This is a genomic window from Pseudomonas sp. H3(2019) (assembly GCF_007713465.1).
Taxonomy (GTDB): Bacteria; Pseudomonadota; Gammaproteobacteria; order Pseudomonadales; family Pseudomonadaceae; genus Aquipseudomonas.
Map to the genome: position 1 here is coordinate 115,343 of NZ_VMSG01000007.1, position 57,671 is coordinate 173,013.

General features: G+C 58.8%; 39 protein-coding genes and 1 pseudogene (2 of these 40 running past the window's edge). 15 read left to right on the forward strand and 25 right to left on the reverse strand.

Annotation, left to right across the window (positions count from 1 at the left end):
* The 7 genes from FPT12_RS09585 to FPT12_RS09615 form a co-directional block, all read right to left on the reverse strand.
* Positions 1-2,029, reverse strand: the 5' portion of a protein-coding gene (locus tag FPT12_RS09585; RefSeq protein WP_145016112.1) for an autotransporter serine protease. The gene continues 1,025 nt to the left of window position 1, outside the view; only the first 2,029 of its 3,054 coding nucleotides appear in the window; the start codon lies at positions 2,027-2,029; the stop codon falls past the left edge of the window.
* Between the two features lie 156 nt (positions 2,030-2,185).
* Positions 2,186-5,152 carry an autotransporter domain-containing protein gene (locus FPT12_RS09590; RefSeq protein ID WP_145015999.1) on the reverse strand — a complete coding sequence of 989 codons (2,967 nt, stop codon included), beginning with the start codon at positions 5,150-5,152 and terminating at the stop codon, positions 2,186-2,188.
* Positions 5,153-5,221: 69 nt separating this feature from the next.
* The gene (locus FPT12_RS09595) at positions 5,222-6,586 is read right to left on the reverse strand and encodes a TolC family outer membrane protein (protein WP_145016001.1); all 1,365 of its coding nucleotides are present in this window, start codon (positions 6,584-6,586) and stop codon (positions 5,222-5,224) included.
* Between the two features lie 2 nt (positions 6,587-6,588).
* Positions 6,589-7,905 (reverse strand): HlyD family type I secretion periplasmic adaptor subunit, encoded by a 1,317-nt coding sequence (locus tag FPT12_RS09600; protein WP_145016003.1) that lies wholly within the window; start codon positions 7,903-7,905, stop codon positions 6,589-6,591.
* A 14-nt stretch (positions 7,906-7,919) separates the two neighbouring features.
* Positions 7,920-9,698 (reverse strand): type I secretion system permease/ATPase, encoded by a 1,779-nt coding sequence (locus tag FPT12_RS09605; RefSeq protein ID WP_145016004.1) that lies wholly within the window; start codon positions 9,696-9,698, stop codon positions 7,920-7,922.
* 216 nt (positions 9,699-9,914) lie between these two features.
* Positions 9,915-10,301 carry an AprI/Inh family metalloprotease inhibitor gene (locus FPT12_RS09610; protein ID WP_145016006.1) on the reverse strand — a complete coding sequence of 129 codons (387 nt, stop codon included), beginning with the start codon at positions 10,299-10,301 and terminating at the stop codon, positions 9,915-9,917.
* A 103-nt stretch (positions 10,302-10,404) separates the two neighbouring features.
* A complete protein-coding gene (locus FPT12_RS09615; RefSeq protein WP_145016008.1) occupies positions 10,405-11,829 on the reverse strand; it encodes a serralysin family metalloprotease in 1,425 nt (474 codons plus the stop codon).
* A gap of 756 nt (positions 11,830-12,585) precedes the next feature.
* On the opposite strand from FPT12_RS09615, the gene FPT12_RS09620 reads away from it, so the two are divergent.
* On the forward strand, positions 12,586-12,858 hold the full coding sequence (locus FPT12_RS09620) for a DUF1652 domain-containing protein (protein WP_145016010.1): 273 nt from the start codon (positions 12,586-12,588) through the stop codon (positions 12,856-12,858).
* An 83-nt stretch (positions 12,859-12,941) separates the two neighbouring features.
* Here FPT12_RS09620 and FPT12_RS09625 read toward each other — a convergent pair whose 3' ends face one another.
* On the reverse strand, positions 12,942-15,416 hold the full coding sequence (locus FPT12_RS09625; protein WP_145016011.1) for a UvrD-helicase domain-containing protein: 2,475 nt from the start codon (positions 15,414-15,416) through the stop codon (positions 12,942-12,944).
* A 276-nt stretch (positions 15,417-15,692) separates the two neighbouring features.
* Between FPT12_RS09625 and FPT12_RS09630 the strand changes: the two genes are divergently transcribed.
* On the forward strand, positions 15,693-16,388 hold the full coding sequence (locus FPT12_RS09630; RefSeq protein WP_145016013.1) for a pirin family protein: 696 nt from the start codon (positions 15,693-15,695) through the stop codon (positions 16,386-16,388).
* A gap of 67 nt (positions 16,389-16,455) precedes the next feature.
* Here FPT12_RS09630 and pgm read toward each other — a convergent pair whose 3' ends face one another.
* From pgm to FPT12_RS09650, 4 genes are all read right to left on the reverse strand, one after another.
* On the reverse strand, positions 16,456-18,102 hold the full coding sequence (gene pgm / locus FPT12_RS09635) for a phosphoglucomutase (alpha-D-glucose-1,6-bisphosphate-dependent) (RefSeq protein ID WP_145016016.1): 1,647 nt from the start codon (positions 18,100-18,102) through the stop codon (positions 16,456-16,458).
* A 125-nt stretch (positions 18,103-18,227) separates the two neighbouring features.
* Positions 18,228-19,628 carry a PLP-dependent aminotransferase family protein gene (locus FPT12_RS09640; RefSeq protein WP_145016113.1) on the reverse strand — a complete coding sequence of 467 codons (1,401 nt, stop codon included), beginning with the start codon at positions 19,626-19,628 and terminating at the stop codon, positions 18,228-18,230.
* A gap of 55 nt (positions 19,629-19,683) precedes the next feature.
* A complete protein-coding gene (locus FPT12_RS09645) occupies positions 19,684-21,159 on the reverse strand; it encodes a hypothetical protein (protein ID WP_145016018.1) in 1,476 nt (491 codons plus the stop codon).
* A 598-nt stretch (positions 21,160-21,757) separates the two neighbouring features.
* A complete protein-coding gene (locus FPT12_RS09650) occupies positions 21,758-22,780 on the reverse strand; it encodes a zinc-dependent alcohol dehydrogenase family protein (RefSeq protein ID WP_145016020.1) in 1,023 nt (340 codons plus the stop codon).
* A gap of 267 nt (positions 22,781-23,047) precedes the next feature.
* On the opposite strand from FPT12_RS09650, the gene FPT12_RS09655 reads away from it, so the two are divergent.
* Positions 23,048-23,962 carry a LysR family transcriptional regulator gene (locus FPT12_RS09655; RefSeq protein ID WP_145016022.1) on the forward strand — a complete coding sequence of 305 codons (915 nt, stop codon included), beginning with the start codon at positions 23,048-23,050 and terminating at the stop codon, positions 23,960-23,962.
* 61 nt (positions 23,963-24,023) lie between these two features.
* A complete protein-coding gene (locus FPT12_RS09660; RefSeq protein WP_145016024.1) occupies positions 24,024-25,070 on the forward strand; it encodes an alpha/beta fold hydrolase in 1,047 nt (348 codons plus the stop codon).
* Between the two features lie 156 nt (positions 25,071-25,226).
* Here the strand turns inward: FPT12_RS09660 and FPT12_RS09665 are convergent, their stop codons facing one another.
* From FPT12_RS09665 to FPT12_RS09700, 8 genes are all read right to left on the reverse strand, one after another.
* Entirely contained in the window at positions 25,227-27,497 is a 2,271-nt protein-coding gene (locus FPT12_RS09665) for a TonB-dependent siderophore receptor (RefSeq protein ID WP_218570718.1), read from the reverse strand.
* A gap of 230 nt (positions 27,498-27,727) precedes the next feature.
* Positions 27,728-28,711, reverse strand: a complete 984-nt coding sequence (locus tag FPT12_RS09670) for a siderophore ABC transporter substrate-binding protein (protein WP_145016026.1) — start codon at positions 28,709-28,711, stop codon at positions 27,728-27,730.
* Positions 28,708-29,490, reverse strand: a complete 783-nt coding sequence (locus tag FPT12_RS09675; protein WP_145016028.1) for an ABC transporter ATP-binding protein — start codon at positions 29,488-29,490, stop codon at positions 28,708-28,710. The genes FPT12_RS09670 and FPT12_RS09675 overlap by 4 nt, the downstream gene beginning before the upstream one ends.
* A complete protein-coding gene (locus tag FPT12_RS09680; RefSeq protein ID WP_145016030.1) occupies positions 29,487-30,437 on the reverse strand; it encodes an iron chelate uptake ABC transporter family permease subunit in 951 nt (316 codons plus the stop codon). The genes FPT12_RS09675 and FPT12_RS09680 overlap by 4 nt, the downstream gene beginning before the upstream one ends.
* Positions 30,434-31,378 carry an ABC transporter permease gene (locus FPT12_RS09685; protein WP_145016032.1) on the reverse strand — a complete coding sequence of 315 codons (945 nt, stop codon included), beginning with the start codon at positions 31,376-31,378 and terminating at the stop codon, positions 30,434-30,436. The genes FPT12_RS09680 and FPT12_RS09685 overlap by 4 nt, the downstream gene beginning before the upstream one ends.
* Positions 31,375-33,144: an ABC transporter ATP-binding protein gene (locus FPT12_RS09690; protein WP_145016034.1), complete on the reverse strand. Its 1,770-nt coding sequence runs from the start codon at positions 33,142-33,144 to the stop codon at positions 31,375-31,377. The genes FPT12_RS09685 and FPT12_RS09690 overlap by 4 nt, the downstream gene beginning before the upstream one ends.
* Entirely contained in the window at positions 33,138-34,928 is a 1,791-nt protein-coding gene (locus tag FPT12_RS09695; protein ID WP_145016036.1) for an ABC transporter ATP-binding protein, read from the reverse strand. The genes FPT12_RS09690 and FPT12_RS09695 overlap by 7 nt, the downstream gene beginning before the upstream one ends.
* Before the next feature lie 160 nt (positions 34,929-35,088).
* Positions 35,089-35,607, reverse strand: a complete 519-nt coding sequence (locus FPT12_RS09700) for a sigma-70 family RNA polymerase sigma factor (protein WP_145016038.1) — start codon at positions 35,605-35,607, stop codon at positions 35,089-35,091.
* A gap of 229 nt (positions 35,608-35,836) precedes the next feature.
* Between FPT12_RS09700 and FPT12_RS09705 the strand changes: the two genes are divergently transcribed.
* On the forward strand, positions 35,837-38,005 hold the full coding sequence (locus FPT12_RS09705; protein WP_145016039.1) for a condensation domain-containing protein: 2,169 nt from the start codon (positions 35,837-35,839) through the stop codon (positions 38,003-38,005).
* A gap of 58 nt (positions 38,006-38,063) precedes the next feature.
* On the opposite strand, the gene basC is transcribed toward FPT12_RS09705, so the two are convergent.
* Together basC and FPT12_RS09715 are read right to left on the reverse strand one after the other, a co-directional pair.
* Positions 38,064-39,383: a putative histamine N-monooxygenase gene (basC, locus tag FPT12_RS09710; RefSeq protein ID WP_145016041.1), complete on the reverse strand. Its 1,320-nt coding sequence runs from the start codon at positions 39,381-39,383 to the stop codon at positions 38,064-38,066.
* A gap of 92 nt (positions 39,384-39,475) precedes the next feature.
* Positions 39,476-43,810, reverse strand: a complete 4,335-nt coding sequence (locus FPT12_RS09715; protein WP_256676689.1) for an amino acid adenylation domain-containing protein — start codon at positions 43,808-43,810, stop codon at positions 39,476-39,478.
* Between the two features lie 131 nt (positions 43,811-43,941).
* Between FPT12_RS09715 and FPT12_RS09720 the strand changes: the two genes are divergently transcribed.
* The 9 genes from FPT12_RS09720 (at position 43,942) to FPT12_RS09760 (ending at position 55,860) form a co-directional block, all read left to right on the forward strand.
* Positions 43,942-45,117: an isochorismate synthase MenF gene (locus tag FPT12_RS09720; protein ID WP_145016045.1), complete on the forward strand. Its 1,176-nt coding sequence runs from the start codon at positions 43,942-43,944 to the stop codon at positions 45,115-45,117.
* 26 nt (positions 45,118-45,143) lie between these two features.
* Positions 45,144-46,979 carry a (2,3-dihydroxybenzoyl)adenylate synthase gene (locus FPT12_RS09725; RefSeq protein ID WP_145016047.1) on the forward strand — a complete coding sequence of 612 codons (1,836 nt, stop codon included), beginning with the start codon at positions 45,144-45,146 and terminating at the stop codon, positions 46,977-46,979.
* A 27-nt stretch (positions 46,980-47,006) separates the two neighbouring features.
* Positions 47,007-48,233 carry a histidine decarboxylase gene (locus tag FPT12_RS09730; RefSeq protein WP_145016049.1) on the forward strand — a complete coding sequence of 409 codons (1,227 nt, stop codon included), beginning with the start codon at positions 47,007-47,009 and terminating at the stop codon, positions 48,231-48,233.
* 36 nt (positions 48,234-48,269) lie between these two features.
* Positions 48,270-48,593, forward strand: a complete 324-nt coding sequence (locus FPT12_RS09735; protein WP_145016051.1) for an isochorismate lyase — start codon at positions 48,270-48,272, stop codon at positions 48,591-48,593.
* Between the two features lie 303 nt (positions 48,594-48,896).
* Positions 48,897-49,247, forward strand: coding sequence for a DUF4190 domain-containing protein (locus FPT12_RS27940; RefSeq protein WP_145016053.1), 351 nt, complete (start codon positions 48,897-48,899; stop codon positions 49,245-49,247).
* Positions 49,248-49,262: 15 nt separating this feature from the next.
* Positions 49,263-49,718: a DUF805 domain-containing protein gene (locus tag FPT12_RS09745; RefSeq protein WP_145016055.1), complete on the forward strand. Its 456-nt coding sequence runs from the start codon at positions 49,263-49,265 to the stop codon at positions 49,716-49,718.
* A gap of 275 nt (positions 49,719-49,993) precedes the next feature.
* Complete coding sequence (gene mexE / locus FPT12_RS09750; RefSeq protein ID WP_145016057.1) at positions 49,994-51,247, forward strand: multidrug efflux RND transporter periplasmic adaptor subunit MexE; 1,254 nt, start codon at positions 49,994-49,996, stop codon at positions 51,245-51,247.
* 15 nt (positions 51,248-51,262) lie between these two features.
* A complete protein-coding gene (locus FPT12_RS09755; protein WP_145016059.1) occupies positions 51,263-54,442 on the forward strand; it encodes an efflux RND transporter permease subunit in 3,180 nt (1,059 codons plus the stop codon).
* Positions 54,439-55,860, forward strand: a complete 1,422-nt coding sequence (locus FPT12_RS09760; protein ID WP_145016061.1) for an efflux transporter outer membrane subunit — start codon at positions 54,439-54,441, stop codon at positions 55,858-55,860. The genes FPT12_RS09755 and FPT12_RS09760 overlap by 4 nt, the downstream gene beginning before the upstream one ends.
* A gap of 59 nt (positions 55,861-55,919) precedes the next feature.
* Here the strand turns inward: FPT12_RS09760 and FPT12_RS28315 are convergent.
* Positions 55,920-56,036, reverse strand: a pseudogene (locus FPT12_RS28315) (HlyD family secretion protein); the annotation flags it as partial.
* A gap of 301 nt (positions 56,037-56,337) precedes the next feature.
* On the reverse strand, positions 56,338-56,727 hold the full coding sequence (locus tag FPT12_RS28320) for a hypothetical protein (protein ID WP_178098665.1): 390 nt from the start codon (positions 56,725-56,727) through the stop codon (positions 56,338-56,340).
* Between the two features lie 167 nt (positions 56,728-56,894).
* On the opposite strand from FPT12_RS28320, the gene FPT12_RS09775 reads away from it, so the two are divergent.
* Positions 56,895-57,527 (forward strand): LysE family translocator, encoded by a 633-nt coding sequence (locus FPT12_RS09775; RefSeq protein ID WP_145016063.1) that lies wholly within the window; start codon positions 56,895-56,897, stop codon positions 57,525-57,527.
* 83 nt (positions 57,528-57,610) lie between these two features.
* On the opposite strand, the gene FPT12_RS09780 is transcribed toward FPT12_RS09775, so the two are convergent.
* Positions 57,611-57,671: the 3' portion of a PLP-dependent aminotransferase family protein gene (locus tag FPT12_RS09780; protein ID WP_145016064.1), read on the reverse strand. It continues 1,196 nt past the right edge of the window; 61 of the gene's 1,257 nt are visible here — the last part of the coding sequence; its start codon lies beyond the right edge, outside the window — the gene reads right to left on this strand; the stop codon is at positions 57,611-57,613.

Below are 57,671 nucleotides of genomic sequence, written 5' to 3' on the forward strand. Positions count from 1 at the left end.
CCGCGCCCAGTTGCTCGGCGGCGACAGCCACGGAGCGTTGATTCGGGGTTTGCCCGACGCTGGCGAAGGAGTTGCTTTTGCGTTCGACCGACAATTGCACGCCGGTCGCCGAGTAATCGAGGCTGCCACCGATAAACGCGTAGTTCGGCAATACCGCGCCGAACTGGCCCTGGATACCGCCGGCCGCTTGCAGGATGTTGTACTGATGGCCGATCAGGCTGCGCACGTCGCCGGGGCTCAACAACGTCGGGCTGTTTTCCAGCGAAAGGCTCACTGTCGCGCCCTGGATCGTGGCTGTGCCGCCGGCCACGATGCTGTCGCTGCTGGTGGGGGACAGCTCGACGGCATAGGTCGAACCGGGTTCGAAGGTCACATCGCCAGCAACGTGCAAGGTGCCGATCGAGTTGCCCGGCGCGACGGTGCCACCGCTTTTCGCGGTCAATGCGCCGACCCGCCCGGAGCCACCGAGGATGCCGCTGTCATTGACCGTGACCGCCGACAGCAACGAACCGTTGACGGCCAGTCGCCCCTGACTCACCAGGGTTGGCCCGGCATACGTGTTGCTGCCCGTCATCACCAGCGTGCCGATGCCCTGCTTGGTCAAACCGCCGTGGCCGGAAATGTCGTTGCGCCAGACGTCGAACCCGCAACTGATGTCGTTACAGATCCGCTGCGTTGGCTTGCCGGCATCGATGACCGCACCAATGCCCGGCAGGTCGGCGACAAACTGGCCGGAGCCATAGGACCCGGTCACCCGGAATTCCTGCGGAATGTCGGCATCGGCGACGAACATGCCGGGGCCGTCGATGCCCTTGCGCAGGTTGATCATGCCCCAGCCGTACAACGAATCGATGCCCGGTGCGCCCAGGTCGGTGGCGGTGGTTTTCAGCACCGTGGCGACCTGCGCGCCGGTCATGTACGGGAAGCGCTCCATCAGCACTGCGGTAGCGCCGGCGACGTGTGGCGCGGCCATCGAGGTGCCGTTCTTGTTGGCATAGCCCACGGTCAGGTCATCGGCGTTGGTGCCGCCGATCACTGCGCTGTAGATCTTGGTACCCGGTGCCGACACACAAAAGCCTGCGGTATAACCGCAACGCGACGAGAAGGTGCTGATGATGTAGGGATTGGCGCTAGTGGTGTCCGGGTTCATTTGCAACGCCGCGACAGTGACCCAGTTCGCGGCAATGTCCGGCACGAAGTAACCCAGGCCGGCAATCGCGTCCGGGTTGTTGAGGTTGTAGTCGTTACCCGCGGCGAAGATGGTCACGATGCCGCTGCGTGCCGCATCGATGGCGCCCCGATACGCGCCGCCCTGTTTGGTATTGAGCAGCGGCTGGATCTGATCGAACTGCGCCTGGCCGTCCTGCACGGTGAAATGCGGGAACGCCGGGTCCTTGCCACCCTTTTTTAAGCGATCGGTGATGCCGATGCCCCAGCTGTTGTTGATGATCCGTGCGCCGCTTTCTCGCAGAGCGTCCCAGCCGGCTTTGTAGACCGCGCCGTCGTTGCCGAGAATGATCCCGTCTTCAGGTCCCGGGTCGCCGTTGTCGGCGCTGATGATTTGCGCGTTGAACGCCACGCCGTGCATCGGGCTGCCATCGCGGCTGCCGGCGGCAATCCCGCCAACATGGGTGCCGTGAGACCCCAGCTTGCCGTCGGAACCTACCGTCGGTGTGCCGTCATACCGAAAGGCATCTCCGGCTTTGACCGGAATGTAGGGATCGGTGTATTCACGGATACCGCTGGTGACCAGCGTCACTACTTTGTCCACACCGGAAAACTCCGGGTGCTTGGCGTAGACCGGTTGATCGAAGATGCCCAGTTTGATGCCTTTGCCGGTGTACCCGGCCGCATAGGCATCCTGAGCGTTGATCGCGCCCAGCCCCCACTCGGCGTTGAATTCGGGACTGCGCCAGCTGCTCGGATCGCCGAGCTTGCCGCTTTCCACATAGGGCGCGGCCTGAGCGACTCCGATCGCCGCCAGATACGCGATAAAGGCTCCACTGAGAGCTTTTGCCTTGCGGCTCATGCCGATTTGCGCAGGCGCGTTGTTGCGAGACTTGCCTTCCATCCAGGTACCTTCCTTGGTTGTCTTTCTTCTTTTATTACTCGTCCACTTTCGGCGTATTCAAAATCGCCGAAAAGATCGCAGGCTCTGCCAGCTCCTACGCCGTGATCGTTGTGATCAGAACTGCCAATTCAGGCTCAGCCCTACTCCGTGGCTGTTTTCGCCGCTGGCCAGACGGCCGTTGTAATCAAGGTTCAAACGAACGTCCTTGGCCAATGCCAGCCCTGCCTGAACCCCGATCAGCGCCGCGTTGCGCGCCAGTGGTGCGCTTTCGACGGCGAACGTCGGGCCGCCGCTGGCAAACGCCAAATGGTCTTCCGATTGGGTCGCGCTCAGGTTGTGCTGCCAGCCGAGGGTGCCGGCCAGGTCGAGCCGTTGCTGACTGGAAAGGTTGATGGTTTTCAGCGCGCGTACACCCAACGTGCCGAGCACCGCATCCCGCGTGTTGCGGCCACTTTTCAGCGCTGCGGCATCGCCTTTTTCGGTGAAACCGTCAGTGTCCAGGTGCACATAGGCGAGGTTGGCGAACGGCTCCAGTGCCACGGGCTGCCGGTCCATCCGGTAGGCGGCTTCGGTGAACACTTGCGTGGTGTTGGCGTCGACCTTGGCTTTCTGCCTGGCACTGACCTCGCCGTAGTGCAGGTCGCGCTTGATGTCTGCCCGCTGCCAGCTGTAAGACCCGCCGAGACTCAGGCGCAGTGCGCCCAGTTCGCGTCCGGCGTAAGCGCCCAAGTGGTAACTGTCGACCTGCGCCCGCGAGTGGGTGCCACTGTCCAGGTTCAACGAGCTGTCGCTATAGCCAGTGACGAATCCCAGACGAGTGTCTTCGTCGAGCACACCGTCGACCCCGGCCAGCAAGCCGCCAATCGAGGTGGTCGAGCCCGCCGTGTCATTGCGCTCATCGGTCTTGCCCCAGGCGCCCAGCGCCTTGACCCAACCGCTACCGCCAGTTGCCGGATCTGCTTGCAAACGTTCCGTCACCGCATCACGCAGGTAGCGGCTGTCGTTGATCAACAAGGTGTCGAGCGCCGGATAGATTTCCCCGGACAACTGCTGGAACGCCTGTTGGGCAGACGCTTGCGATGGCGACAGCAAGAGGCTTTCGTAAACCGGATTGCCGGCGGCCAATTGCTCGGCGGCAGCGGCCAAGGAACGTTGGTTCGGGGTTTGCCCGACACTGGCAAACGAAGTACCGTTGCGTTGAATCGCCAGCTGCACGCCAGTCGCCGAGTAGTCGAGACTGCCGCCGATGAACAGGTAGTTCGGCACTACCGCACCGAATTGTCCCTGAATACCACCTGCCGCTTGCAGGATGCTGTACTGGTGACCCAGCAGGCTTTCGACCTGACTGGCACTTAACAATGTCGGGCTGTTTTCCAGCGCAAGGCTGACAGAGGCCCCCGTAACGGTCGCCGTGCCGCTGGCGACAATGCGGTCGCTGCGGGTCGGCGACAGCTCCACCGCATAGGTCGAACCGGGGGCCAGCGTCACATTACCGTTGACCTGCAAGGTGCCGATCGAATTACCCGGCGCGACGGTTGCGCCGCGGTTGGCGATCAACCCACCGACTCGCCCGGAACCGCCCAGGGTGCCGCTGTCATTGACCGTTACCGCCGAGCTCAGCGAACCATTGACCGTCAACAGGCCGCCATTCACCGTGGTCGAACCGCGATAGCTGTTGTTCCCGGCCAGAATCAACTGGCCCGCGCCGGACTTGATCAGGCTGCCTTCATACAGTCGTGTAGCGGCGGCCGCATCACGTGCCGTGCCCACTGCGTAATCGGTCTTGTCCTGTTGACTGGCGTTGGCCGCGACACCGTTTTCCCAGCCTTTGTCTTTCAAGGTCTGTTGCCAGGCGCTGTGCTCGGCGGCGTCTTCGCTCTGACGCTGAATCAGCGCCTTGTCCGAGATGTCGTTGCTCCACACATCACGTTGACCGGCGGCAAGACTGGCGTCGAATGGACCGAGCAATTGCCCCGGCCCTCTCATCGCCCGCGCAAGGTCGGGCACGCCCCAACCGACCCGAACGGTCGGCGCGTCGGTGATCGAACCGTCAAGCTGGGTCGCGGTCGTCAGCAACACCTGCAAGGCTTGCTGGTTGTTCATGTACGGGTAGCGTTCCATCACCAGCGCCAAGGCCCCGGTCGCATGGGGCGCCGCCATCGAGGTGCCGTTGTAACTGGCATAACCGCCACCGACGATGGTGCTGTAGATCTGCGCGCCCGGCGTGCTGATGCACCAGTACTTGGCGATCCCGCACTGGTTGTATTTTTGCTGGTTGTTTTTATCCAGCGCCGACACCGCCAGCCAGTGGCCTTCCAGGTCCGGCTCGAAATACGGCAGGGCCCCACGCACACTGGCGTTGGCGTACCCGCTGTTGCCGGCGCTGAACACGTTGATCACGCCACGCCGCGAAACATCGGCGGCCGCATCGATCCAGGTGTTCTGGTTCCAGTGCTGGGCATAGGCGGCGTGCAGGCTCTCGATCGTCTTGTAGTCGACATCCTTGGGCTGGCTGCCCCAACTGTTGTTGATCACCCGAACGCCGGCATCGGCCAAGGCGTCATAGGCCGCCTTGAAATAACGCGGATCAGGGCCCGGACCAAACAGGAAGCTGTCGTTCTGATTGGTGTTGGCGACGTACACATCGGCGTTGAACGCCACGCCGTGCATGCCGACCCCGTCGCGCGCGGCGCCCATGGTGCCGGTGACATGGGTGCCGTGGGAGTCGTTGTTGGCGTTGTGAATGCCGCTGACGCTGAAGGGCGTGCCGTTGACGTAGTTGCCGGTGGCCGTGACTGCGTGAAAGCGTGCGGCTTCGGGATGGTTCGGATCAAAACCCGAGTCCAGCGCGCCGATCTTCACCCCTTTGCCGGTGAATCCTGCGGCATAGGCTTCATTCGCCTTCAGGCGATCCAGGCCCCAGTCACTCTGGTACTCGGCGGTGCGCCAACTGGCGGGGTCACCCACTTGCCCCGGATCAAGATAAGCCGCATGAACTGCAGCAGGCAGCGCGGCGACGAGCAACAACAATGACCCGGTGGTGATCGGCTGGGCACGATTACGACGTACGTCCGTGTTCATAAATACTCGCTTTCCTGGCGTTATTGGATTTGTAGTCCCCCTATCGGGGGCGGTGCAGCGGTGTGGCGTTTATCGGGTCGTCTTACGCGGGCCGAAGGCTTCATCGACTTTGGCCAGGTCCTCCTCACGCAAGTTGCCGGCGTAGTAATGCAACTTGGTCCAGGCCATTAAATAGTCATAACGGGCCTGGGCCAGGTCGCGGCGTGTGGTGTAGAGCTGCTGTTCGGCGTTCAGCGCATCAAGGTTGACTCGCTCGCCACCGAGGATGCTTTGCCTGGTCGAGACCACCAGCGCTTCGGCCGACGTCAGGGCCTTTTGATAGGCATGCAGCTTGCTGACACCCGACAGGCAGGCGCTGAACTGGCGCCGCAGTTCGATCAGGGTTTCGCGGGTTTTCGAGTCCAGATCGTATTCGGCCTGCTCCATCGAGCGACTGGCCTGACGCGTCGATGCGGATACCCCGCCGCCGGCGTACAACGGCACACTGACCTCGATACCGATGGTGTTGGTGTCGTAGCGCTGGTTGTAGGTGTTGCCGCTTTCCGACTCGTTCTTGCGCGCCGTCGCATAGGCGCTGACCCTGGGCAGGTGCCCGGCGCGATTGCGTTCTACTTCGAACCGCGCCACTTCCACTGCCTGACGCTGGGAAGCGAGGTTCGGGTTGTTGCTCAGTGCGAGCTCATGCCAGCTGTCGAAATTGGCCGGTTGCAAGGTGAACGACTCAAAGGACTCGCTCAACGGCTCAAGGTCCTTGATATCGATATCCCGCGTGCCGATCAGCGCGCCCAGCTCACGCAAGGAAGCGTCTTGCTCGTCGCGAGCCTCGATCTCTTCGGCGGTCGCCAGTTCGTAACGTGATTCCGCTTCGAGAATATCGGTACGAGTGCCCTCGCCCTGACGGAACATCTGTTCGTTCTGCTGGAACTGTTGTTCAAAGGCTTTTTTCTTCGCTTGCGCGATGTCGATCTGATCCTGAGCAAACAGCGCCTGGGTGTAATAAGTCAGCACCCGCACCAGCAGCTCCTGGCTTTTGCCGCGAAAGTTCTCATCGGCGAACAGCGATTGCGCCACGCCCTTGCGATACGCCGCATACGCCTCGTAGTCGAATAACGGCTGTTGCAGAGTGAAGGTCGAGCCATAACTGTTGTAGTTCCGGTCGTCAGTCTGGTTGCGGCGGCGTTCGTCCAGGGAAGTGGCCTTGGAATTGTTGCGCCCCTTGTTGTAGTTGTACGACAGTTTTGGCAGCAGGCCGGCACGACCAATCGTGCGGTTTTCCAGGCCGGCGTCTCGCTCCTTGATGGCGCCGAGGAATATCGGATCATTGCGCAGCGCCTGTTCGTAAACCTCAAATGGCCCCATGGCGTAAACGTTGGTGCAGACCAGCAATGCAATAGCGGTCCCGAGAATGGAATGCTTGCTCATACGACGGGACATCCTTATTCCTCGGTCAATGCGGAGCCTGCCCGGTCGAGCAGAGGTTTAAACAGATAATTGAGGAGTGAGCGTTCGCCAGTGCGCACGAACATCTCGGCCGGCATGCCCGGCTTGATCACCAGCCCGTTGAGTTTTTCCATGGCGACATCGCTGACGCTGCTGCGCAGCACGTAGTACGGCACGCCGGTTTTCTCGTCGACCATCTGGTCGGCTGAAATCAGGCTGACTTCGCCCGGTACACGGGGCGTATTGCTCTGGTTGAAGGCGGTAAACAGGATGTCCACCGGCAAGTGGCTACCGACCTTGTCGATCAGGTTCACCGGCAGGTGGCCTTCGACCTCCAGGCGCGTGCCTTGGGGCACGATCTCCAGCAAGGTTTCCCCCGGGCGAATCACCGCGCCTTCGGTGTGCACGCCGAGGTTGACGGCGATGCCGTCGGCCGGCGCAACGATTTCACTCTGTTGCAGATTAAAACCGGCCGAGGTCAGTTGCTGCTCCAGGGTCAGGCTCTTGAGCTGCGTGTCCGCCAACTGGCTGCGTACCTCTTTCTGGTATTCCTCGCTGTGCTGTTGCAGCTTCAAGCGCGTTTCAAGAATGCCCTGCTCCACGCGCCCGCTTTCGCCGCTGTTCTGCGCCAGCTGCTGCTGTATCTGCGAGAGCTGACGCTGGAATTCCATCAGCCGGTTGCGCGGGATGTAACCGTTGTCCGCCAAGGGTTGCAGGTTGGTCAGTTGCTGGCGCAGCGATTCAGCCTGCGCGGTCAGGTCGGTGCGCGCCCGACGCATCCCGGCCAGTTGTGCGTTGGCACCTTCGATGTTGGCGCGCATCCCGGCCTGCTCGCGATCAAATGCTTCGCGGCGGCTGCTGAACAGTTGTCGCTGACCTTCCAGCACCAACGCCAGACGTGGGTCGGGGTCGTTGCTCAGTTCGGCGGGGAAACTCACCTGCTTGAGGTTGTCACGCTCGCTTTGCCAACGTGCCAGGCTGGCCCAGGCCATACGGTATTGGGCTTGCAAGGATTGCACGTCCGCTTCGACCTGAGTCTGGTCGAGGCGAAACAACGGCTGGCCTTGCTTCACCGCCTCGCCTTCACGCACCAGAATCCGGCTGAGCACCCCGCCACTCATCGATTGCACGGCCTTGCGTTTGCCGGACACCACCACCGTGCCCTGCACCGGAATGCCTTGATCGAGAGGCGCCAGGCTGGCCCAGAGAAAAAAGCTGCCGGCGCCGACCACGGCGAGCATCCAGCCCAGGCGGGCAAAATAACCGGCGTCGCGCTCAAGACGCTCCGGTGCGTAACCTTGTTCGATTGTCATAGCGCTGTCCTTGCTCATACACCGCTGCTCTTGGTCGGGGCCTGATACTGGCGGCTCATGCTGAGCCCGGCCGGTGCTGCGGCGGTCTTATCCCGTGGTTGTTCCTGTTGCGCACCAGACAGCGCCTTGAGCACTTCCTGGCTCGGCCCGAAGGCTTGCAGGCGGCCTTCGTTGAGCACCAGTAACTTGTCGGCCTGGGCCAGCGCCGAGGAACGGTGGGTCACCAGAATCACGCTGGTGCCCTGGGCTTTCATCTGCGCGATGGCACTGGCCAATGCAGCCTCGCCAACGGTGTCGAGGTTCGAATTCGGCTCGTCGAGCACCACCAGGCTCGGCCCGCCATACAGCGCCCGGGCCAGGGCCACGCGCTGTTTCTGGCCACCGGACAAACCGCCACCGTCTTCGCCCAGTACGGTGTCGTAGCCCTGCGGCAGACGCAGAATCATCTCGTGCACACCGGCCTGCTGCGCGGCCTCGACCACCTTCTGCGGGTCGGCTTCGCGAAAGCGCGCAATGTTCTCGGCGACGCTGCCGCTGAACAGTTCGATGTCCTGAGGCAGATAGCCGATGTAAGGACCGAGGTCGTCGCGGTTCCAGCGATGAATGTCCGCACCGTCCAGTCGCACGGTGCCGGCCAGGGTTGGCCAGACGCCCACCAGCACCCGCGCCAGGGTCGACTTGCCGGAGCCGGAAGCCCCGAGGACACCCAACACCTCGCCAGCCCTGAGGTTGAAATTGACCATGTGCAGGGTTGCCGTGCGTTGGCCCGGCGGGCCGGCGCTGACCTGTTCGAAGGTCACCTGGCCCTTGGGCGCGGGCAACTCCATGGCATCGTCACTGGGCGGGAACTCTTGCAGCAATGCGTCCAGCCGTCGGTAGGCCAGCTTTGCCCCACTCCATTGTTTCCAGACGGCAATCAACTGATCGATCGGGCTCAGCACCCGGCCCATCAGGATCGAGCCTGCGATCATCATCCCGGCGGTCATATCACCCTTGATCACCAGCAAGGCGCCCAACCCCAGCACCAATGATTGCAGGCACAGACGCAGGGTTTTGCTCAAGGAACTGATGACCGCGCCGGTATCGCTGGCCTGGTTCTGCAAGCCGAGAAACCGTGAATGCACCTGGAACCAGCGTTTGCGCAGCGCGCCGAGCATGCCCATCGCCTGGATGGTCTCGGCGTTGTGCAAATGACTGGTGGCCAGTTGCGTGGACCGTTGCGAATAACCGCCAGCTTCACCCAAGGGCTTTTTGGTGATCGCCTCATTGAGGAACGCCAGACCGATCAACAGCACCGCGCCGACGGTAGCGAACACCCCAAGCCAGACGTTGAACAGATAGATCACGAACAGATAGACCGGAAACCACGGTGCATCGAAGAACGCAAACAGCGCAGGTCCCGTGACGAACTGGCGAATCTGGGTCAGATCGCCCAACGATTGGCCGGCGTTGCCCTCGCCCTTGAACAGGTTGCGCTCGAACGCGGCCTGATAGACCCGCAGATTGAAACGTCGCTCCAGTTGGCTGCCGATGCGAATCACGATGAAGCTGCGCACGGTCTCCAGCAAACCGATAAACGCAAAAAAACCCACCACCATCAGCGACAGCATCGCCAGCGTGGTTTCATTCTGCGAGGAGAGTACCCGGTCATACACCTGGAGCATGTAAATCGACGGCACTAACATCAGTACGTTAATCAATGCGGTGAAACAACCGACGCTGATCAGAATACTTTTATAGTCACCCAGCGCCTTCAATAGCGGTGCAGTGGGAGTGGTCTTCGCCATTCTCATTGTTCTTCCCTGAGCTGATAGCCCGCGCGGTAGTTCGACACGGTTCCAATAAACTGCCCCCTCTGACAGGGGCATGCTTTTAATAGTGCAACTGACAGGCGAACGAACCCTATGTCATGACGATATAGAGTTCAGGTTATTTAACTGCCAACGGAAAACTGTGGGTGAGCCCTTATTTCCATAACTGGAAAAAATCTGGCTTACAGTCGTACACTTTTAGTGTGGTGCGCGTTGTAAAACAATCTGTGGATCAGAGTGTTTGGTACTTTGGTAGACGCCTTCCTGCTGCCGGCCAAGATGAATAATTCTTGAACCCTCTTTACCCGTCAGCGATATACCGTCGGGTTCCGGGAACCAACCGACGGGTGTCTCACTCAGCCAACCGGCGAGGCATTGAATATCGCCGGCCAATGTTTGATTTTGCACAAGCTCCAGTGAACAGGTGTTCTGCGGCTGTGCCGTCAGGTAAACCTGCCATTGCCCGGCCAGTTCCGACGGGTCTGCCAATCTCAGGCTGCTTGCCATGACTACATCTCCAGAAAACATCATCAGCGTGGCGATCAGCCAAGCCATTGCCCTGTAGGTAAAGGCGTTATGGGTCATAAGGTGTTTCGTTCCAGGTTGTAGCCTATGCAGCCTCGCCTACCGTAGCGGTGCTGGCAAGGATAAAGGGCAGCGCATCTGCGCTGCCCCCATAATCATCGACTCAGGCCACGATGTCCGTGGTAGCTGCCTGGCCAATGGTGGTGACCAGGAAGTCAGCCACGCCATGCCCGGAAAAGTCGACGGCAAGGCTGCTGCCACCGGAAATTGTGCTCAATACCGCGTCGCCTGCTGCACCGGTGAACGAATTCACGAAGTGCAGGCCTGCGCCGTTGGTAATGGCACTCAGGTCGATTTTGTCCAGACCGCTGGTGAAATCCAGGATCTGATCGACCGCACCCGGCTTGGAGTCGGAGCTTGCTGCAAACACGAAGGTGTCGGAACCGCTGCCACCCCAGAGTTTGTCCGCGCCACCCGCGCCGTAGATGATGTCGTTACCGGCACCGCCCTTGAGCTCGTTGGCCACGCTGTTACCGATGAGCAGATCGTTACCCGAACCGCCGATGGCGTTCTCGATGGTCACACCCTTGGCAATGGAAACGTTACCGACCATGCCACCAACATCGGAGAACGAGGCCTCATTGAGGTTGATCTTCTGGTTTTGGGTGAAACCGGAGAAGTCCAGGGTGTCCTTGCCGCCCGCGTCCCACACCGAGAACACGACTTTGTCCGACGACGAGGTCGCGCTGTAGAAATCGCGGCCGGCGTTGGAGTTGAAGCCGTAGGTGGTGTCACCCGTACGGGTGCTCATGTTGGCACCATAGAGCTTCTGCACCGCAGCAATATCGTCCATCAACGGACCGGACGAATAAGCCTCGACGCCGCCTTTGCTGAAGTTCTGGTTGGTGTTGCTTTCACTCCAGTAACTCATGAGGCTGTAGCCGCGAGTGTCCTGGCCATAGACGGCGTCGTTGTAAGTCGGGGTGCCTTCGCCGGCGTTGTAGTCGCCAGGGTGAGACAGACCGAGGGTGTGCCCGATTTCGTGAGTCAGGGTCTGACGACCGTAGTTGTTCACGCCCGGAGTCTTGTTGACGTTGTAGCCACTGCCGGTCAGGTACCACGACTGGCCGTCGTAGCCAGGTTCGCTGCCAGGCAGGAAGGCAAACGCAGCTGCACCTTCCTGGCCGCCACTGTAGTTACCGAAGGTCATGTGACCGTCGCCGCCCTTGGCGGCTTCAGTGAAGGTGACATTGGCTACGTCGCCCCAGGATTGCATGGCGAGCACGGCCTGAGATTTCTGCAAGGCACTGAACTGGCTGAAACCAGTAACACCCAGGCCGCTGAAATTCGACGTCGGGGCGGTCAGGAACGTGTAGGTGAGTTCGATCTTGCCGCTGCCGTTGAGGTCGTGCCAGGCATAACCATCTCGCACCAGCTGGGTCGCGGCTTGATCTACCGAGTAGGAGGGTTTGCCATTGACCGTAAGATTGCCGCCGCGGTCGTACTGATGGCTGAAACTATCGATCTGCGACCAGGCACTACTTGTGGCGGCCAGTGAGTCAATAGCGTTCACTTTTACTTTCGACATAAACACACTTCCTTGTTTAGCAATGGAACAGTTTTTGTCAGACAGCGACAATCTCTGGCGAGATCGTCCTATCACTCGCCCAATGAAGGCGAAAGAAAACTGACACAATTTGAAATCAAACGTCCACTACTTTTTTGACGTCAATTTGAACCGACCCACAAAACTCCCGAAAACAATGACCGGCGAGTCGAAATAATCTTTGTAGTTCAATCTCCAAACAGGATTGTCGGACAATGATCTATTTAAATATTAAATAACAGTACAGTCGTATTTGATTACTGCGTCGCAGTTTTAAGTGGCTTTGCGCCATCTAGCAACACTCCAAATATGCCGTAAGTGTTCAAGTTCAAGTGCGATCTTTTGATCTTTGGCTCTCACCCCGGACGGGATTTACCCCTCAACCCCCCCGTCCGAATCTTGTTCAACAAACGCGTACGAACCGGGTCGATGTTCTGCGGTATGGACTCCAGTGCAAACAGCTTGCCCATCATTTCCGGGCTCGGCGTTTACTGCATGAAACCTTCCAGGAAACCCGCGACCCGAGAGGCCAGTCTGCGCAGCGGCTCCGGCTCCCCGATGCCCGACAAAACATGATCCAGATCAATGACAGCGCTTCAATCGCCAAACGGCCTGAAAAATTTCACAGTCCTTTCACCAACGAGTGCTATTTTTAAAATTCAAACGGTTGGGCCAGTGAGGGCTCTTCCCTCCTAACACGGGCTAACGGACGCGCTCGATGAACAAGGCGGGCAACACATGAATAGAGTGTCGTTGAGCAAGGTCACGTTTCCAAACGCCTGCCAGCTGATGCGCTGGTATTTTCATCCCATGGGATTCGAGGCGAGCATGGATGCCCCGGACAGCATGATTGCCCGGTTGTTTGATCGTGCCAGTGGCGAGACCATGATCGCCATTGCCGGAATTCCCTGCGCTACAGTGATGAACGCCGCCGATGTCGAGCGAATAATCGAAGCCGTGGAGGATGAGCTTGAAGCCTTTGCTCCTCCTGCCCTGAGAAGTGCTTCTTGAACCCACAATCCTTTGACATCAAAGCCCACGCAGCGTGGGCTTTTTTATGTTCGAAGGTATTCCAGATTGCTGCGTCGTCCTGTTCAGACCGACGGTTTGCCAGCCCGCTGATCGGCGAAGAAAGGCTTGCCCTGCGCAATCCTGTCGGATGCCTTGGGCATATTGACCGATTGATTGTCCTGGCCATCGACGTACCAATAGCAGTGCGTCACTGCCCGGGTGATGCCAACGTAAGCCAACCGCAGAATCTCGTCTTTCTGCGCACTGTCATAAGGCTCCGCATCGCCGTCCTTGCCCAGCCCGGCCATGCGATAGACCTGATTCTTGTACGGTGAACTGGTCAGGTGCTGGCAGTCGCCGAGCAGGAATACCGCATCGGCCTGAAGCCCCTTGGCACTATGATAGGTCAACTGCTTGAGCCGTCGCGCCTCGAATGGCAAGCTGGAATCAACATTAACTACAGGAGAAATATGCTCTTCAATCAATAACTTATCGCTACTTTTTCGATAAAGCATCAAGATTGAATCACCGTTTCGATAGTGTTCCATCAGACGCTTGGCCATGGCCGAATCATCCCGATCATGGACGTTGACCGGCAACAGTTCCCCAGGCTCGCCACTGGCCTTGGCTTTTTTGCCGGGAATCGCCGGTGCGGCGCGCACGATATGCTCGGCAGCGTCGATGATGTGCTGATGGCTGCGGTAGTTTTCGCTGAGCATTACCCGCGTGGTAGTGGGCGACGGAAATTCCTTGTTGAATTCCATGAAGTACTTCGGCGAACTGCCACGCCAGCCATAGATCGACTGCCAGTCGTCGCCGACGCACAGCAGCGACGAGCGTTGCGCCCCGCGCCCGACATGCATGGCTGGACCACGGCTGCGGATTTCCATCAGGGTTGCGCGAATCCAGGAGACGATTTGCGGGGAAACGTCCTGAAATTCATCGATCATCAAATGCGACATCGGTCGCAGCAACTCATCGCTCAGCAGTTTGAGGTTTTCTGGCGAATGTTCACTGAACAAGGCGAACATCCGGTTGTAGGTCATCACCGGCGGCGACTGATCCAGCAGGTGATCCTCCAGGGCTCGCCAGTACAGGCTGAGGGCTTCAAAGAACAAGCGGTCCGGATCGTCCTTGGCGAAACTCATCTGGCCCACGGCTGCCGGAACATCCAGCCCAAGGTTTTCGATAAAGCTCGCCGCCGCGACAAAACAATCGAGCAGTGGTGCGGAGCCCAGTTCACCCTTGACCTTGTAATCGAACCCCGGCCCGGCGCTGGCATCCCCTGCCAGCGTGGCCAAAACACGTTTTGAAGATTCGTAGCTGTCTAGCCAAATCAAAGGCTTACGACAGAAAGCTTGAAACAGGGTACGCTTGACTGCCCATTCGGCGCGAACCGTCAGTTTGGCGTTGGGACGGCTGACTTGCGGGTTTTCACGGGGATCGAAGCCCAGCACGACCCAAGCATCGAGCGTCGGGATGTAACCGTGACAATGGAAGGTCGAACCGTTGATCTCGAACGTCTGGCGGCTCGGCTCAATGCCCTTGATCGGCCAGGCGCCTGCGCGAATCCATAGATCTTCGACGACATCGCAGAGTTCTTCATCGCGCTTGGCCGCCAGTTCGGTCACCGCCATGCGCTTTTGCACATCCGGGTGATCGCGTTCCAGCTCCTTGAGCTGCAAGGCATGACGGGACAGCGGCGTGATCAGTTCGCGAAAGCGTTCGTTTTGGGTAAACAGCCGATGAAAACAGGCATTGAGTAGTTGGCGCTGGGTGTCGTTGATCCGCAGATCGAACGGATTGCTGTCGACCTCTGCGTCATCGAACAGCGAACGGCCGCTGAGGTTTTCGAAGGCCTGCAGCCGCTCGAATCCCGGCAGGCTACGGACCATCGGCAGAATGCGCGAGTGGAAGGTTCGCACCAGATCGCGGGCGTCTTTCTGGGAGAGCGCTCGGCCCCACACGGTAAACAGACCGATCAGCTTGTTGATGAAGTCCTTACGGGATTCCCGGGTGAACGTCACCACGGTCAACGAATCGAGTTCAAACCCCAGGTAATGGGCCAGTAGCAAAATGCGCAGCGCCAGGGTCGTCGACTTACCGGCGCCCGCCCCGGCAATTACCGAAGTCGAAGGGGTGTCGCTGAAGATCATCTTCCACTGTGCGGCGCTCGGCTGCGCCGATTCCGGCAACAAGCGGGCGACATCGGCCTTCATGCGCTTCTTGATCTCGGCACTCAGCGGCAGCCGCCAGTCGTCGAACAGGTTTTCATCAATGCGCGGTGCCGGATGCTCGGTGGATCGGCTGTCGCGGATCAGCAGCACCTGGCGGCCTTCCTCTATTCCGTCCAGCTTGCCTTCCTTATAGCCATAGTCGACGCCGGCGCTATGACCGCTGCGAAATCCGTCGGCCTGGCCATGCAGCCAGGACGCCCGATGCTGCGCGCGCAGGCGATTGAGGCCGTGGCCAAAAAAACGCGCGGCCAGGCGTTTGAGCAACGGCATCTCGGCCAGGGGCAAAAGCTCGGAAGGAAGATCGGGATTGTGACGCGGCACGCTGACTCCAGGGTGTGAGGCTGTTGCAGGCTATGGTGTCTTCATTTGCCGGCGAGTTCTAGTCAAATGCTTATCCATCATTGGTTTAAGCGATGAAGTGAATGCTGAGACGTAAAGTTTAGCCTTCGATTTACATCCAATAAACTGATTAGATTGAGGCAGTTTTTACGCTTTTTATCGATTGTTAACTGATAGATGATGCTTGCCATCAACCACCGGTTCTCGTTTTGCGGCTCAGGCGTTCCGCCCCATGACGAACCTTTACAGGAGACGATCATGCTTGAACTCAGACCCTTCAAATCCCTGGGCGGCGCCCATCATGGCTGGCTGGATGCCCATCACCACTTTTCGTTCGCCGAGTACCACGACCCCAAGCGTATGAACTGGGGCAACCTGCGGGTGTGGAACGACGATGTGATTGCACCGGGTACCGGATTCCCAAAACACCCGCATCGGGACATGGAAATCATTACCTACGTTCGCGAAGGCGCGATCAGCCATGAAGACAACCTGGGCAACAAGGGCCGCACCGAGGCCGGTGATGTACAGGTCATGAGCGCCGGTACCGGGATTGCTCACAGCGAGTACAACCTGGAGCCGACGGCGACGAAGATTTTCCAGATCTGGATCATCCCGAATGAAACCGGGTTGGCACCGTCCTGGGGCGCCAAACCGTTTCCAAAAGGTCATCGCGAAGGTTTCGTGACCTTGGCCAGCGGCAAGGCCGGCGACGACCAAAGCCTGCGGATTCGCGCCGATGCACGGTTGGTGGCGGCAAACCTGAAAGCTGGCGAAACCGCCGAGTATCAACTGGACACCGGTCGCCGGGCGTACCTGGTGCCTGCCACCGGGGTCATTGAAGTCAATGGTTTGCGTGCACAAGCTCGAGACGGTGTAGCGGTCGCACAGGAGCAGGTGCTGCGAGTCACAGCGATAGAAGACAGTGAAATCGTGTTGGTAGACCTGGCTTGATGCGCTGAAGGCCGGATGCAAAAAGGGGTGACCATTGTGGTCACCCCTTTTTTGTGCCTTGTGGCAATTACTTCGTGCTGATCGCGCTATCCACCAGTGTCTGGGCTTCGCTGACCAACTGCTTGAGGTGATCGTCGCCAATGAAGCTTTCGGCGTAGATCTTGTAGATATCCTCGGTGCCCGAAGGACGAGCCGCGAACCAGCCATTTTCGGTCATGACTTTCAGGCCGCCGATCGCCTGGTCGTTACCCGGCGCCTTGCTGAGAATGCTCTGGATCGCTTCGCCAGCCAGTTGTGTCGACTTGACCTGGTCCGGTGACAGCTTGCCGAGCAAGGCTTTTTGCTCAGGGTTGGCCTTGGCGTCGACGCGTACCGAGAACGGCTCACCCAGCTCATCGGTCAGTGCGCGATAAGCCTGGCTTGGATCACGCCCTGTGCGAGCGGTCATTTCAGCCGCCAGCAAGGCTGGAATCAAGCCGTCCTTGTCAGTGCTCCAGACGCCGCCATCCTTACGCAGGAACGAGGCACCGGCACTTTCTTCGCCGCCAAAGCCCAGCGAACCATCGAACAGGCCATCGGCGAACCATTTGAAACCGACCGGTACTTCGTACAGACGACGATTCAGGCGTTTGGCAACGCGATCGATCAAGCCACTGCTGACCACGGTTTTACCCACCGCCGCATCGGCGCGCCATTGCGGGCGGTTCTGGAACAGATAGTCGATGGACACGGCCAGATAGTTGTTCGGCGCCAGCAAGCCACCGGACGGGGTGACGATGCCATGGCGGTCGTGGTCCGGGTCGCAGGCGAACGCTACGTCGAAACGTTCTTTCAGCCCGATCAGGCCTTGCATGGCATAGCTGGACGATGGGTCCATGCGAATCTGACCGTCCCAGTCGACGGACATGAAACGGAACGTTGGATCGACCTGGGTGTTCACCACCTCAAGGTTCAGGCGGTAATGCTCGGCAATCGCCGACCAGTAGCGCACCCCTGCTCCGCCCAGCGGGTCCACGCCCAGGCGCAGGTTGGCGCCACGAATAGCGTCGAAGTCGATCACGTTGATCAGATCGGCGACGTAGGTATTGAGGTAATCGTGACGATGGGTGGTGCTGGCCTTGAGTGCCTGCTCGTAGCTGATGCGTTTGACACCGGCAAGCTTGTTGGCGAGCAACTCGTTGGCCTTGGCCTCGATCCACTTGGTGATGTGGGTATCGGCCGGGCCACCGTTGGTGGGGTTGTACTTGTAACCGCCGCTTTGCGGTGGGTTATGAGACGGCGTGATAACGATGCCGTCCGCCAGCCCCGACGTGCGGCCGCGGTTGTAGCAAAGAATTGCGTGGGAAATAGCCGGCGTCGGCGTGTACTCGTCGCCTTCGGCAATCATCACGGTCACGCCATTGGCGGCGAGGACTTCCAGCGCACTGGCGCCGGCCGGCGTCGATAGCGCGTGGGTGTCGATACCGACAAACAACGGGCCGTCGATGCCCTGGGCTTCGCGATACAGGCAGATGGCCTGGCTGATGGCCAGAACGTGCCATTCGTTGAAACTCAGCTCGAACGAGCTGCCACGATGGCCTGAAGTACCAAACGCAACGCGCTGGGTCGAAACAGAGGCATCGGGCTGGCCGGTGTAATAGGCCGTTACCAGTCGCGGGATGTCAACCAACAACTCTACGGGTGCCGGTTTGCCCGCAAAAGGACTGAGTGTCATGCAAAACCTCTGAAAAAGAGTGGTTCAGGAATGGAGAGGCAGTTTACTGGCAGTTTGACCAGAGAGCGACGATATCTATCCAGACAAAATCTATCCAGACATCCGCTGGGTATATTGACTTCCGGTCAATCGATGAGTTCAAGCCTCAACGCATCTGCCAGCATCGTCAATGCAGCCTCCAGGTCATGCTGCCCGCTGAAGGTGTGGCTGAGCCTGACGTGCTGCGAATGCAGCCCATGCAGACTGAACAGTTCACCGGGCGCAATTACCACCTGCTGCTTGAGCATGCGCTGGAAGACCCGCCGTACATCGACCGGCCGTAACGAGCGCGCCCAGATGGTCGCCCCGCCCGCCGGCTCGACAAACTCCAGCGAGTCGCTCAGACGGTTCTGCAGCATCTGGGTCATTCGGCTTTTTCGTTCTTTCAATAGCCGGCGCAGTACCAGCAAGTGCTGGTCGATACGGCCACTGCTGTACAAACGTGCGATGGCTTTTTGACGAATTGGCGACAGGCGAAACGAGCGCAGCAAAAAATGTCGCTGCAATTGCGCGCTCAAATGCCGTGAAAGCAGATAACCGTAAGGCGCCTCAGGTCCCATGAACTTTTCGAAGGTGGAAAACACGATCAGGCGATCAGGATCGAGTACATCGCGAAAACGACTTTCATTCGGCTCATGAGCGAGTTCGCCGTACACGTCGTTTTCCAGTACCCAACTGCCGTGTTGTTCCAACAGCTCGGCGGTGGACTGTCGGTTATCCGACGGCATCAGGCTGCCGCGCGGCATGCTCACGCCCGACGACAACACCACCAGGCGAACCGCCTCGGTCTGGAGTAAATGCTCAAGCAACTCAAGGTCAAGGCAGCCGTTGCTGTCTATCGGCAATTCGATTACCTGCACGCCAGCAGTCTGGAACAAGCGCAAAATGGCCCAGTCACAGGGCGACTCCACCAGCACGGTCGCATCCTTGAGTTCGAGCACTGCGATCAGTATTTCCAGCACACCCCGCCAGTCGGCACCAATGTAAACATCATCAGCGTGCCAGCAGCGTGCCGGCGAAGTGGTGTAGCGCGCCGCCAACGCGGTGCGTAACTCCAGTTCGCCACACGGCTGCGAATGAAGCTGCGGTTGGCGCGGATACTGGCGCACCAATTCCCGCTCCAGCAGTAACAGCGGACTGTCCAGCGACTGCAGAAGCGCCGGCTCGTCAATACTCAGAACCAGCATCCCCGGACGCCTCGCGCTGACATAGACCGTTTCAAGCAGATCGTTGCCGCTGCTGAACGACATGTTCAAGGAAACCGGCAGCGCGTAGTAACCGGACTTTGCTACCGAATACACCCGCCCTTCTTTCTCCAACAGAGAATAGGCGTACTGAATAGTTGAAATCGACACGTTCAACCGGTCCGCCAGCTGCCTTAGCGAAGGCAGTTTGATCGGTGCTTCAGTCGCCATTTCATCGATCAGGCTGGTCAGGTATCGGTACACGGCCTGGTAGGCAAAATCAGTTTCCCTTTGCCCCTTCATGAACGCTGGCCAATCGCTGCGCAGGTAGTGTTTGAATCGGTCAAACCAGACTCCTTCAACGTCTCGCTGACCATTCACTCAAGGCGTCACCCACCTCAGACTCTCCCACGCCTTCAGCACTCAAGCCCGAATCCCCCGCCTCGAGTCCGACCCCGGACACCGAACGCATGCCGTAGAGTTTGCGGATCAGACTGACGGACAATCCACTGACGTCGATCATCCATTGCATGACTTGCTCAGGGGCGGTATAGCCCTGCATCGCTTTGTGCAGCTCGGGCATCGCCACCAACATGCCGGGATGACAGCGGCGCAAAAAGTGCTCGAGCCCGGTACCGGCATCGACAAAGGGGGCGAAAAGCAGGCACAGCTGTTGTGTTTCATTGAGCCCCAGTACTTGCTGAGCCTCGGCCGACGCCAGGGTCCGAAGCTCAGCCATTGCCTGCGGATTGCCGTAGACCTCCAGCACCTGATCACAAAGCCGCTCTGGCAAACGTCGTTTACGCATCTTCAACAACGCCCGTTGTATGTACTCGTTGAATCCGCTTTCGTAGGCCAGGCCGTTCACGTAGCAGGCCTGCAAGCCCCGCAAATGGGCAGTGAGCACAGGACTGGCGAATTCGTTTTCGCGCAGGTGAACGTCAATTTCATCCGGTTGCAGCCCGAGAAAGTCGGTCAGCAATGGCCAGCGCTCTTCCATGTTGCCGGTCACCAGGTCCTGGATATCGATGTAGTCTGCGCCGCGTCGCGTCTCAAAGCTCTCGCGTGGCCGCCACTCGACCGTTTCATGGCCCGCATAAAGCTCGCGATAACAATCACCGCCCAACTGATCGAGCGCTGAAAACAATCCTTCATAGCTGAAGACTGGATGAGTGATTGCCGGCAGGCCGGCCTTTTGTGCCTCGCGCATCAGGCCGGCCAAAAACTGCTTCTGCTGACGCACGGTTTCGCCGCTGATCAACGCATCGACACCGCCCTCCCATCGGGCCATCTGCGAGTAGAACTCGCCTGTCGCCAGGTAGCCGTCGCCACACGCTTCAAACACCCCGTCAGCCCCTCGCAAATGGCCGAGCATCAGCATGTTGGTGCGATTCAAATCGCGGCCTGCCTCAGACATCGGTGTCACATGGCTGAAGGGCAACACCTCGCGGTTATCGACCATCACCACCTCGACCCGAGGATCGTCGTAGACAAACAGGGCACCGTAGCTGCTATGAATATTCTCCATGATCGTCGGCGTCGTCCCGCCCAGACGTAGCGTGGCGACACGCAGCTGGAAGGTCGCTGGTGCTCTGCCCGCGATACTCAGCTGTGCGGCACGCAGGAATGCCAATGTGTAGCAACTGTCGCGCGTTCCCGAGTGCATCATCAGCACCTTGTAAGTACCGATTCTCTCCATTCCCCCGGCAGCCACCACCAGACGCTGGATCAACAGCTGCAACGCAGTACGTTCCGCGCGAGAAAAGAAACTCAGCAACCGCTGCAAAACTTGCTGGTAGACATAGTTCATCGCTTGATCATGAGTTGTGCTCATTGTCATTTACCTGATATTCAAAAAGTCGGCACCGCACAAACAATCATTTGCTTGCACGACCTGCGATCGATGATGGCTGATTACGGCTTATCGTGAGTATCTGCTGTCAAATGCTAACACTTTGATTGTGGTAACCATTTGAAACGATTGTTAAAGAAATAACATTCACGACCGGGCCGATCGCCCACAACCCCCGAGATAAAGAGCCCCGACGGACCGAGTGGACAGCCTAGGACTATTCCGACAACGTCCCACAGACAATGAGCACAAGAAATAAAGAAACCAGAACAGGGCAATACTTCCGTAACTAACAAGCGAACCGCTTACTTGCCGTGTTTTAACATGAGGTGCAGGTGAGCAGTGGTCCGTATGCATAGCACCCAAACCCGTGCCCGTTAAAAAAATAGGCCCAGCCATGACTCATTCCTTGAGATGAAATTAATCATGCAATTATCAGGGCTTATATGACGATTAGAAGATACAGATCAGGAGCAAAAACCAGTTCAGTTGCTGAACCGGAAGAGGACAAAGAGGCAGGAGAGGATTGCCCGTCCAGCCAAAACGCAAGAGTCCGTCAACACGGACTCTTGCGCAAGCGTCATGCAGGTTCTACTTGAAGCGCCACTCGTTCGTGACACGGACACTCATCCATGTAACGGTGCGCCTGGACAAACTCGCTAAACGGGAAGACCCGGGTCTTGAGTGGCAGCAGTACACGGTCAGCCGTCAACTGGTTGATATCGCGCAAGGCCCGTTGCAGTGCGACCTGGTCCTGAATGATCCCGAGTTCCGGTTTGCCGGTGAAGTTACCGATACAATGCACGAAGAACTGAATGTTTTTCTGGAACGCTGCACAGGCCGGGAACGGAGTCTGGTTGCCGCCTTGCAGGCCATACAGCACCAGGCTGCCACGAGGCGCCAGCACATCACCGAGCATCGACATTTGTGGACCACCGAGGCCGTCGAATACCACGTCGACACCGCGGTTGTCGGTGAGCTTGTTGATCTGCATGAGCAGATCCTGCTCTTCAGTGACGATCACCTTCTCGGCACCCAGGGATAGCAGGTACTCGCGCTCGCTGGCCGTTTTGGTCGCGGCAATGACCCGCACACCCAAGGCCTTGCCCAGTTGCACGAAGGACGGGCCGGCACAATGGCTCGCATCGGTGACCAGTGCAAACTGGCCAGGCTTGACCCGTGCCAGATCAACGTACGCAAAGTAGGCAACCAACAGCGGCGTGTAATGCACAGCCGCTTCGATCGGGCTGAGCACATCCGGATAACGCGTCAGCGCCGAACGCGGCAGCACGATTTGCTCGCCGTAGACGGGATAGTCATTGGGACTTTCTGCCGGGAAGCTCGCGACCTTGTCACCCAGGGCCAGATCATCGACACCTTCGCCGACGGCGGTGACCACGCCGGCCATTTCATGGCCAAGGCCCGACGGCAACCGGGCATGGGAAGACGCCAGGTTCTGGCGCCAGAGGATGTCATACCAACTGATGCCGATCGCTTCGACACGCACCTGCACTTCGCCCGGCGCTGGCAGAGCTGCCGCATGCTCTTCGCATTTGAGCACCTCGGCAGGACCAAACTTGTGAAAACGGATCGTGCGGGACATCGCAAACCTCGTCAAAGTAACCTCTAATGCCCTGAACTCTATCTGGGCTTTCTGACCAAGACCATCAGTGGCTATTAATAGTCGACATGCCTGTCATTGATTCCGCAGCCCCGGCAATACGTCCATCAACGTAGAAAACCGAACCAGCATTGTGGGAAAAATGAATTACTCGGTGCAGAGTAACAGCCTTTCCCCGTAAGATTCATGCCGGCCATTGTTCTCATATGGCTGCTCTCGTCAAGTTTGATGACTCTGCCAGGACCCCAGATGAATCGTAATGACCTGCGTCGTGTCGACCTGAACCTGTTGATCGTGTTCGAAACCCTCATGCATGAACGCAGCGTGACCCGCGCGGCGGAGAAGCTGTTTCTCGGCCAGCCGGCCATCAGCGCGGCGTTATCACGCCTGCGCAGTCTGTTCGACGACCCGCTGTTCGTGCGTACCGGCCGCAGCATGGAGCCTTCGGCCCGGGCGGTGGAAATCTTCGCCCTGCTCTCTCCGGCGCTGGATTCGATTTCGACCGCTGTCAGTCGCGCCGCTGAGTTCGACCCGGCCACCAGCACCGCGGTGTTTCGCATCGGCCTCTCGGATGATGTCGAGTTTGCCCTGCTGCCGATGCTGTTGAAGCGACTGCGTGCCGAGGCGCCCGGCATCGTGCTGGTGGTGCGACGCGTCAACTATTTACTGATGCCTAATCTGTTGGCGTCAGGCGAAATCTCGATTGGCGTCAGCTACACCACAGATTTGCCGGCCAACGCCAAACGCAAAGTCCTACGACGCAGCATGCCGAAACTGCTGCGCGCCGACTCGGTCCCCGGCGCCTTGAGCCTGGACGACTTCTGCGCTCGCCCCCATGCCCTGGTGTCCTTCGCTGGCGACCTCAGCGGCTTCATCGATGAAGAACTGGAGAAACTCGGGCGCAAGCGTCATGTGGTGCTCGCGGTTCCGCAGTTCAATGGTTTGGGGACGCTGTTGGCCGGCACCGATATTCTCGCCACCGTGCCAGACTACACCGCCGATGCACTGACCGCCGCCGGTGGCGTACGCGCCGAAGACCCGCCGCTGCCGATGCGAACCTTCGAGCTGCACATGGCCTGGCGCGGCTCGCAGGACAACGATCCGGGCGAGCGCTGGCTGCGTTCGCGGATTCAGATGTTTTTCGGGGATCCGGACAGCCTTTGAAACGGGCTGACGCGTCAGCCCAGTTTTCCATCAGTTGATCCAGTCAAGGAAGATAAGAAAAATGGAAAAAGCTTTCGCCACCCTGCTTCTGACCTGTCTCTGCACCCACGCACTCGCTGACGGCAACCCTATCGGCTTCCAGTCCTCGACCCTGCCAGACGCGCACAACAAGCGTGCACTGGAGATGGTCGTCTGGTACCCGAGTGCAACCTCTGCCAAACCGCAATTGATCGCCGACAGCCCGGTGTTCGTTGGTGCCCTCGCCGTACGCAATGCGCCAGCGGCTGGCGGCGAACATCCGTTGGTGGTGCTCTCCCATGGCTTCCGTGGCAACTTGGGCAATCAGGACTGGCTGGCCAGCACACTCGCCCACCAAGGTTACATCGTCGCGGCGATCAATCATCCGGGCACCACCACCAAGGATCGCAGCCCTGAAGCGGCCGCCCAGCTGTGGCAACGACCTGCCGACGTGAGCCGGGCCATCGATGCGGTCATGGCTCAGCCGGAACAATTCGGCGCGGTCGCGAAGCGTCGAATTGCAGTGGTCGGTCATTCCCTCGGCGGCTGGACCGCACTGGAAATCGCCGGAGCACGCTTCGATTCCGCGCGGTTTGCCCAAGACTGCAAGGCGCATCCGCAGTTGGCCGGTTGCCGCGTTTACCAACAGATCAACCCCGGCAGCATCCCAGAGTCAAAGACTCGATTAGGCTCTGACCTGAGCGACAAACGCGTCACCGCCATTGTCTCGCTAGACTTGGGCCTGTCACGCGGGTTGACCGATGCGAGCCTCGCGGCGCTGCCGGTTCCGGCACTGGTGATCGCGGCAGGCGTGCCCTCTGAAGACCTTCCCGCGCAGATGGAGTCCGCCGACCTGGCCAAACGGCTGCCGCAAGCCTCGACGCACTACGTAGAGATCAGCGACGCCAGCCACTTCAGTTTCTCGTCTCTGTGCAAACCGGGAGCGGTGAAGTTGCTCGAAGCCGAGGCGCCGGAGGACGGCATAATTTGCCAGGATAGCGACGGCGGGCGATCGCGTGAGGTGATTCATCAGCAAGTGGCGTCGCTGATTACTGGATTTCTGGGTCCGGCGCCTCGTAATGAGCGGTAGCCTTACCCCCGCCTGGTTTCTGACCCACTGACACGATAAAGCCCCGATCAATCGAGGCTTTATCGTTAAATCCAGCGAGAATTCCAGCGTGCCGTGTCGTACCGCCAAGACCTGAGAAAGTCGTAGAACTCTCCCCGCCTCTTGGCTAGCCGACTGTCAGAAATCAACCGATGCTGAAAGCTGAAGGGTACGTGGAGCGCCCAGGCCGCCGGACAGGCCACTGCCGTCGCCGCCATTGTAGGAGCCGAGCCAGTATGCCCGGTTGGCGATGTTCTCTACGTTAGCCCGTAAGGTCACAGGTTTGGACATGACCTTGGTGGTGTACCGACCGCCCACATCGAAAACGGTGTAAGACGGCAACTCCATCCGATGGTCGTCCGTAACGTAGCGACTGCCTACGTAGTTCGTGCCTGCGGTCAAGGTTAGCCCAGGGACCCTCTCCAGATCGTACTCGACCCCAAGTTTGGCGATGATTTTCGGAACGCCGGTCACCTGATTGCCTTCGTTCGACGCTACCAGCGCCTTCGTCAACACCGCCTGCGTGTAGGAAACACCGCCCATCAAACGCAGATCTGGTCGGGCCTCACCGAAGAAGCTCCATTCCACGCCACGGTTGCGCTGCTCACCATTGACGCCAAAAACGTTGGTGACCGGGTCGGTAAAGGTGCTGGGTTTTTCGATCTGGAACACGGCCAACGTGGTGGCGAACGTACCCAGGTCAAGCTTGGCGCCCACCTCATACTGCTTCGTCTGGATCGGGCTCAGGATTTCACCTGGATTGGCTGCGGTCGTCGGAGCCGTCCCCCCCTTGGACAAACCTTCGATGTAGTTCGCGTAGACCGATACATCGTCAGTGACCTTGACCAGCAACGCGGTAGCCGGCGAAACACGGCTCTCGTCGTAGTGAGAGGTCTTGACCCGCGCCGGGGTCAGGTTAGTGCTCTCCACCGACTGACGTCGCACGCCCAGCGTCCACTGGATGCGATCATCAAGGAACGAAAGGGTATCGAGAAAAGCAACACTGCCCAGCTTGTCTTCGGTCCGAGAGGTAACAGCACCGAATTTGCCCAAGGGCGGCGTTGGGCCAAAGTCAAGGTTGTAGTAGTTGGTGGTCACGTAATTGGGGATCTGGAGATCCTTGAAGCTCATCTCCGACTTGTACTGAGTGGCCGCCAGCGACCATTGGTGGCCTACGGGGCCGGTGTCGAAGTTGCCCTTCAGGCCAGCCTCGCCAGATTTCTGGGTGCCCTGCCCATCCGAGCGATAAGCCAGAACATTGATATCACCGGCATTGTTGACCAGCGTGTCGCGCGTCATCAGGGCGTTGCGGCCACCGTCCCTCTGCCCATAGGCCGCAAAGGCGGTGAGCGAGTCATTCAAATCGACCTCGCCTTTGAGCAAGAAGGTTTCGGTGTCGTTGGTGGTGTATGCCCAGTCAGGTGCCAGCGCGTAATCACCTTTCTTCGCGCGGGGTATGTTGGTGACCTTGGGGTTGACCGAGAAAATACCGAAATAGTTCGCGCCCTCCAGATGTTCACGGTGCTTGTAGGCGTCCAACGACAGGCGAATGCGTTCGGCGCGCCAGTCCAGGCCCAGCGCATTGAGCTGCATGTTTTGTTTCTGATCGTCCACCGCGGTGTCGCCGTCGCGGTACGCCCCGTTGTAGCGGATACCAAACTGATTCTGCTCGCCAAAGCGCCGACCCACATCGGCATGTGCACCGTATAAACCATTGGATTCAAAAGAGGTCGTCAGGCGTGTCAGGGGTTCGTCGCCGGCGCGCTTGGGCACCATGTTGATGCTGCCTGCGACGCTGCCATCCGGCGGCATGCCATTCAGCAGCGCGGACGGGCCCTTGAGCACTTCGATGCGTTCAGCCAACTCGGTCGCACCGCGCAGGTTCGGTGCCATGCCGATCAGGCCGTTGTAGGTGATGTCGTTGGCGCTGGTATTGAAACCACGAATGAAGAAGGTTTCGAGGATGGCCCGTTTGGAGGGAACGTTCACCGATGGATCGGTTGCACCGATTACCGAACCGATGTCCTTCGCCTGGTGGTTGCGCACGAAGTCATCGGTATAGCTAATGGCGCTGAAGGGAGTCTCCATAAAGTCCTTGGTGCCCAGCAGCCCGACTCGACTGCCAGTGGCAACCTGGCCTCCCGCATACGCGGGCGGCAGGTCGGCAGGCGCGCCCATAGTGCCCTCCACCGTCGTTTCAGACAGGACGAGGCTACCTTCGCCAGTGCCCGTCGGAGACTGCGGTTCAGAGGCAGGCGCAGCGGTCACAGCCATCGCGCCCCCGGTCAGCCCAAGCAATAGCGCCATGTGTACGGCAGAGAAAGTGCGATTCAAGGTAAACGAAAAAGCGCGTTGCGTAGCCTGCGATGAGTCAGGATTGGCGCTGTGTGGGCGGCCGTGTTCCGACATGCTGGATTCCTTTCGATGCGAAGAATTGAAGTGCATTCATTAGGTTTCCGTACCAGAACGCCAATCCCTCAAACCAAATGATAATAATTTGCATATACCGCACCAAGAACACTCCAAGGGGCTGGATCAGTGACGCCCCCACCAATGACCGAAGCAGCATTCGAAAACCACAAAAAAGGGCCGGTGCCTGAACAGGACCAGCCCTTTGTGCTGCAGATACACGTCGCGAATCAGCCCTCGTAGCCCTGAACCACCTCGTCAGCCATTCGATTGAGACAGGTCACGCTAGCGGTACACAGATACCAGGTCTGAGCATCGACAAAGATGACACGTCCGTTGTTCCAGGCCTTGGTCTTGCGCAGCAGCGGGTTATCCAGGCTCTTGATGTCCAGTGCCGGACGATGCTCCATCACTGCGGTTCGGTCGATTACATAAAGAATGTCGGGATCGGCCTGCTGGATAAACTCATTGGAAATCGGCTGTCCATGCAAACCCGCTTCGATGTCAGCGCTGGCCGGTTTCACGCCCAGGGTGTCGAAGACAAAGCCGTAGCGCGACTTCACGCCGTAGGAGGTGAAGGCGCCGTTGTTATGCAACACGATCAACGCTTTCTCTGGACGTCCTTCGGTGACACGGCGGGTCTGCTCCACCTTGGCGTCCATTTCCGCGACTTTCTGGCGGGCCAGTTCCTCTTTGCCGAGAATGCGTCCCAGGAGGGTCAAATGCTCCTTGGCTGTGCCGATGAAATTGCCTTGTTTGTTGGTCAGGTCCACGTCGTCGTAGACGGTCGGGGCGATCTGGCTGAGTTCCTTATAGCTTTGTGCCTGGAGCGGAGAGATCAGAATCAGGTCGGGCTTGAGCGCATGCAACCGCTCGAGATTGGGCTGGACAGTCGCCCCTACATCCATGACATTCGAGTCGTCACGGTATTTAGCGAGAAAGCTGGTGACGTAGTCCTTGGCGATACCCACCACCGGCGCCTTCAATTGATCGAGTGTATCGAGCTCGCTCATATCGAAGGCCACTACGCGCTCGGGCAGTTTGGTCACCACGGTTGTGCCCAGAGGGTGCTCGATCTTGATCGGCTCGTAGTGCGCCTGTGCACTCACTGGCGGCGTGGCCTCTGCCGCCGGTTTGTCACATCCCTGCAGCCCGGCCGCAACGGCCATTGCCAGTAGCACTCCACAGAATTTGTTCGCGTGATCCGTACTCATATCAGTTCCCTTGAAGGTGATGGGTTGAAGTAGTTGCAGACAAACCCTTGTTCGCTCTGCAGGATTTCGAAATCCAGATCAAAAAGTTCCCGCAGGTGCGCCTCGGTAACCACCTCCGCGACCGGGCCGTGGCAGTGAATTCCCCCGCCTTTCATGGCAACGATATGATCGGAATAGTTGGCCGCGAAGTTGATGTCATGGACCACCAGGATCACTGTGCGGCCTTGCTCATCACACAAGCGACGCAGGGCACGCATGATGTGTACGCCATGCTTCATGTCGAGGTTGTTGAGCGGCTCGTCCAGCAACAGGTAATCCGTTTGCTGGGCAATGGTCATCGCCAGGAACGCCATCTGCCGTTGTCCGCCGCTGAGCTCGTCAATGTAGGAGAGACGCAGGGACTGCAAAGACAAGAACTCGATGGCCTCATCGATAGCCACGCGATCCTGGGCCGTAAGCGCTCCACGGCTGTAGGGGAAGCGCCCGAAGGCGACCAGTTCCTCGACGGTCAGGCGCAGGTTGAAATCCGGGGACTGGCGCAAGGTGGCCACGCGCTTGGCATAGTCGCGAACGGGCACATCCAGAATGCTGCGCCCGCCAATCAGCACGTCGCCCCGGGTCGGCGCCAGCAGGCGAGCGATCAACATCAGCAGCGTGGTCTTGCCCGCCCCGTTTGGGCCGATCAGCGACGTGACCTGCCCCGGTGGAAACCGGACGCTGACGTCACTCAGGACGTGCCGGGGGCCATAGGCCTTGTAAACGTGATTGAGGGCGATCATGGGGTGCCTCGGGTTCGAATCATCAGCGCAAGGAAATACACACCACACACCAGGTTGATGAGAATGCTGACGGAGGTGTTGTAGTTGAATATCTGCTCGACCAGGTATTGGGCGACAATGAAAATGCCAATGGCGATGGCGCAACTCATGGGCAACGTGACCCGGTGCCGAGCGGTTCGGGCAAGCGCATAGGAGATGTTCGCAACGAACACGCCCATGAATGCCGTCGGCCCGACGAGGCTCGTCGAGATCGCCACCAAAATGGCGATAAGTGCCAGTTGAAGTCGCACACTGTGCGGGTAATCGACCCCCAGGGAAATGGCCTGGTCACGTCCCAGGGAAAGCACATCGAGCACCGGCAGGGTTCGTTGGGCGATGCAGCACACCGCCGCGACCAGCACGCCCGAATAGATCACTTGCCCAGGTTGCGCCTTGTTGAAGGAGGCGTAGTTGAACCCTTGGAAAATCGAGAATTCTCCGGGGCTTATCTTCAGCTGGATGAATTGGGTGAACGTCCCCATCACCATGCTCAGCACCAGTCCCAACAGGAGCAGCAGGTACACGTTGTTGCTCCCGTCACGGAACAGCCAGCGGTGAATAAGCCATGAATAGCCGAGCATCAGCAGGACCGACAACAGGACGTTACCGTCACGCTCCAGCAACACCAGGCTCTGGGTGCCCAGCAGCAGAATCAGCAGTGCCTGGAACAGCAGGTAGATTGCCTCATACCCCATGATCGCCGGCGTCAGTATGCGGTTGCCGGCGATGGTCTGGAAAATCACCGATGAATAGGCAATGCACACCCCGGCAATGCACATCGCCGCCAAACGGGTCAGTCGCTTGGGAATGACATAGTCGAAGTCGAAGCCGGCTCCCAACAACAGGAACGCGATCGCCAGCGCCAGAACCAGCAGCCAGAGACCATAACGGGTAGCCACGCGCCTCATGTGTACTTCCTGATCAGCAGCACGAGAAATAACAGGCCGCCCACACTGCCGGCGGTGAGGCCTATGGGCACTTCGAAGGGGTAGATCAGGAGGCGGCCGAGGATATCGCAGGCCAATAGCAAGGACGCGCCACACAAGGCAACGATGGGCAATGTTCGCTCCAGGTTTTCGCCGTAGTGCAGCGCCACCAGGTTGGGAATCACCAGTCCGACAAAGGGGATCGCCCCCACCGTGATGACCGTGGCGGAAACGGTGACCGCCACGAGCATCAGACCTAGCGCCGCATTGGCCGCATAGTTCAAGCCCAGACTGCTGGCCATGCCCTCACCCATCCCCAGTACGGTAAACCGGTGCGCATACAGGTAGGTGAGCACGACAATCGGCAGGATCAGATAGATGATCTCGTAATTGCCCTGCACGATTTTCGAGAAGTCACCGAGCATCCAACCCTGCATGCTCTGCAAGATGTTCTGACGGTAGGCGTAGAACTCGGCGACGGCGCTCAATACGCTGCCATACATCAGACCTATGACCGGAATCATCACCGTATTCTTGAACTTGATACGGCGGATGATCGCGACATAGATCAGGCTTGCGGCAAAGCAGAACGCCAGGGCAAACAGCATCCTGCCGACAGTACCCGCGGCGGGGGCTACCGTCAGTGAAATCAGAATGCCCAGCTTTGCCGCATCCAGCCCGCCGGACGTGGCGGGCTCGACGAACCGGTTACGCACGATCTGCTGCAGGATCACGCCGCAGACGGCCAGCCCTACCCCGGTGAGTATCAGGGCCGCGAGGCGCGGAAGGCGGCTGGCGGTCAGTGTCAGCCAGGCATCTTCGGAAAATGTGAAAAGTGCTGTCCAGGAGACCTGCTTGACTCCCACCATCAGCGAAAGGCAACAGAGCACAACAAACAGGCTCAGCAAGGCTGCACGACTCAAGAATCGTCCTCACTGCCAAATGCCCCGGCAATGCGCCAGCCCTTTGCAGCCCGGCGCTGAGCGAGAAAGTGCGCGTAGAGCCCTGGCTTGGCACTCAATTGCGCGTGGGAACCTTGCTCGCTGATCCGGCCATTATCGAGCACCAGAATCTGATCGGCCATGGCCACCGTCGAGAGCTGATGCGCGATGACGATCAGTGTACGCGTACCACGCAAGCGTGCCAGTGCCTCGGCAATAGCGGCCTGGTTCTCGGCATCGAGCGCAGCAGTGGCCTCATCGACCAACAGAATCGGCGCATCCTTGATCAATGCACGAGCAATGGAAATCCGCTGGCGTTCGCCGCCGGACAGGCGGGCGCCGCCCTCACCCACGGGTGTATCCAGACCTTGAGGCAGTCGTTCGATGATCTCCACGACCCCGGCTTGTCGTGCTGCTTCCATCACCTGGGTATCACTGGCATCGGGTTTGCCAATGCGAATGTTGTCGGCGATGCTGCCCTGGAACAGGTAAGCATCCTGGAAGATCTGACTGATCTGGCCGGCCAGTTGCTCGCCGGACATCTGGCGCACATCCACACCACCGACGATCACAGAGCCTTGAGTCACGTCGAAGAAACGTGCGATCAGCCTCAGCAGCGTGGTCTTGCCCGAGCCGGAAGCGCCGACCAGAGCGGTCATGCTGCCCGGCTCGATACGCAGGCTGACCTCCCGTAATACATCAGTCTGATCCTCGGCATAACGAAAGCTCACGTTGCGCAGTTCGACGGCCCCATCGACGGGTGCCTGTGGCGTCTGCGGTTCAGGCAGCGGCTTGACCGCAAAGATCTCACGCACGGCTCCCAACTGGCCACGCGCGCCACGCAACACCTCGCTATAGCCGGCCACTTCCAGCAACGGATCGATAAAGCGGCTGACCAGCAGCAGTGAAACAATGACCGCGATGACCGATCCCGCCTCCAGGCTTGCGCCCATCAGCTCACCCAGCCATAGCGTGGCGGCCACCAGCAAGGCGGCGAAGCTCGCCTGTACAGCCCAGGCATTGAACACCACCGACATCGCCGAGACGTGAATCAACCGTCTCGCGGAGTCCTGCTGGCGCCCGATGGCCTGTTCAAGAAACTGAGTACCACCGTCCTCGCCATTGAACGCCCGCAGCACCGATTGCGCCTGGGCGAACTCGACCATGCGCTGGCTGGTGTGGGCAGCGTTGTACTGGAAGTCCTGGTCGGCACGCTGCCCCAAGCGAGCGGTCAATACAAAGACACCCAACAGGATCGGCAGCGTTACGAGCGCGATCAGGCCCATCTGCCAGTGCAAAGCGAACAGTGCAATCAGGATCACTACCGGCGTGACTACGCCGGTAATCAGCGGCGTGAAAACGTGGGCGGGAAGCTGAGCCATTTCCATCATGCCCTGGGACGCGACATGGCTTAGCCGCGCGGTGTTTTGTGCGCTGAACCAACCCACCGGCAAACGCGCCACATGGTCGCCGAGCCGATGGCGGCCCCGCTGGAGAACGGCGATGCCGACACGGATCCCGGCTTTCTCCACTGTGCGTCGTAGCGCCCAGCAAATCACCACGCCGATCACCAACGCGATCAACCATTGCCCCGCTGCGCGCGTTTCACTGCCCAGCAGGCTGGTGAGTATCGGCACCAGGGTGACAATCGTCAGCCCGCAGAGCAGGCCGTAGACCAGCGTCATATAGAGATAGCGCCGCAGCACCGGGGCATCGTCACCCAACAGTTGAATAAAGGTTCTCAGCATGACGGCACCGCCTGTTCCTTGGCCTGTTCGTAGCCGCCCAGTGCCCACAGTCGGGCGTAGCGGCCTTTGCGGGCGAGCAGTTCGTGGTGACGTCCCTGCTCACAAATCGTACCGTTGTCGATCAGAATGATCCGGTCGGCGTGCATCACCGTATCGAGCCGGTGAGCGATCACCATCAAGGTGCGGCCCCGGGCGAATCGCGATAGCGCTTGCTGGAGCTTCACCTCGTTCTCGGCATCGGCTGCCGCCGTGGCTTCATCAAGCACCAGCACCGGCGGGTCCAGCAACACGGCGCGGGCGATACTCACGCGCTGTAACTCGCCGCCGGAGAGCTGCACATCCTCACCGATCACCGAGTCATAACCGCGCGGCAAGGCGAGGATGCGCTCGTGAATATTCGCGGTGCGCGCGGCGTTTTCGATTTCCTGCTGGCTGGCCGATGGCCTGCCCAAGGCAATGTTGTCGCGCAGGCTGGCATGGATCAGGCGCACTTCCTGCAACACAAAACCGATGCGCCGGTACAACTGCGCGCTCTCGATCTGCCTGATGTCGACGCCGCCCAGCGTAATGCGCCCTTCAGTCGGATCGAAGAAGCGCAGCAGCAGGCGTGCCAATGTCGACTTGCCGGAGCCGGAAGCACCGACAATCGCCGTCACGGTGCCGGGCTTGAGGGTGAAGCCAATGTCCTTGAGCACCGGGTTCTGGCCGTCGTAGCTATAGCCGAGTTGCTCGACGCGAATTTCGGCATTTTCAGGCAACTGCCGGGATTCGCCCACCAGGGTTTCCAGTACCGGCGTTTCCAGTAGCCCGTGCACACGCTGGGCAGCGGCGGTAGCATTGTTCAGGTCGTGAGTGATGTAGCTCAACAGCAGCAGTGGCGCACAGATGCCCGGCGCCACCAAGGCGAAGGGCAAGACTTCGACCGGCGTGATCCAGCCCAGGCTCACCAACAAAGTGCCAAAGGCCAGCACCACCCCGAGTACCGCAACCGGGGTAACCATTGCATGGGCGTTGGCCATCGCACTGACCAGCGGCCGAGTGAAGTCGGTGAACGCTTCGGCGAAGGCATCCACCGCGTCACGGTAACTGCCATGGGCCTTGCCCTCGACACCGAAGGCCTTGACCACGGGAATGCCGTTGACGAACTCGACCACTGCGTTGTTGATACGCGCCATACCGGCACCGAACGATTGCATGTTCGCCCCACTGGCCTTGGTTGCCCTGGAGAAAAACAGGAAAAACAGCGGGAATGGCAGCAGAGAGACAATCGCCATGCGCCAGTCCATGGCAAACAGGTACAGGATGGCGATGAGGATCGCACCAACGGTACGGCCCAGCGTGGTAAAGAAATGCGCAGTCAGGCTGTGCAGCGTACCGATGTCATCCTGCATTGCCTGTTTGACTTCACCCGAAGCCCGACTGGTAAACCAACCCAGCGGCACCTTGGCCAGTCGACGAGTAATCGCCAAACGCAAATGGCCGGTGATGTGATTGTCGGCCAGGTGCGCAACCATCTCGCCCACCGAAATCAACGTCATGCCGAGGAACAGGCACACCAGGCTGACGCTGATAACCCGCCAGACCTGACTCTGCATCTGGACCCAGCCGGTAGCGACCTCGGCCTGCCCCATCGAGAACTGTGCGATATGGGCGATGCCGGCCAGTGGCACCATCGTCAGCATGGTCCCGATGGCGGCCAGTACCGCGGCGACAATCAGCCGGCCGCGTACGGGTTTCAGTATCCGGGATACCGAGCCGGCGGCGGGTTTGTCTTTATCACTCATGAGCTCTCCTGAATAACCACTGGCGACAGCCTGAAGGCATGCCTGACTTCCTTTGTGTTCGAGCGTTTTGCGCGTTGCGTACCTTTATTCCGAACGGCGACGCAAAATCCTCAATCGAAATGCGGATTAATCCGTTCGCCGCCATGAATCGAACGACCGGTCACAGGCCCGACCCCGATGCGAATGGGTGACAGGCCCGAAGGCCCGCAGCGATGTACTTCTCGACGGAGGACACCGACACCTTCAACTCGGCCGCGATATCCCGGTGACCCATGCCGTGCAACTTGCACAGCAGCAACGCTTCACGGGCCTTGAGTGGCTTGTTATGCAAGGCAACATCGATCTGTGACAGGGCCTCGGATGCCAGCGCACGAACCTCTTCTGATGGCACCTGAGGCTCGGCTTGCTGCATCAGCCCTTCCAGATGGCTGGCCTCCAGATGTCGGCGGCGATACAGATCTATCACCATTCCTTTGGCGATTTGAGTCAGATGACGGCGTGAATTCTCGGTCGAGGGAACCCGGCCCTTCCTGATGAGATTGAGATACACGTCATGGGCCAGATCCGCGGCATCCACCGAATTGCCCAGCTTGCGACGCAACAAACTGCACAACCAGCGGTGGTGATCGACATACAGCTTTTCAAATTGCTCCTGGGACGCGAACGCTCCGTTGTCCACAACACCTCTCCTGAGACGATGGTCTTCGCGATCAGATTTTGACTAATGCGAATAGGTATGATTATTATTTATCATCATACGGTGTTCATAGAGCCCCTGCAATGCGACCTCATTGCAACTCCTTTGATGCCCGGAAGCCTGGGCGTTACACCAGACCGAGGATCGGTCTGTCGGCACTCGGTGCCACCTCTACTTCTTACTGTTCAGTTTGATAAGGCGGGAAATTTCCATGATGGAACTCAGTCCAGATTCGTTACCGAAGCTCTCTGTCAACGGTCACGAGGAACATATCTGGCTCTTGCAGCAGCAATACCCCGAACGCATCCTCAAACACCTCTGCGCCTGGCGGCTCGACGCTGATGTCGATCTTTCAAGGCTCGAGTTGGCGATCAAGACCGTCATCGAGACACTGCCCGATCTGAATGCGCGCTATCAGTTCAACGACGACGGCGAGGTGGACAAAGTCCACGCCAGTGACTGGAAATCCTGCGTCGAACTCATTCGCTCACACTCCGACGCCGAAGCCACCGAGCAATTGCTCTCGCGGCAAGCGGCATCGTGGGACGCGCAAAGCCAGCCACCGTTCAAGGCGCTGATGATTCAAACCAGGCAGAACGTTATCCTGGCGTTCGTGATCCATCAGATCCTCGACCAGACCTGCCAGGAGATCGAACTGTATCGCGGGGTCCTGAACGCCTATGTCGGTCACTCGACCAGCGACACCCCCTGGTTGCGCCGTCAGGCCGATGGCAAGGATGCAGCGCCAGCAGCCAGTGCGCCCAACGCCCGGCCAGCGGCCAACAGCAGTGAAGTGGCGACAATTATCCTTGGCGAATTCCGTGGTGCCCTGGCTGAGCCCGACATGCAACTTACGGATGACTTCTTTGATTTCGGCGGCCACTCCCTGCTGGCCACCCGTATCATTGGCAAGCTATTGAGCAGCCACGGCATCGAAGTCCAGTTCAATGACTTTTTCAGCGCCCCTACCGCCGAGGCCCTGGCATCACGGGCCCACGTCATTGCGCATGACAACCCGGCAGCGTCTGCGCCAGGCCTGCCGCAAGACGTGCAGCGGGCGCCTTTCGCGCTGGCCCAGGCCTCCCTCGGGCGGGCCTATGTCGCCTATGGGTTCGGGACGATTTTCAACCTGCCCTTTGCCTTGGACTTCCTCGATAACGTGGATGAAGCGCTGTTCGAGCAAGCCTTCAGCGACCTGCTCATACGCCATGCCAGCCTGCGTACTACCTTCCACTTCCAGGACGCTGAGGCGTACCAGCAAATCGTGCCGATCGCGCAACTGTCCCGCTACAAATGGTTCTGGCCCAGCCATGAGAGCCGAGAGGCAACACTGGAAAGCGAAGCCGCTTATCAGTTCGACCTGGCCCGCGAACTGCCCCTCAGGGTTCGCTTCATTTACGACTCGCAGCGCAAGCGCCAAACCCTGTCTTTGCTGATCCATCACATGGCCATTGATGAATGGTCGCTCAACGTCATGATGGAAGAACTGGCCCTGGCCTACCTCGCCCGTGCCGCCGACAAAGCGCCGGCCTGGGAAGCGCCTGCCCGCTCATTCCACGAGTTCGCCGTGCAAGAACAAAGTACCGGCGTCAATCAGAAGCATCTCGACTATTGGACGAGCCTGTTGCGTGATGCAACCCGCGGCTTGACACTGCCCTCCCCTGATCATCAGGCGAGCGCGCCTGCCGAAGCCGCTTCGACGAAGGCTCAATGGTTCGAAATCAAACCCGACCAGGACCTCACCGATAGCCTGTATGCCTTCGCCAGACAGAACAACTCGTCGCTGTTCGGCGTGGTCTATACGGCCATTGCGTTGTCCCTGCATAAACTGGGTGGCTTGCAGGATCTGGTGATCGGCACATCGGCTTCCGGACGCACCGACCCCGGTTTTTACGAAACGGTCGGTTACTTCACCACCATGGTCGCGCACCGGGTGCAGTTCGATCCTCAGCAGACAGTGGGTACTCTGATCGAAAACGTCACCCACCTGATCAATGACTCCATGGCCTATGCCGATGTGCCGATGGAGACGATTCAACAAGCCTTGGGCATGACCGCTGCGGACGGCCTGCTGTTCGACGTCTATATCCAGATTCATGCCAACAACGCCTTGAACGGTACCCTGAGCACGCCAGAGGCAGGAACGATCCGCTATCGACAGATTGACCCGGACAAGAACCAGTCGATGTTCGGTATTCAGTTCGAGATCCTGGAAAACCTGATCGACGGCAAACGCTCACTGCGTCTGGTGATCACCTACCGTTCGGAGCGTTACAGCACCGAACAGATGGCACGCCTCAGCGCAATGATCGATCACGTGTTCGCACGCTTCACAACGCCAGATGCCGCCGGCATCGCCCTGAATCATATCCGCGCATAACCCTCAATCAGGGTCTTGGTAACGCCAAAAGTGTTAACAAGACCCTGCACATCAAGCTCTACGTTTCATGCATTCCGTAGCGCTGGAACGATGAGCGCTTGGGCAAGCGGTAGTGCGTTCGACCGAGTAACCGGTTGGCAATTGTCGCATTGCGAATGGCCGCTACCCCGAGATCCGGCGAACCAACACCATGCTGGAAGATCTCCGCATTCTGCACAAAAATACGGCCCGTGCCTTCGTCGCAGCGGCGCGCCGTAAAATCTTCCTGGACGATACAGTCGCCGAATTCATCGGTTTCAAGCACAACACCTTTGAGCCTTTCAAACCACTGCGGCCAGGCATGCCCGTATCCCGTCGCCGCAACAATGGCATCGGCCTCAAGGGTGCTGGTCTGATCCAGTTCGCGGTGCCGGTAGGCAATTCGCAGCGTGCCGTCGACATCCTCCACGGTCTCGACCTCGCAGTTGGAAAGCAACGTCAGACCCGTATCAGCGCCGCCAATCGAGCGTTCGTAGATCAGGTCGTAGATCTGGGCAATGGTCGAAAAACTGATGCCCTTGTATAGCAACCCCTGCCCCGCAACGATATCTCGGCGACGCTCCCGTGGAATACTGTGGAAGTACTCCATGTAGGATGGCGTAAAGCACTCCTGCCCAAGTTTTGAATACTCCATGGGATGGAAGCCCGGCGAACGCGTAATCCAGCGAATCGAAGCACCGACCGCGATTCGTTCGGGGGTCAACTCGTTGAACAATGCCAGCACGCACTCCGCCGCACTCTGCCCGGAGCCAATCACCGTGACCCGCCGGCACTGCGCCAACTGCTCCTGCCTTTTGCCGAACTCCGCCGAATGCATGACCAGCGCCGCGCTCTTGAGCTGGGCCCATTTCGGTAACAACGGCACGGTGCCAACACCAATCGCCAGGTCCCGGCTGTAGTAACGGCGTTTGAAGCCGGACACGGACTGGCTTTCAATCAGGAATCGGTCAACGCTCGCGTCATAGCTCACATCACAGATGTCTTCGCCGAAGTGGCAGGCAGGCAGCTGCTGCGACGCCCATCGGCAGTAATGGTCGTACTCGCGCCGCGGCACCTGAAAGTTCTCGTAGTAATAGAACTGATACAGGCGATCGTGCTGATGCAGGTAGTTCAGATAACTTAGTGGATGCGTGGGGTCAGCCATCGTCACCAGGTCCGCCAGGAAGGGAACCTGAAGCGTCGTGCCTGGCAAGAGAAGTCCTTCATGCCAGCGAAATTCCGCTTTGCGATCAAGGAAAATACCCGTCACGCCCGGGTGTCTGGACAGTAATGCAGCCAACCCGAGATTAAAGGGCCCGATGCCAACTCCGGCAATATCTACAGTGGGTATATCCGTCATCCGATCCATCTCCAAAGGGACTGCTGTCTGGATAGAAGGGAGCACGCTCTGTGGTGCCCCACTCCATTCATTTCAATATTATTCAGAGGCGCTCACGAACCTTCAGCCATGAGCAGCCGTTCGACGTCTTGTGCATTGCGGCAGCGCAGCAATTGCCCGGGTGAAAGCACCACCGAAAAGTCTTCCTGGAACCGCGCCGAAATGGCTTTCAAATGCTGGGGACGCAACCCCAGGCTGATGAAGTCCACCGCGTCATTGACCCCGTCTTCCAACGGGCGGCCCAGTACACTCAAGTAGAGGTCCAGCACCTTGCTTCTCTTGGTCGAGATGATCCTGGCGGCAGGCTCGGCCACTTCATTCGCCGGCGCAGTGAGCAGGCTGCGGGCCCGCTGGCGATCAGGCTTGCCGTTTTGCGACAGCGGCAACTCATCCACGCTCAAGAACCGCGTGGGTACATGGGAGTGCGGCAGATGTTGGCGGGCATAGTTGCGCAACTCGGTTGCCGTCAGCTCTGCGGCACCCTGCTGGCCGACATACAGCGCACCGATGCAAACCTCCCCCCGACGCTGCTCGCCATAATCCACGACCAGCACGTGCCTGACCGATGGGTGATTGATCAGTTCGATCTCGATATCCGGGAGCGACACCCGTACACCGCGAACTTTCACATAGCCGTTGACTCGACTGTCGAAGATCAAGGTGCCATCGCGACGGTAACGACCACAGTCACCGGTGCGGAAAGCACGAACAGCCTGGCCATGTTCATCGCTGACGGTCACGAACTCGCTCTGTGTCAGCTCGCCGTTTTCCAGGTAGCCCAGTGCGAGATTGACACCAGCCGTGTGAATTCGGCCGACAACGCCCGCCGGACAGTGCTCACCCTGTGAATCAAGAGTGAAGTAACGGTTACCGGGCAAGGGCCTGCCGTAGGGGATCAGCGCTTGGTCATCGGCAGTGATCTCGTGCCAGATACTCCAGATGGTTGTCTCCGTCGGCCCCCCAAGGGAGATCAGCCGGGAAGCCGGCAGCAGCGCGCGCAGCTCGGCGATCACGGCGGGCTTGATGTAGTCACCACCCTGCGCAATCAGGCGCAGGCTCTTCAAGTCATGGGCGGCGCGGCAAGACAGGAGCATCTCCAGGATGGCCGGCACCGAACACCACAACGTCACCTGATGCCGGGCAATCAACTGATTCCAGCGCACCGCATCCTTTTCCTCGCCCTGGCCAGGAAGTACCAGCGTTGCCCCCGCTGTCAGGCAGCCCAACACGTCGAAAACCGACATGTCATGGTGAAGCGGGGTTACGGACATGAACACATCGCGCTCGGTCACGGCCCAGCGCTCAAGGGTGCTGCCAATGACATTGGCGGTGGCTCGGTTGCTCAGCACCACACATTTGGGCTTTCCGGTGGTGCCCGAGGTATAGAGGTAATAGGCCGGCGCCTCGCTTGACGACAGGTCCTCCATCACCGGTGGAACCTGGGCTTGCGCTGCCAGCAGCTCATCGGGTGTCGCGTAAGGATGCTCAACAGACTCGCCCTGGGTGATCACCACCAGATCAGGTCGACAGTTTTCCAGCAGGAACAGCCGTCGCTCCTCAGGTGCCGAGGCATCGATGGGAACCCAGATCAAGCCCGTCAGTGCACAGGCCAACGTCACCATCGTGTGCTCCGGGCTACGGGGCAGGCATATGGCAACCACATCGTGCCGAGAAAGCCCGCGCGCTTGCAACGCAGTGATCACCCGGCATACGCCGTCGCCAAGCTCGGCATAACTGATTTGCCGGTCGCCGCTGATGAGGGCGATTCTGGCGTTGCTACGATCAAAGATATTGCTCGCGATCCGCCCGAGAAACGCTGCGTGGCACGCCTCGGTCACCGGGCTATTCAGCCGGTAGTGTCGCCTGTCGATAATCGTCGGGGCATCAATGGCAAAAACACCGTTTGCCGTGATCTGACCGATCGCCCTTTCGAAGGCACTCAAGATATCGCTGACCACCGCCGGATCCAGTACTTCGCGCGCATAGTCGATGTCGAACACCAAGGCACCCTCGGCGTTGGCCGAGAAGCGGATATCCATCGCCACCTGCGGTGTCTGGGTCAGTCCGTTACACAGACTCATGGGACTGTCCGTCGGCGAGACCGGCCAGGAAAAACCGTTGGTAATCACCACGGGCAGGACGGGCCCCGGGCCGTGGGATTCGAACAGCAACCGGGCAAGGTCAACCCCTGAAAAGGCCAGATGTTGCAAACCTTCCAGCACATCGACTTGCAGCTGGGTAGCCCGCTGCGCAAAACCGTCTGGATCGGAGCTCCAATTGACCGCGATAAAGCTTGAGCGATTGGCAAAGGCACCACTCGTTTGCGGAGCAACAGGCACCGCGACACACACTCCCCCCTCATCGACCCAGTGGGAAAGCACTTCCAGCACCAGCGCCATCAGGGCGGAATTCTTGAACAGCCGTTGCCGCGCTCCCAGTTTGCAGAACGCGCTGAACGCGGCCTTGGGTACCAACAGACTCTGTCGCTCATAGCGAGAAGCGCCCACCTGGTCCAGCGGGGTGATCCACGGCAAACGTGGAGCGCCGCTCACGGAGGCGAGTTTGGCTTTCCAATAAACAGCATCCGCCTTGCGTTGGCGGACGAGGTCTTCTGGCTCGGGCGTAACCTCGGTGAACGGCTCCTCGCCGACCACACCGTCGAACAGTTCAACCATGAGGGTTGCGATCGATCGCCCATCGAGAATCAATGCATCAAGGCGCACAAAAACGCTCAGATGACCTTCCGGGAGCAGGAAGACCGTGACATTCCAGGGCGAGTGATCCAGTTCGAACAGCGCATGCGCATAAGCCTCACGACGCGCCTCAACATAGCCAAGCGCAGCTTCTGGCGACAGAGCCGTGAGGTCGACTTCCTGCAGGTTTATCTGCACCTCATCACTGACAAACTGCACGAGCTTTTGCGTATCGATCCGTGTTCTCAGGCTTTCGTGGCGCCGGACCATCCCGGCCAAACGGCTTCGCAGCAGAGCAGGATCCACAGAGCCGCGGTATTCGCGAAACTCCTGCATGGCCACGCCGCCCAGCGGCATCTGCGGGCTGCGCCCAAGCAGATAGGCCTGCTGAAGAGCGTTCAGCGGCAGCCTGCGCTGAGAAAACGGTAGATCCAGGACAGCGGAGCAGACTGACGCCTCACGCACGATCGCCACGAAGCGTTCGAACAGATCCGACACCCAGGCTTGTGGCAGAGCATCAAGGCGAATATCCCAATTGATCAATATGCCGCCGTCGGCGCAGGCGATCTGCGCGTCGAGTGCAACCTGGGGACCTTGGGAGATCACCCAGTTCATCGGCCCGAAGACCCGCCGGACGCGCTCCGAGAGAAGATCGCCGCCCGGCATGTCGAGCGCTGCGGTAAACACCACCGGTGCCAGTTGCGGCGAACCATGATGACGAGATAGATCGCGCATCAGATTCACCCCGGGATAGGCGCTATGTTCAAGCAAGTCGACCATTCTTTTCGCCATCTGCGTGCAAAGGGCTGCAGGGTTGCGGGCCGACTCGATATCCACATCGAGAATCAGCACGTTGGCAAAATCACCGACTACCCGCTCGACGTCATCCACCAGTGGCGGACGCCAGAACGAGGGCACATTGAGGCGGAATTTCCGGTCCCCTGTCTGCGCCCCGAGTACCGCCGCGAAAAGCCCCATCATCAAGGTCGACAGGGTCATTCTTCGCTCACGGGCCAGACGCTGCAGCGCCTGACGTTCATCAGGGTCAAGCCATGTGCTTAATCGATGGCTGCGGGCTTGATCAGGTTGAACCTCGAGAAACGGCAATGTGGGCGCAGGAGCGATTTCAGCCAAGCGCTCACGCCACCAAATACGGTCTCGTTCCCGGGCGACTTTGAGCGCGGTGTCGGTACGTGCCTTGTCATACCAATCGAAGAAAGCAGGCGTGCGTGGAACCGGTCCGTCGGGGTCGTCATAAAACCGTGCGAGGTCTTCGATTAACGTGCGAAAACTCGATGGGTCGATGGCGATCATGTCCGTATCGACGTGCAAGCGGAACTCATCGTCTGCCAGCAGGCTGACCGAGAAACGGACGCCCGGGCAATGGCCGAGATCAAGCTGCTGATGAGTCCATTCCTCGCGCCTGCAGAGCAGATGCCGCACTACTTCCGACTCGGTCATCGAGCGTAGATCTTCGACTTCCAGCTGCGGTGACTGGTCCATCGAAGCAATGGATTGCAGGCCATCCGCATTCAGCCGGACCCGCAGCATGGGATGCAGCCGGCATACCCGTTCAAGCGCCGTGCGCAGCCGTTCCAGGTCAATGGAACGACCATCGAACTCGGCATAAAGATGAGCCGAAACTCTCCCTAAAGACGCATGAGCAGCGCGCCCGATCCAACAGGCGGCTTGCATTGAAGTTAACTCTCTCATGGCTCACTCATGTGATTGACAAATCTAAATGATTAGCGTCCCATAATAGAAACGATAATGATTATATTTCAAGACTTAATTTTTTACCCATAGGCCACGGAGGCTTTCCCAAAATGAGATCGGGCACCCTAAGAGCGAATGACACGGATGAGGTGCAAGCTATTGATGAAAAAGAGCGTTTTTCATTTACCTCCGGCGATCGAGAACTAACAGTTGCCGGGATGCTTCAGCGAATCGAAACACCTGCCATTGGCGGCGATAACGCCAATAGCCTGTTCCAGAAAACCGTGCTGCAAGCCCTCGACCGGGCGCGCAAGACCGGTCAGAACAACCCGATAGTCGTCGGCGCCATCCCCTTCGATCCTGCTGAAGCCTCTTGTCTCTACATTCCCGAACACGCCGAGTGGCGAGCACGAAGCGCCACCGTACGGACAGACGTCGCAGCACTGCCTGAACTGATCGAGCAAAAAAACATACCGGACGAGCACGGTTTCAAACGCGCGGTAGAGCACGCAATCGTCAACTTCCGCCACAGTGACGTGCGCAAGGCCGTGCTTTCGGTGCAACGTGAGTTGGTGTTTGCGCAGGATGTGGATGTGGGCGCCATGCAGAACAATCTGCGGGCCCAGAATCAAAGCGGCTATCACTTCCGTGTACCCATGCCGGACGGCGCTACGCTGATCGGCGTCAGCCCTGAACTGCTCGTTCACAAGGACGGTCTGAACTTCGTTTCCAACCCGCTGGCAGGCTCGGCCAAACGCATGAGCGATCCACAAGCGGACCGGCGCAATGCAGATTGGCTGTCAGCGTCGGAAAAGGATCACTACGAGCACCGCCTCGTGACCGAGGACATCGCCACTCAACTGGGGGAGCTGTGCACTCAGCTGAATGTGCCCCAGCGCCCTTCCCTCATCAGCACGCCCGCACTTTGGCATCTCTCCACCCGTATCGAAGGCACCTTGGCGGATCCGACAGTTTCGGCCTTGCAGCTTGCCTGTCGCCTGCATCCAACCCCTGCCGTCTGTGGCTTCCCCACCGAGCGCGCCCGGCGCCTGATCCGCTTTGTCGAACCCTTCGAGCGTGGCCTGTTCACCGGCATGGTTGGCTGGTGCGACGCCCAAGGCAATGGCGAGTGGGTGGTGACCATTCGCTGCGGCACCGTCAAGCGCAACAGGGTCCGCCTGTTCGCCGGCGCTGGCATCGTCGAAGCCTCGAGCCCCGACTCCGAATGGACAGAAGTCCAGACCAAACTCGGCACCATGCTGCGCGCATGCGGTTTGGCCCACTAATACGAACTTTTTCAGTAGTGACAATCATGACCATAGAATTCAATCACTGGCCCCTCGACAGAGCACAGCGCTATCGGGAAAAAGGCTACTGGATCGACGTACCACTCACACACATTCTGCGGGCACGCAGCCAGTCGCAACCTCACGCATCGGCGATCATTTGCGGTGATCGTCGTTTCAGCTATGCCGAGCTGGAGCAGCTGTCGTCCAACCTGGCTTCGCGCCTGGCGGCCAGCGGGCTTGGCAAAGGCGACACCGCCTTGGTGCAATTGCCCAATATTGCGGAGTTTTACATTGTCTTGTTCGCACTGCTCAAGGCCGGGATTGCCCCCCTCAATGCGCTCTACAGCCATCGAAAACTGGAACTCAAGAGCTACGCCCAGCAAATCACGCCAAGGTTGCTGATCGCCTCTCGCGAGCATGAAGTCTTTCGCGACGACAGTTACATCACTGACCTCAAGGAAGTGGGTTCCAGCCCCGAAATCACCCTGCTGCTGGGCGAACCGCGTCACGAAAACAACCTCGCCGCCTGGATCAAAACCCCAAGTGAGCACCCCGTGGACTTCTCCCCCAGCGAACCGGGTGAAGTGGCGCTATTCCAATTGTCGGGCGGCAGTACAGGCACCCCCAAACTCATCCCGCGCACCCATAACGACTATCACTACAACGCCCGGGCAAGTGCGCAAGTATGCGAGCTCACTCCACAAACGCGCTTTCTATGCGCCCTGCCTGCGGCGCACAACTTCTTGCTCAGCTCGCCCGGCGCCCTGGGTGTCCTGTATGCCGGCGGCACTGTCGTCATGGCTTCCAGCCCAGAGCCGTCGACTTGCTTTTCGATCATTGCACGCCATGAAGTGAATACCGTGGCCCTGGTTCCAAGTGCGGTCGCCTTGTGGTTGCAGGCCGCACCGGAGCACAAAGAGCAACTGCAATCGCTGGAATTCCTCCAGGTCGGCGGCGCCTGTTTCGCCGACTCGCTGGCACGCCAGGTTCCCGGAGTGCTCGGCTGCAAGTTGCAGCAGGTGTTCGGCATGGCCGAGGGACTGATCAACTACACCCGCCTGGACGACTCTGACGAACAGATTTTCACCACGCAAGGCCGTCCGATCAGCCCGGATGACGAAATCAAAATCGTCGACGAACAAGGCATCCCCGTCCCGCACGGCGAGCCTGGCATGCTTGCCACTCGCGGTCCTTATACGTTCTGCGGGTATTACCGAAGCCCCGAGCAGAATGCCCAGGCGTTTGACAATGAGGGTTACTACTATTCCGGCGACCTCGTTGAACTCACACCGACAGGCGATTTGCGGGTCGTCGGCAGGATCAAGGATCAGATCAACCGCGGTGGCGAAAAAGTAGCCTCGGAGGAAATCGAAAACCTCATCGTCCTCCACCCGGACGTGACCCACGCCGGCCTGGTGGCCATGCCCGACGACAGACTGGGGGAAAAGAGCTGCGCCTTCGTCGTCACCCGTAACCCCCATCTCAAACCACCCGCCTTGAGACGCCACTTGATGGAACTCGGCATCGCCGAATACAAACTCCCCGATCGCATCCGGCTCATCGAGACCATGCCCCTGACACCCGTCGGCAAGATCGACAAAAAGCAACTACGCCAACTCCTGGCAGCGGAAACCACCCGCGCCTGGTTACACACCCGCGTACTGCAACTTGTCGAGGACTGTGAAGACCTGGACCCAGAGGAAAACCTGATTTTCTATGGCCTCGATTCCTTGCGGGTGATGAAGCTCGCTGCGGAGCTCAAAGAGCGTGGCATCGCTGTGAGCTTCGAAGAGCTGGCGACCTCGCCCACGCTCGCCAGTTGGTGGTCGCTGGTGGACACCAAGCAAAAAGCCGCCTGACCGGGCGGCCTCTAAAAGGAGTTAGGAATGACTTTATCCACTGCCGACCAAAGCAGGCTTGAGCGCTTCTGGCAGCACTGCGTGACGAATCAGTACTTCAATATCGGGTACCCCGAATCAGCGGACTTCGATTACTCCCAGTTGCATCGCTTCCTGCGCTTCTCGATCAACAACTGCGGGGATTGGAACGAATACAGCAACTACCTGTTGAACTCATTCGATTTTGAAAAGGACGTCATGACGTACTTCTCCGAGCTGTTCAACATCGCGCTCGAAGACAGCTGGGGCTACGTCACCAACGGGGGGACCGAAGGCAACATGTTTGGCTGCTACCTGGGTCGCGAACTGTTCCCGAACGGCACCCTGTACTACTCGAAAGACACCCATTACTCCGTTGCGAAGATCGTCAAGTTGCTACGGATCAAATGCCGTGCAGTCGAGTCACTGGCCAATGGAGAAATCGACTACGACGACCTGATGGCAAAAATAACCGCCGACCAGGAACGCCACCCCATCATCTTCGCCAACATCGGCACCACCCTGCGCGGTGCGGTCGACAATATCGCCACCATTCAACAGCGTCTGCAGCAGGCGGGCATTGCCCGCCATGACTACTACCTGCACGCGGACGCAGCGCTGAGCGGGATGATCCTGCCCTTCGTCGATCACCCACAGCCCTTCTCGTTCGCCGATGGCATCGACTCGATCTGCGTTTCCGGCCACAAGATGATCGGTTCGCCCATTCCTTGCGGGATCGTCGTGGCCAAACGCAAGGACGTTGCGCGCATCTCGGTGGAAGTGGACTACATCCTGGCCCATGACAAGACCATCAGCGGTTCGCGCAATGGCCATACACCCTTGATGATGTGGACGGCACTACGCAGCCACTCGTTCGCTGACTGGCGCCAGCGTATCCGCCACTGCCTGGAAAAAGCCCAGTATGCGGTGGATCGATTCCAGGTCGCGGGCATTGATGCCTGGCGCAACGAGAACTCCATCACCGTAGTGTTCCCTTGTCCGTCGCAGAGGATTGCGAAGAAATATTGCCTGGCGATATCTGGCGGTACAGCGCACTTGATAACGACACCCCATCATCACGACAACTTAATGATCGACACATTGATCGATGAGGTCATTACCGAGCTTGAGACGGATGCCTGGCGATTTGGGGGAGCGCATGTCAAACAAGGGAGTAATGAGCGACGACCTTCAAACTCCGTCAGGGAGACCTGCCCCCGATTCGACGTCATCTGAAATTGGCTATTTTCAACACACCTTGAGACAAGCACCATGTCGCCACTTAAAACACCTGAAGCCTGCGAAAACCTCAATGATATTCGGGCAGGCATTGATTTTTATGATCGCCAGATCCTCGAGTCCTTGAAACAACGCCTGGGTTATGTAAAAGCCGCTGCGCAATTCAAAGCCAATGAACGGGCTATCCCCGCTCCAGAGCGGGTCGCAGCGATGCTCGAAGACCGTCGCGAGTGGGCAGTCGCCGCCGGGTTCGAAGTGGCCTTCGTCGAGAAACTCTACAAGCACATTATTCATTGGAATATCCAACAGCAGATTCTGCACTGGCAAGAAACTTATTCCGACCGACATACCGCATAAGCCCGTTGATGAGCGTATGACCAGATCTACTGTGTAGACGTTTCCGAGTTCGTGATTTTGAAAGGGCGCCAGAAGGGGGCGCCCTGCACTCTCAATGTTGCGTTCGCTGGCCTGTTTGTGGCCACGCCATCAAGGCAGCGCCGAGCTGGATCGCGATGATTTGCTCAATCAGCATCGGGGATCCGGACAGCCTCCAATAGCAGTGAGTAAACCCTGACGAAATTTACTTTAAACAATCCTGAAGTTTTTCCAGGTCTGGTCGATAATGAGGCGGGTATTTAGCATTAGACGTTAAGGAAAACGATGGCAATGGTCTTTTGTCGTGCGTGCGCCAAGGAAATTCACGAGACGGCCCCAACGTGCCCCCAATGCGGAGCGAGCCAACACGTTGCTATAGCTGCAACGAGTGACGTTGGTTCGCCGTGGTTGGCCATCCTCTCGTTAATATTGGGCATCCTCTGCGTACTCAGCCTGTTTGATGACTCTGAATGGGGAAGAGACACCCTCATTGGACTGGGAGCCTTCTCCGTCACAGGGCTCATTTGCGGCATCATCAGCATTAATCAAAAAACAACAGGAAATAACCTAGCGATCACTGGTGTTGTCTTATCGGCTATTGCGACGCTTATTTTTGTTGGACTGTCGTTAGACTAATTTTAAGGAAAAAATATGAGCATGGTTTTTTGTCGTGGTTGCGCCAAGGAAATTCACAGCACTGCTACGGCCTGCCCGCAATGTGGTGCACCTCAGGCGTTCCAGCCAACACGTCCAGCGTCAAACGCTGTACCAGAAACCGGCAACCCGTACCTTGAAGTGCTCAAGAAATATGCCGTATTTAAAGGTCGCGCCAGCCGCCGCGAATACTGGATGTTTATTCTGATCAACCTCGGGGTCTCTATAGGCCTGATGGTTATTGAGGCCTTACTGGGTGGCAAAGGGTACATTTACAACCTTTATAGCCTTGCCGTGTGTCTTCCTGGTCTGGCGGCAGCCGTTCGCCGGATGCACGACACTAACCGCAGTGGCTGGTGGATCCTGCTACCGATCGTGAACATTGTCTTCCTGGCCCAGGACAGCCAGCCTGGCGACAACCGTTTCGGGCCGAACCCAAAAGGGATCAACTGAAGTTAGTTCACAAGACGCTTATCGAGACGGCCGCAATGGCCGTCTCTTTGCTTATATCAGTTGACCCGCCTGACAATCCGTCCGATCTTTGCACTCCCCGCAACACTGAATTGCGCTCAGCCCGATTGATAGCCACCTAACGAAAGCCTCATGCTAGAGGGCTCACTTGGCGCTTATATCATTCCGAATGATAGTTACCTTTGCCTCATTCGATTCGTTTGATACAGCCCCGCCGAGCATCATCCGCCCATCTCAATACAGTGGCGGATGCATCCATGGAACAGTCATTCAAACATTTGCGCTTCCCCTTGGCCGTTTTGGCCTTGCTGGTGATGAGCGCCTGCGGCAAGACCCCGGGAACCGCTGCCGCCATGCCTGCGGCCAAAGTCAGCGTGGCCAAGGTGCTGGAACAACCGGTCAACGAGTGGGACGATTTCACCGGCCGCCTGGAAGCACCGGAAACCGTCGAGATTCGTCCTCGGGTGTCTGGCCAGATCGACGAAGTCGCATTCACCGAAGGCGCCCTTGTGAAAAAGGGCGATTTGCTGTTCCAGATCGACCCTCGACCGTTCCAGGCTGAAGTCCGCCGCCTCGAAGCCCTGGTTGCCCAGGGCCGCGCCAATGCTACCCGCAGCGAAAACGAAGCCCAACGCGGTGAGCGCCTGCGCACCAGCAACGCGATTTCCGCAGAACTGGCCGACTCGCGCAGCAGCGCCGCCCAAGAAGCCCGAGCCGCTGTCGGCGCCCTCCAGGCGCAGTTGGATCTGGCCAAACTGAACCTCAGCTTCACCCGCGTCACCGCACCGATCAGCGGCCGTGTCAGCCGTGCGGAAATCACCGCCGGCAATCTGGTCACCGCGGATGTCACCGCGCTGACCAGCGTGGTCTCCACCGACAAGATTTACGCCTACTTCGACGCCGATGAGCGCGTGTACCTCAAGTACACCCAGCTCGCCCGCCAGGGCCAACGCGGTCAAACCACTCCGGTTTACCTTGGCCTGTCCAATGAAGAAGGCAACCCACACCTGGGCCAGATGAACTTCGTAGACAACCAGGTCAACCCGAAAACCGGCACCATTCGTGGTCGCGCGGTGTTTGACAACAGCAAGGGTGAATACACCCCCGGCCTCTACGCTCGCCTGAAACTGGTGGGCAGCGGGACCTATTCCGCCGTGCTGATCAACGACGAAGCCGTCGGTACCGACCTGGGTAAAAAGTTCGTACTGGTGATGGACGCCGACAATAAATCGGCTTATCGCGCCGTCGAACTGGGGCCGAAGATCGAAGGATTGCGCATTGTGCGCAGCGGCCTGAGCAAGGACGACACGATCATTGTCAAGGGTTTGCAACGGGTGCGTCCAGGCTCCCCGGTGACGCCTGAAGTGATTCCGATGGCCAGCCAGGAAACCCTCGCGGCCCTTGCTCAACAACGCCAAGCGCTTGAAGCCAGCAACCTGCCCCAAGTCGCACCTGCCAAGGTTGCGCCGGGTACGGCTGTGAAACTCGCCGCTGCGACTCCACGCGGTTAAGGGACGACAACTCCGATGAATTTTTCCCAATTCTTCATTTCACGGCCGATCTTCGCAGCGGTGCTCTCGCTGCTGATCCTGATCGCCGGCAGCATCTCGCTGTTCCAGCTACCGATCAGCGAATACCCGGAAGTAGTGCCACCGACCGTGGTGGTCCGCGCCAACTTCCCGGGTGCCAACCCTAAAGTCATCGGCGAGACCGTGGCCGCTCCGCTGGAGCAAGCCATCACCGGCGTCGAGAACATGCTGTACATGTCCTCGCAGTCCACCGCCGACGGCAAGATCACCCTGACCATCACCTTTGCGCTGGGCACCGACCTGGACAACGCTCAGGTACAGGTGCAGAACCGCGTCACCCGCTCCGAGCCCAAGCTGCCCGCAGAAGTGACCCGAATCGGCATCACGGTGGACAAGGCCTCGCCCGACCTGACCATGGTTGTGCACTTGACCTCGCCGGACAAACGCTACGACATGCTTTACCTGTCCAACTACGCCCTGCTCAACATCAAGGATGAGCTGGCGCGATTGGGCGGCGTGGGTGACGTGCAACTGTTCGGTATGGGTGACTACTCGCTGCGGGTCTGGCTCGATCCGAACAAGACCGCTTCGCGTAACCTGACCGCGACCGATGTGGTCAACGCGATTCGCGAACAGAACCGTCAGGTTGCCGCCGGTGCCCTGGGTGCGCCGCCGGCGCCGAACGCCACCGCGTTCCAGCTCTCGGTCAACACCCAAGGTCGCCTGGTCTCCGAGGAAGAGTTCGAGAACATCATTATTCGCTCCGGCGAAAACGGTGAAATCACTCGCCTCAAAGACATTGCTCGCGTCGAGCTGGGTTCCAGTCAGTACGCCTTGCGCTCCCTGCTGAACAACCAACCGGCCGTGGCGATCCCGATCTTCCAGCGTCCGGGCTCCAACGCTATCGAGATCTCCAACGAAGTGCGCGCCAAAATGGCCGAGCTGAAGAAGAGCTTCCCCGAAGGCATGGACTTCAGCATCGTGTATGACCCGACGATTTTCGTTCGCGGTTCCATCGAGGCTGTGGTGCACACGCTGTTCGAAGCACTGATTCTGGTGGTGCTGGTAGTGATCCTGTTCCTGCAAACCTGGCGCGCCTCGATCATTCCGTTGGTGGCGGTCCCGGTATCGCTGATCGGTACGTTCGCCGTGATGCACCTGTTCGGCTTCTCGCTTAACGCGCTGTCGTTGTTCGGATTGGTATTGGCCATCGGTATCGTGGTCGACGACGCCATCGTGGTGGTGGAAAACGTCGAACGAAACATCGGCCTGGGGCTGACGCCGGTCGAAGCGACCAAGCGCGCCATGCGTGAAGTAACCGGCCCGATCATCGCCACCGCGCTGGTGCTGTGTGCGGTGTTTATCCCGGCCGCGTTCATCTCTGGGTTGACCGGACAGTTCTACAAACAGTTCGCCTTGACCATTGCGATTTCCACGGTGATCTCGGCCTTCAACTCGCTGACCCTGTCGCCAGCCCTGGCTGCCGTCTTGCTCAAAAGCCATGACGCGCCCAAGGACCGCTTCTCGAAAGTCCTCGACGGGATCTTCGGTGGCTGGTTGTTCCGTCCGTTCAACCGCTTCTTTGATCGTGCCAGCCATGGTTATGTCGGCACTGTAGCTCGTGTGATCCGCAGCAGCGGCATCGCCCTGCTGCTGTACGCCGGCCTCATGGCGCTAACGTTCCTCGGTTTCTCGAACACGCCAACCGGTTTCGTGCCAGGCCAGGACAAGCAATACCTGGTGGCCTTCGCCCAACTGCCGGACGCGGCGAGCCTGGACCGTACTGAAGATGTGATCAAGCGCATGTCCGACCTGGCCCTGAAACAGCCTGGCGTGGAAAGCGCGGTGGCCTTCCCGGGCCTGTCGATCAACGGCTTCACCAACAGCCCGAATGCCGGCATCGTGTTCGTCACCCTGAAACCGTTCGACCAACGCAAAGACCCAAGCCAGTCGGCCGGTGCGATTGCCGGTGCCTTGAACGGCCAATACGCCGGGATTCAGGAAGCCTACATGGCGATCTTCCCGCCGCCGCCAGTACAGGGCCTGGGCACCATCGGTGGTTTCCGCCTGCAGATCGAAGACCGGGGCAACCTGGGGTATGACGAGCTGTACAAAGAAACCATGAACATCATCACCAAGAGCCGCAGCGTGCCAGAGCTGGCCGGGCTGTTCACCAGCTATACCGTGAACGTGCCACAGGTCGATGCCGCCATCGACCGTGAAAAAGCCAAGACCCACGGCGTGGCTGTCAGCGACATCTTCGACACCCTGCAGATCTACCTGGGTTCGTTGTATGCCAACGACTTCAACCGCTTTGGTCGCACCTATCAGGTCAACGTTCAGGCCGAGCAGCAGTTCCGCCTCGAACCGGATCAGATCGGTCAGCTGAAAGTGCGCAACAACAAAGGCGAGATGATCCCGCTGGCGACCTTCATCAAGGTCAGCGACACCTCGGGCCCGGACCGCGTGATGCACTACAACGGCTTTATCACCGCTGAAATCAACGGTGCTGCCGCCCCCGGCTACAGCTCCGGCCAAGCGCAACAGGCCATCGAGAAACTGCTCAAGGACGAACTGCCTAACGGCATGACCTACGAGTGGACCGACCTGACCTACCAGCAGATTCTGTCCGGCAACACCGCGCTGTTCGTGTTCCCGCTCTGCGTACTGCTGGCGTTCCTGGTACTGGCCGCGCAATACGAGAGCTGGAGCCTGCCACTGGCGGTGATCCTGATCGTACCGATGACGCTGCTGTCGGCGATTACCGGGGTGATTCTCTCCGGTAGCGACAACAACATCTTCACCCAGATCGGCTTGATCGTACTGGTGGGGCTGGCCTGTAAGAACGCGATCCTGATCGTCGAGTTCGCCAAGGACAAGCAAGAGGAAGGTATGGACTCGCTCAGCGCGGTACTGGAAGCCTGCCGTCTGCGTCTGCGGCCGATCCTGATGACCTCCTTCGCCTTCATCATGGGTGTGGTGCCTCTGGTGTTCTCCAGCGGTGCCGGTGCAGAAATGCGTCATGCCATGGGTGTGGCGGTGTTCTCCGGAATGCTCGGGGTGACCTTCTTCGGTCTGTTGCTGACGCCAGTGTTCTACATATTGATCCGTCGTTTTGTGGAGCGCGGCGATGCACGCAAAGCGGCCAAGGCCCTGAAACTGGAGGCGCAACAATGAGTCTGAAAGTCTTCCTGCCGAGCTTGCTGGTACTGGCCCTGAGCGCCTGTGCCGTAGGCCCGGACTACAAGACGCCAGCTACGGAGGCGGCCAACATCACGGCCGCCACCGACGGCGCCAACGGTCAGAAGAACTTCGACCGCGCACGCTTCGAAGGTATCTGGTGGAAGCAGTTCGACGACCCGGTCCTCAATCAGTTGGTGACCCAGTCGTTGCAGGGCAACCGTGATCTGCGAGTGGCGTATGCCCGCTTGAAGGCGTCTCGTGCGTTTCGTGATGACGCGGCCACCCAGACCACACCCAACGTTACCAGCCGCGCCAGCAGCGATTTGGCCAAGGGCCAGATTCCCGGCCAGACCACCAAGCGCGTCAACAGCGAGCGCTATGACCTGGGCCTGGACATGGCCTGGGAAGTGGATCTGTTCGGGCGCATCCAGCGCAACCTTGAAGCCGCTGATGCCGATCAGCAAGTGGCCGAAGCCGATCTGCACCAACTACAAGTCAGCATGATCGCCGAACTGGTGGACGCCTACGGTCAACTGCGCGGTGCGCAATTGCGGGAAAAAATCGCGCTGGCCAACCTGAAGAACCAGCAGGAATCGAGCAAGATCACCGTGAGCCTGCGTGACGCCGGCGTCGGTGATCAACTCGACGTGGTTCGCGCCGATGCCCGCCTCGCTTCCGTCGAAGCCAGCGTGCCGCAGCTGCAAGAGGTGCAAGTGCGTCAACGCAACCGCATCGCCACCCTGCTGGGTGAACGGCCAGACAAACTGACCGTCGACCTCAGCCCGGCCAACTTGCCGGCGATTGCCAAGGCCTTGCCGATTGGTGACCCCGGTGAACTGCTGCAACGCCGTCCGGATATCCGCAGTGCCGAACGCAAGCTGGCCGCCGCCACTGCGCGAATCGGCGTGGCCAAGGCCGATCTGTTCCCACGGGTCAGCCTCAGCGGCTTCCTCGGTTTCACCGCCGGGCGTGGTTCGCAGATCGGCTCGTCGGCAGCCAGCGCCTGGGCGCTCAGCCCAAGCATTACCTGGGCCGCCTTCGACCTGGGCAGCGTGCGCGCTCGCTTGCGGGCAGCCGATGCTAACGCCGAAGGCGCCCTGGCGACCTACGAACAGCAAGTGTTGTTAGCGTTGGAGGAGTCGGAGAATGCCTTCTCTGATTACGGTAAACGTCAGCAACGCCTGATCTCGCTGATTCGCCAAAGCGAATCGAGCCGCGCTGCAGCTGACCTGGCAGAAATTCGCTACCGCGAAGGCACCGTGGATTTCCTGGTGCTGCTCGACGCACAACGCGAACGCCTGGCAGCCGAGGATTCCCAGGCCCAGGCCGAGGTTGATCTTTACCGTGGCATCGTTGCCATCTACAAGGCGCTCGGCGGTGGCTGGCAACCCGAGACGGTCGCCAGCAGGTAACCCCTCTTCAAGAGCTCCTTTGGTTGGCCGCAACCAACCAAATTTTTTGCCCCGCGCCTCATTCGGTCGCGGGGCTTTTTTTGCCTGCAAATTATGGCAAAAGCGATGCTTTGCACGGTGCCGCCAAAACGTTCGCCACTCATCAGTTCGATGTCGACCCGGTCATCCTCCGCAATACTGGATCTTTGGTTCAATGTTTTACTTGGCGCATACCATATCGTTTGCCCCTTCCTGCCCTCACTCCAGTGGACTGGTGGACCTGTTGGGATTCGTCTGCAGTTAGAGCCCGCGGTCGCCATCGAAGAAGCACGACGGTTACTGGAACTCAACGGCCGCTACGTTGGTGACAGAAGTTACAAATACCCAGCCGCGCAATCCAACAGTTGTGCGCGCAGAGTTTCTTGTTAAAAGCATGCACTTGGTATATATGCAAATGCACTGGCACAACTCGGTCGCGAGTCTGTCTTCATTCTTGAATCACTTTCCGGTCCAAGCCGTAATCGCAGGACGACGATCATCGGGCTCGACCCTCTTTTCGAAGTTTGTATCGATGAGGGTCAGGCACAACTGCGAGGCTGTCCTGCGCTTTGCGAATATTTGTCCGCCAGCCTGCGACAAGTGGCATTCTTCGGCTATTTCTCCGACGACTGTGTTCGCCTGATTGAACGGCTTCCCGATCTTGCCGAACAGACCTACAGCTACCAGCTCGCGCAGGGTCTCGGTGGCAGCGTTGCCGTATTTCACCCGCGCATAGACGCCAAGCAGGCGATGGATCTCGTTTTGCTGGTCAGGGGAAAGGGCCTTGTTGCCCTGGAAAGCACTGATTGCCGGACCGAGGCCGGCGTCATCGTCGAAGGCGAATGGCATACCGACCGGGTTTAGTAAGGCTCATCACAGAGTGCACCTTAATAATGAAGGAAAAATCAGAATACTCCGTACAAATTTATCGAAAAAGCCTGTATGGAAATTAATAATTAATTCATAAAAAAATGCACTTCCCCTAACCTTTAATCATCAATTGCGGAGGTGCATTCATGTTGATTTTCATTAAGTCGATGATCATTGGGCTTTGTATTGCAGCCCCTGTGGGACCCATTGGGCTGTTGTGCATACAGAGGAGCCTTGCGCTTGGATGGAGAGCAGGTTTCGCGACAGGGTTAGGGGCGGCCACAGCCGATTCGATCTATGGATATGTCGGTGCGCTGGGGATCACAGTCATCATAGCGACACTCATTAGCTTTAAGCCATGGTTGTGTATTTTGGGGGGGATGTTCCTCGCGTACATTGGTTATCAAACAATAAGATCGAAAGCGAGCTCAACAGCCCTGGCGGGTGAACGAGCCAACCTGTTAAAAGCCTACTTGAGTACACTGTTTTTGACACTGTCGAACCCAATGACCATCCTGTCGTTTATCGCGATATTTGCTGCCATGAGCGACGGCATGGCTAATGATCAAGGCGGTCAGCACTCAGTGCTGCCTATGGTAACAGGTATATTTCTAGGCTCGGCTGTCTGGTGGCTGGGATTGAGCGGATTCTCCTCCATATTCAAGACCAGAATCTCCCAATCAAAGCTCAGGTTGATCAACTATTTTTCCGGGTCAACCATAACCATTCTGGGTGCCTACCAAGTCGCCACTGGTGTTATGCTCGCCACAGGAGCTTAAGCGAGAAATGAGACAAGGCTTATTTCTCATTGACTGATGAGTAAGCCTTGGCATCAATCCCCTACGGTTTAACGGGAGGATGTTTACTGCATTCTGGATTCAATGTACGCCCTGAAGCTACCTATCGCTTGTTTGATTTCTGAT

Excerpts from the sequence above, each read along its gene's own strand:
- FPT12_RS09595 (WP_145016001.1), bottom strand. The coding sequence starts at position 6,586 with ATGTCCCGTCGTATGAGCAAGCATTCCATTCTCGGGACCGCTATTGCA.
- FPT12_RS09680 (WP_145016030.1), bottom strand. The coding sequence starts at position 30,437 with ATGAGGCGCGTGGCTACCCGTTATGGTCTCTGGCTGCTGGTTCTGGCG.
- FPT12_RS09760 (WP_145016061.1), top strand. The coding sequence starts at position 54,439 with ATGAGTCTGAAAGTCTTCCTGCCGAGCTTGCTGGTACTGGCCCTGAGC.
- basC (WP_145016041.1), bottom strand. The coding sequence starts at position 39,383 with ATGACGGATATACCCACTGTAGATATTGCCGGAGTTGGCATCGGGCCC.
- FPT12_RS09610 (WP_145016006.1), bottom strand. The coding sequence starts at position 10,301 with ATGACCCATAACGCCTTTACCTACAGGGCAATGGCTTGGCTGATCGCC.
- FPT12_RS09690 (WP_145016034.1), bottom strand. The coding sequence starts at position 33,144 with ATGCTGAGAACCTTTATTCAACTGTTGGGTGACGATGCCCCGGTGCTG.
- FPT12_RS09655 (WP_145016022.1), top strand. The coding sequence starts at position 23,048 with ATGAATCGTAATGACCTGCGTCGTGTCGACCTGAACCTGTTGATCGTG.
- FPT12_RS09615 (WP_145016008.1), bottom strand. The coding sequence starts at position 11,829 with ATGTCGAAAGTAAAAGTGAACGCTATTGACTCACTGGCCGCCACAAGT.
- FPT12_RS09705 (WP_145016039.1), top strand. The coding sequence starts at position 35,837 with ATGATGGAACTCAGTCCAGATTCGTTACCGAAGCTCTCTGTCAACGGT.
- FPT12_RS09630 (WP_145016013.1), top strand. The coding sequence starts at position 15,693 with ATGCTTGAACTCAGACCCTTCAAATCCCTGGGCGGCGCCCATCATGGC.
- FPT12_RS09675 (WP_145016028.1), bottom strand. The coding sequence starts at position 29,490 with ATGATCGCCCTCAATCACGTTTACAAGGCCTATGGCCCCCGGCACGTC.
- FPT12_RS09715 (WP_256676689.1), bottom strand. The coding sequence starts at position 43,810 with ATGCAAGCCGCCTGTTGGATCGGGCGCGCTGCTCATGCGTCTTTAGGG.
- FPT12_RS09645 (WP_145016018.1), bottom strand. The coding sequence starts at position 21,159 with ATGAGCACAACTCATGATCAAGCGATGAACTATGTCTACCAGCAAGTT.
- FPT12_RS09670 (WP_145016026.1), bottom strand. The coding sequence starts at position 28,711 with ATGAGTACGGATCACGCGAACAAATTCTGTGGAGTGCTACTGGCAATG.
- FPT12_RS09745 (WP_145016055.1), top strand. The coding sequence starts at position 49,263 with ATGAGCATGGTTTTTTGTCGTGGTTGCGCCAAGGAAATTCACAGCACT.
- FPT12_RS09735 (WP_145016051.1), top strand. The coding sequence starts at position 48,270 with ATGTCGCCACTTAAAACACCTGAAGCCTGCGAAAACCTCAATGATATT.
- mexE (WP_145016057.1), top strand. The coding sequence starts at position 49,994 with ATGGAACAGTCATTCAAACATTTGCGCTTCCCCTTGGCCGTTTTGGCC.
- FPT12_RS09775 (WP_145016063.1), top strand. The coding sequence starts at position 56,895 with ATGTTGATTTTCATTAAGTCGATGATCATTGGGCTTTGTATTGCAGCC.
- FPT12_RS09640 (WP_145016113.1), bottom strand. The coding sequence starts at position 19,628 with ATGAAGGGGCAAAGGGAAACTGATTTTGCCTACCAGGCCGTGTACCGA.
- FPT12_RS09695 (WP_145016036.1), bottom strand. The coding sequence starts at position 34,928 with ATGAGTGATAAAGACAAACCCGCCGCCGGCTCGGTATCCCGGATACTG.
- FPT12_RS09600 (WP_145016003.1), bottom strand. The coding sequence starts at position 7,905 with ATGACAATCGAACAAGGTTACGCACCGGAGCGTCTTGAGCGCGACGCC.
- FPT12_RS27940 (WP_145016053.1), top strand. The coding sequence starts at position 48,897 with ATGGCAATGGTCTTTTGTCGTGCGTGCGCCAAGGAAATTCACGAGACG.
- FPT12_RS09725 (WP_145016047.1), top strand. The coding sequence starts at position 45,144 with ATGACCATAGAATTCAATCACTGGCCCCTCGACAGAGCACAGCGCTAT.
- FPT12_RS09660 (WP_145016024.1), top strand. The coding sequence starts at position 24,024 with ATGGAAAAAGCTTTCGCCACCCTGCTTCTGACCTGTCTCTGCACCCAC.
- FPT12_RS09590 (WP_145015999.1), bottom strand. The coding sequence starts at position 5,152 with ATGAACACGGACGTACGTCGTAATCGTGCCCAGCCGATCACCACCGGG.
- pgm (WP_145016016.1), bottom strand. The coding sequence starts at position 18,102 with ATGACACTCAGTCCTTTTGCGGGCAAACCGGCACCCGTAGAGTTGTTG.
- FPT12_RS09665 (WP_218570718.1), bottom strand. The coding sequence starts at position 27,497 with ATGTCGGAACACGGCCGCCCACACAGCGCCAATCCTGACTCATCGCAG.
- FPT12_RS09650 (WP_145016020.1), bottom strand. The coding sequence starts at position 22,780 with ATGTCCCGCACGATCCGTTTTCACAAGTTTGGTCCTGCCGAGGTGCTC.
- FPT12_RS28320 (WP_178098665.1), bottom strand. The coding sequence starts at position 56,727 with ATGCCATTCGCCTTCGACGATGACGCCGGCCTCGGTCCGGCAATCAGT.
- FPT12_RS09755 (WP_145016059.1), top strand. The coding sequence starts at position 51,263 with ATGAATTTTTCCCAATTCTTCATTTCACGGCCGATCTTCGCAGCGGTG.
- FPT12_RS09620 (WP_145016010.1), top strand. The coding sequence starts at position 12,586 with ATGAATAGAGTGTCGTTGAGCAAGGTCACGTTTCCAAACGCCTGCCAG.
- FPT12_RS09720 (WP_145016045.1), top strand. The coding sequence starts at position 43,942 with ATGAGATCGGGCACCCTAAGAGCGAATGACACGGATGAGGTGCAAGCT.
- FPT12_RS09605 (WP_145016004.1), bottom strand. The coding sequence starts at position 9,698 with ATGAGAATGGCGAAGACCACTCCCACTGCACCGCTATTGAAGGCGCTG.
- FPT12_RS09730 (WP_145016049.1), top strand. The coding sequence starts at position 47,007 with ATGACTTTATCCACTGCCGACCAAAGCAGGCTTGAGCGCTTCTGGCAG.